A 55,149-nucleotide genomic window follows, 5' to 3' on the forward strand; every position below is an offset into this window, starting at 1 on the left:
CGATGCACGTGGCCTCGGTGCACCGCTACGACCCGGAGAAAAAGACCATGGTCACCGTGCAGGGGGCAGGGGGCTTGTCCAGCGCCCGCAACGAGCTGGAAGCCCAGTACGCCTGGGCCTGGGGCCAGAACATTTGGAACGATATGCTCGGCTGAGGCGAAGCGGCTTCGCGCCTCTCGACGCCCGCCGGAAGGCGGGCATTTTATTAAGCTTACACTAAATGGTTGACAAACCATTTACCGCAGTCCTGCCCCCTCTCCCGGCGGGGAGAGGGCCGAGGGTCGTCAAGCATTTTGAGGACGCTCGGCAATTGCAGCGCAAGAAGCGGAGTACAGCAACCTCGCCGCGGCCTTAAGCTTGGATCCAGCTTGTCGAGCTGGAGGCTGCGATAGGGAATCCAACGCCGATCAAGCCGATGGGACCGCGTCGGGCTTGCCGCGGTCGTCTTTATCGGGCTGCTCCACGCCACCGGACAGCGCCTGTCGTCGGATTGGGAGCGACGAACCTGCTCTTGGTCACGTTTCTGATCTCCGTCAGCGCTATCCTGCTCGGGACATCGGTCGCCCTCGCCATCCCCCTGTCATCGGGCCGTCGGGGCCGGCGGACGGCTGCGGGGCTACCGCTGGGGCGTCGAGTGCAAACGCGCCCTGATCGAGGGGGAGAAAACCGTAAGCACGGTTTCCTCCCGGGATTAACGGATCAGAACGGCTTTTCGTTGCGGATGATTCCCACGCCGATCCCTTCGATGGCGAAGAAATGGGAGCGGGGATCGACCGGGATGGGAGGGAACTCGGGGTTCTCCGGCAACAGCACCACTTCCCGGCCGCGGCGCTTGAAGCGTTTCACCGTCACCTCATCGTAGAGGCGGGCCACCACGATCTGGCCGGAGCGGACCTCGCGGGTGCGGTGCACCGCCAGGAGATCCCCGTCCAGGATACCGGCATCCCGCATGCTCATGCCCCGCACCCGGAGCAGGTAGTGGGCTCGGGGCTTGAACACCTGGCCGTCGATGCGGTAGCGGGTCTCGATGTTTTGCGCGGCGAGGATTGGCGAGCCGGCGGCCACGCGTCCCACTACCGGCAGGCCTACGGGTAGCTTGAGCCGAATGCCGCGGGAAGCGCCCGGCAACAGCTCGATGACTCCCTTGCGTGCCAGGGTTCGCAGATGCTCTTCCGCCGCGTTGGGCGACCGGAAACCGAGGGCCTCGGCCATCTCGGCCCGAGTGGGGGGGAGGCCCGTAAATTCCATGAATTCCCGGATCCATTCCAGGATCTCGGCCTGCCGCGGGGTGAGTTCGTCCATACCCTGATATTGTGTATAAATATCCAGGCGAGATCATAGACGAAACCGGGAAACCCGCAAGGGCGGGCGCGTTGTTTCGCGCAGCAAACGGGACTTGCCCGATGCGCCGTTCGGCCCACAACCGAGCTTCCCTGTCAAGCGCTTGCAGGGGAACTATCCACCGTCTCGCAGACGGCTAAGACCGGCGCTGGGCGGTCGTCTTGCAACGGCGCCAGAAAAAATCTAATTATTTGATTTCGCTGCGTGATAATGGGTGCCTAAATCATGTTCAGGGCGGCAAAAATCGAGCCGGCGCAAGGGCATCCGCGCCGTAAAAAAGGCTTTTTCCACAATGTTATCCACAGAATCTGTGGAGAACCCGTTTTCCTTTTTTGATGCGTAGGTTACGGAAAAGTGACCACTGACCAAGGAGGGTCGGGCATGTCTCTGGAGGAGAAGCTCAAGGAGTGGTACCAGCGGCCGGAAATTCGCGCCCGCAACTGGGAGCCGCGCCTCTTCTGGACGCCGGCGGAAGACGGCAACCCCTTCGGCCGCCTCAAGGTGGACCCGTGGGAGCTGGAAGTGCTGTTCGCCGCCCTTCTGGGGGAGCGCGCCGAGCACTACGAGGCGCTCAACGCCCGGGTGCTGGAGGGGGATACCCACCGGGCCATGGGGCGGGCGGACTTCATCGCCACCTGCGCGAAGCGCGGCGAGCTGCCCCTGCTCACCCGTATCGAGGACGCGGCGCCCTTCGCCCGCTGAGGCGGGCGAGCGGGGCCGGCTTCAATCCTCCGCCGCCGGCGCCTTGTGCTGGGCGACGAGCTGCTGCTGAACGTTGGGCGGCACCGGCTCATAGTGGCTGAACTCCACGCTGTAGGAGCCTGCGCCTCCGGTCAAGGACTTGAGCCGGGATTGATAGTTGTTGAGCTCGGACAGAGGCACGAGCCCGGAGACCGTGACCATGCCGCCGCGCCCGGACTGGGTACCGGTGACCTGGCCGCGCTTGGAGGCGATGTCGCCGGCGACGTCGCCCATGTTGGCCTCCGGGACCGTGATCTCGATGCGCACAATGGGCTCCAGCACGATGGGACGCGCCTTCATGACCGCGTCCAGGAACGCCTTCTTGCCGGCGGTGATGAAGGCCACCTCCTTCCCGTCCACCGGGTGGGTCTTGCCGTCGTAGACCACGACCCGCACGTCCTGCATAGGGTAGCCGGCGATGGCGCCGGATTCCATGACTTGCTGCACGCCCTTTTCCACCGCCGGGATGAACTGAGACGGGATCGCGCCGCCTTTCACCTCGTCCACGAACTGGAAGCCCGCGCCCCGGGGCAGGGGCTCGATGCGCAGGAAGACTTCGCCGAACTGGCCCGCGCCGCCGGTCTGCTTCTTGTGCCGGTGGTGGCCCTCCGCCGGCGCGGTGATGGTCTCCCGGTACTCGATGCGCGGCGGATGGGTCTTCACCTCCAGCTTGTACTGGGTGGTCATGCGCTCGAGCAGGGTGCGCAGGTGCAGCTCGCCCAGGCCCCACACCACCGTCTCGTTGGTGCTCATCAGCCGCTCCACCTTGAGGCACGGGTCTTCGGAGGCGAGTTTGGCGAGCACGTCCCACAGCCGCTGCTCGTCTCCCCGCTTGACCGTGTCGATGGCCAGCCCGTAAATCGGGTTGGGAAACTCCAGGGGCTGCAAATGGATGCGATCCTCGTCGTGATGGTCGTGCAGCACGGCGTCGAAGGTAATCTCCTCCACCTTGGCCACCGCGGCGATGTCGCCGGGGATGCAGCGCTCCACCTCGATATGTTCCTTGCCCCGGAGCATGAACAGGTGGCCCACCTTGAAGGGCTTCCTCGCGTCGCCGATGAAAAGCTGGGAGTCCTTGGTGATGGTGCCCTGGTGCACCTTGAACACGCCCAGCTTGCCCACAAACGGGTCCACGCTCACCTTGAACACGTGGGCTACCACGTGTTTGTCCGGGTCCGGCACGGCGCGGAACTCTTCCGCCTCCGGCCCCTCGCCCTTGATGAAGGGGCGGGGGTTACCCTCCGCGGGATTGGGCAGGAGCTTGACGAAGACTTCCAGCAGCTCCGGAACGCCCGCGCCGGTGCGGGCGGAAGCGAAGCAGATGGGGACCAGGTGCCCCTCCCGCAGCGCCTTTTCGAAGGGCGCGTGGAGCTGTTCGGGATCGATGTCCCCCTGCTCCAGATACAGGGCCATGAGCTCCTCGTCCACCTCCACCACCTGGTCGATGAGGGCCCGGTGCGCTTGCTCGACGGAGGAGAAATCCGATTCTCCCGCCGGGTTGAAGAAGCAATCCACCACTTTCGTGCTGCCGGCGGCGGGCAGGTTGATGGGCAGGCACTCCTTGCCGAAGGTCTCCTGCAGGGCGTCGAGGAGGGCCGGTAGGTCGGTGTTCTCGGCGTCGATCTTGTTTACCACGATCATGCGGCAAAGCCTGCGCCGGGCGGCCCAGTTCATCATCCGGGTGGTGGTGAGTTCGATACCCGTCTGGGCGTTGACCACCACGATCACCGTCTCCGCCGCAGGCAGGCAACTGATGGCCTGGCCGAGGAAATCGGGGTAGCCGGGGGTATCGATGAGGTGGATGCGAGTGCCTTGGTGCTCGAAGTGGGCCACCGCCGAGTAGAGGGAGTGCTGGTGCTGCTTTTCCAGGGGATCGAAATCGCAGACCGTGGTCCCGCGCTCGATGGAACCCATGGCCGGAATCGCGCCGGCCCGGTAGAGCAGGGCTTCCGCCAGGGTGGTTTTCCCGGCGCCGGCGTGTCCCACCAGGGCCACGGCACGGATCGCTTCTGTCGTGATCAAGGCCATGGGCCTCCTCCAAGGTTAGTGTCGTGTCCGCGGGGGCGATCTTTCGTCCGAGTATAGGGGAGGGGTTCCGGGGGTCGCAACGCCCCCTTGCGGGCGTGGCAAACGTCCGAGAAGCGCCCGGGAAAAAATCCATCCTCATAAAAAAACAATGAAATTTTTCATTTGACTGGGGAGGAAACTAACCAGTAAAATAGTTATGCTGCAATGCAGCAAACGGCCACTGAGGTGGCCGTTTCAGTGTCGAGGAGAACATGGCGCCGCGCCACGGCGCTGGGGAAGAAACACGAAGGAGCGAACCGGTTACCCGAGCAAGGTAACGACCTGTGCGCCGGCTATGGCTAAAACCCGGTGGGGTGGAGAGCCGCCGGCGCCGCGATCTAAAGGAGGATTGCTGTCATGGCAAACCCGCACTCCCCGCTCCGGAGCGGCCCGTGGGCCGATCGGGAGCGGCTCCATGCCAATTGGTTTGCGCTGCTGTTCATTGCGGCGCTGTTTTCCCATCCCGCCTATCCCCTTTCCGTCTGGGCCCTGGCCGACCTGCGGCCCCATCTCGAGGGCCAGGCGGTCCTGGACGACGCCGCGGAAGCGGCAGAGGACTCGACGCCAGGGGCTTTCCGGCGGGCCAAAAGCCTCGTCGCCGATGGGGCCAGGATCGACGCCCTGACCGTCTTTCTCTCCCGCCGTTACCAGGTGGCGGAGGAGGCGACGCGGCAGCTAGTTTCCGCCGCTTTCCACGCGGGGCGGGAGCTGCAACTGGATCCCCTGCTCATCCTGGCGGTGATGGCCGTCGAGTCCCGCTTCAACCCCATCGCCGAGAGCGTGGCCGGCGCCAAGGGGCTCATGCAGATTATCCCCCGCTATCACCTGGACAAGCTGGAGCCCCGCGGCGGCGAGGAGGCGGTGCTGCAGCCGGAAATCAACATTCGCGTGGGGGCGGAGATCCTGCGGGAGTACTTCGAGCGCACCGGGGACCTCACGGAGGCGCTCAAGCTCTACAACGGTTCCAGTTGGGACGAGGCGAACCGCTACCCGACGAGGGTGTTGTCGGAGAAGCGGCGCCTGCAACGCATCGTCGCCCAGGTCAAAGCGTAAACGCGGCGAAAACCGTTTCCCGGCGGGCGGAGCGGGGTTAAAATTTGGTCATGGCTCGCATCCGCATTTCCTGGCCCGGGGGCAGCGTCACCGCCACCCTGGACGCGACACCCACGTCCGAGAAAGTCCTCGCCGCCCTGCCGGCGCGCTCTTCGGCCAACACCTGGGGCGACGAAGTCTATTTCAGCCTCCCGGTGCGGGCCGCCCTGGAGCCCAACGCGCGGCAAGTCGTGGATCCGGGCACCGTGTGCTTCTGGGTGGAGGGGAGCTCCCTCGCCCTCCCCTTCGGGCCAACCCCCGTTTCCCGGGGCAATGAGTGCAGACTGGTCACCAAGGTCAACGTTCTCGGCAAGCTCGACGACGACCCTAGGCTGCTTGCGGGCGTGAGCGACGGGGACGAGATCACCGTAGTCCGCGTGGATTGACCGCTAGGCAAGCCGGATCGATCGCCACGCTCCGGAGCGCCAGCGGGCGAACAGGGTGAGGCCGGCGGCGACGATGTAGAGCAGGGCGGCGAGCCAGCCCCCCACGGCGCCCCATCCCCAGGCCGGCAGAGCGTCGATCCAGCCCTGTCCAGGGGCGAAGGAGATGACGTGCACGGCAGGAATGAAGCCCGCCCAGGCGAGCACGGTGATGAGGGCCGTGGGAACGCGCACGTCGCCCGCCCCCCGCAGGCAGAAGCTCGCGCCGATGTTAATCCCGTCGAAGATCTGGTAACCGGCGGCGATCCACATCAGCACCACGCCCAGCCGCACCACCTCTGGCGCGTTCGAATCGGCGGCGTTCACGAACAGGGGGATCAGCCAGGGGCCGGAGAGTGCCAGAGCCAGGCCCACCGCCGCCATGTAACCCACGGCGAGGGTGATGGTAGTGTCGCCCACGCGAGCGGCCCATGCCTTGTCGCCGGCGCCGATGGACTGGCCCACCAGGGTGGTGCCCGCCAGCGCTAGGCCCACCACCGGCATGTAGGCGAGGGAGGTGAGGGCCATCACGATCTGGCTGGCAGCGCCGTCCACCGGGCCGAGGCGCGCCATCATCACCTGGAATAGCCAGAAGGCGGCGATCTCCACGGCCGGCAGGAGGCCGGTGGGAAGCCCCAGGGCGAGGAGCCGCCCGATGCCGTGCCAGCGGGGCCGCCAGGTGAGGTGGCTCGCGTATTCGTCTCGCACCGGGCGGGAGAGAAACGCCGCCAGCGCCAGGACCGCCCCCGCCGCCATGGCTATAGAGGTGGCCCAGGCGGCGCCGGCCATGCCGAGTTCGAGGCGAAAGATCAGAAGCTCGTTGAGGGGCACGTTCAGCACGGCCACCACGGCCATCAGGGTCAGGGTGACCCCGGTGCGGCCGATGCCGTTGAAAAAGGCGCAGAGCGTCCACAACAGCACGCCGACGGGGGCGCCCAACAATCGGGGGGACCAGTAGTCCAGGGCCAGGGCATGGATCGACGGCGGAAGCCCGAGGGGCCCCAGGATTCCCGCTCCGGCGAAGGCTAGGCCGACGAAGGCGGGCACCGCGCAGAGGGTCCCCCACATCCCCAGCCATGCCGCCTGGGAGGCGCGCCGCTCCCGGCGCGCGCCGTAGGCCTGGGCCACCAGGGGTTGCACGGCAAGGCCCGTGCCGCCCACTACCAGGAAGCACACGATCACCAGGAAATGCACGGCCCCCAGGGCGGTGGTGGCGTCTGTGGACAGGCGCCCAACGAACCAGGTGTCGGTGAGATTGAGCACCGCCTGCAGGGCGCTGTTGGCGGCCAGGGGCACGGCGAGCCGCCCCACCGCTTGTAGATCCACATGGCGGCGGCCCGCGGCGTCGAACCGCACTGCGGGCAACCGGGAGAGTGGGCCCGGAAGGGGCTCGACCGCGCCGTCCCTGGGCGGGGCCGGCTTCATCGCAGCTTGTGGGCGCCGATCATCAGCCGGGGATAGACCCGATAGTGCTCGCCCAGTCCCTGCTCGTTGGGTTCGCGGCTTACCGTGATCCAAACCCCTGTGTCGAAACCTTCGCAGAGCTGGGCCGTATAAGCGGCCTCCTCCTCGGCCACCTCACGGGCGGCTTCCTCCGAGGGAGCACCCAGGCCGTCCATAAAGAACCTGACCATGCGCTCGACGACTTGTCGGTACTCGGGCTCGCCGATCTGCGTCACTTCGGCGATGGTACAGCGCTTGAGGCTTCCAACCGCGACAAAGGAGTCCAGGCAATGGCAGTGGGGGCGCCGGTGCTGACCGCCGCTCAGGTCGCACACGGCGAAACCGCCCGAAGTGAGCCACTCCCCGTCCTCGGCTGCGCCTTCCGGGGCGAAGATTTTCTCGTCCGAAGCGTCGAGCCGCACGGCCTTGAGAAATTTCATCGGTCGGGCTTCCGTTGGGAAAAAAGGTCCCAGGGCGCCTTTGTGCGCCGCATCAACTATGGTCTAATAGCGGCCGGTACTGCGACCGGGGAGGAGGAGCGATGAAGCGCGTAATTTTCAACCAGAAAGGCGGCGTGGGAAAGTCCACCATCACCTGCAACCTGGCGGCCATTTGCGCGCGCCGCGGCTACAAGACCCTGGTGGTGGACCTGGACCCCCAAGGCAACTCCACCCAGTACCTTCTCGGCCAGGAAGCCGGCGCCGTGGAGCTCCATCTCGCGCGCTTCTTCGACCAGGTGCTCTCCTTCAGCCTCTACGGCAAGCCGCCGGCGGAATTCGCCCATCCCACGCCTTTCGCCGGCCTGGACCTGATGCCGTCCCATCCGGAGCTGGAACATCTCCAGGGGAAGCTGGAGTCCCGCTACAAGATCTACAAGCTGCGGGAGGCCCTGGCCACCCTGGAGTATGAGGCCATTTTCATCGACACGCCCCCCGCCCTCAACTTCTATACCCGCTCGGCCCTGATCGCCGCCGATGCCTGCCTCATCCCCTTCGACTGCGACGACTTCTCCCGCCGGGCCCTGTACGCCCTTCTCGAGGCGGTGAGCGAGATCCGGGACGACCACCATCCGGGCCTCACGGTGGAGGGCATCATCGTCAATCAGTTCCAGCCCCGGGCCACGCTGCCCCAGCGGCTGGTGGAGGAGCTCCGGCAGGAGGGGCTCCCGGTGCTGGAATCCCGCTTGTCGGCCTCGGTCAAGGTGCGGGAATCCCACCAGGCGGCGCGGCCCCTGATCGAGCTCGCCCCCCGGCACAAGCTTACCCGGGAATTCGTGGCCCTGTTTGACGAGCTGGAAGCTCGGCGCAAGCAGGCGGCAGGGCAGAGGCGGCGGGCCCGCGCCGCCTAGCGGACGGAGGAAAGCAGCTTCCCGGTGGGCGTTCCTCTCCCCGAAGCCAGCCCTTCATGCCCGCCGAATGCCCCTTTCGCGGCCGACCCTTTGGCGCTTGGGCGCGGGTCTGCTATACGTAGAGCATAGGGGGTCGATTTCCTCGAGGAGGAGGCTATGGCCGACGTGGTGCGCAAGGCGGACTACTTTTCCATGCAGGTGGCCGACAAGCCCGGAGAGGCGGCCAATCACCTGAAAGCCCTCAAGGAGGCGGGGGTCAACCTGCTCGGCTTCACCGGCTTCCCCAGTGCCCGGCGCGCCCAGATCGACTTCATCCCGGAGGACACGGCCAAGCTCAAGGCGGCGGCCCGCAAGCTCAAGTGGAAGCTGGGGGACAAGAAGACCGTGTTCCTAGTCCAGGGGGAGGACCGGGTGGGCGCCATCTACGACGTGATCGGCAAGCTTGCCGAGGCCGGGATCAACATCACCGCCCTGGATGCGGTCTCCGCCGGCGAGGGACGCTATGGGGCCATGTTCTGGGTCAAGCCCAGGGACGTGGCCAAGGCCTCCAAGGTCCTAGGGGTGAAGTGACCCCGGCGGGATGAGGGGTGTCCCGCGGTTCAGGCCGCCACGGGATTGCGCAATACCCCGATTCCCTCGATTTCCGTCTCCAGCAGATCGCCGGGCCGGAGGAATTCGGGCGGTGTGCGGGCGAAGCCCACGCCCTGGGGGGTGCCGGTGGAGATCACGTCCCCGGGCTCCAGGGTCATGCCCAGGGACAGCTCGGCGATCAGGCGCGGGATCTTGAAGTAGAGATGGCAGGTATTGGAATCCTGCTTGACCACCCCGTTCACCCGGGTCATGACCCGCAGACCGTTGGGGTCCAGAGCGTCGGCGGTAACGATGGCCGGGCCCATGGGACAGGTGCCGTCCAGGCTCTTACCCTTGTGCCACTGACCCCCGTGGGCTCGCTGAAGGTCCCGGGCCGACACGTCGTTCACGACCGTATAGCCGAACACATGCTCCATGGCCCGCGCTTCGGGAATGTTCTTGCCGGCCCGGCCGATCACTACGCCAAGCTCCACCTCCCAGTCGAGCTGGGTGGTGACCTTCGGGTCGTAGGGAATCGGGTCGTGGGGGCCGATCATGGCGGTCACCGCCTTGCTGAAGAAGACGGGATGGTCCGGAAGCTGCTGCCCGCTCTGGCGGATGCGCTCCCCCTCCTCGAAGTGCTCCAGGTAGTTCCAGCCTACGCAGAACACGTTCTTGCGCGGTCGAGGGATGGGGGCGAGGAGCTTCACTCGGGACAGGGGAAGCTGCCCCTCTCCGGTGCCGGAGAGGCCGCGAAGCGCCGCCAGGGCCCCGTCGCCCGCAGCGATCAGCGACACCATGTCCCAGGGGTCGAAAGGAAGACGAACGCCCAGAGCCTGGGCGGCGTCGAGCACGTCCAGCACAGTCGTCTCGTCGATGAGCACCCCGATGCGGGGCTCGGCGTCTTCGGGACGGGTGAAGGTGACGAGTTTCAAGGGCAAGCTTCGCTGAAGTGAAAGGGGTTCGTAGTCGAAGTTTACCACCGGCGCCGCCGGCGGTTCTCAGAAGCCGAACGGCGGCCAGTATATAATTTTCGCCCTCGCGACCCCATGCCGGGAGAAGGAATGGACGACCAACTGCGCCAGAGCGCGCTCCAGTATCACCGCCTGCCCAAGCCCGGCAAGATCTCCATCGCGCCGACCAAGGGTCTCATTAACCAGCGGGATCTGAGCCTCGCCTATTCCCCCGGAGTGAGCGCCGCCTGCCTGGCCATCCAGGAGGACCCCGCCGAGGTGCGCAACCTGACTGCCCGGGGCAACCTGGTGGGCGTGGTGACCAATGGCACGGCGGTGCTCGGGCTTGGCAACATCGGGCCCCTGGCGGCCAAGCCCGTCATGGAAGGCAAGGCGGTGCTGTTCAAGAAGTTCGCCGGCATCGACGTGTTCGACATCGAGCTCGCCGAGAGCGATCCGGACCGGCTGGTAGACATGATCGCCGCCCTGGAGCCCACCTTCGGCGGCATTAACCTGGAAGACATCAAAGCCCCCGAGTGCTTCTACATCGAGCGCAAGCTCCGGGAGCGGATGAAGATCCCGGTGTTCCACGACGACCAGCACGGCACCGCCATCATCGTGGGCGCGGCGGTGAGGAACGGGCTCAAGATCGTCGGCAAGGACATCGGCCGGGTGAAGCTGGTCACCTCGGGCGCGGGGGCGGCCGCCCTTGCCTGCCTGGGGCTTCTGGAGGCGATGGGGCTTAAGCGCGAGAACATCTGGGTGACCGACATCAAAGGCGTGGTGTACCAAGGGCGCACCGAGGAGATGGACCCCTACAAGGCGATTTACGCCCAGAGGACCGAGGCTCGCACCCTGGCGGAGGTGATCCAGGGGGCGGACGTCTTTCTCGGGCTTTCCGCCGGCGGGGTGCTCAAGCCCGAGATGGTGAAGCGCATGGCCGACAAGCCCCTCATTCTGGCCCTCGCCAACCCGGTCCCCGAGATCATGCCGGAGGAGGCCAAGGCGGTGCGGCCCGATTGCATCATCGCCACCGGCCGCTCCGACTACCCCAACCAGGTCAACAACGTGCTCTGCTTCCCCTTTATCTTCCGTGGAGCGCTGGACGTGGGCGCCACCGCCATCACCCGGGAGATGGAGCTCGCCGCCGCCCAGGCCATCGCGGAGCTGGCCGAGCAGGAGCAGTCCGACGTGGTGGCCAGCGCCTACGGCGAGCAGGACGTGGCCTTCGGGCCCGAGTACATCATCCCCAAACCCTTCGACCCCCGCCTGATCCTCAAGATTGCCCCCGCCGTGGCCAAGGCGGCGATGGAGAGCGGGGTGGCCACCCGGGAGATCGCCGACTTCGAGGCCTACAAGGCCGAGCTGCAGCAGTACGTCTACCACTCCGGGCTGGTGATGAAGCCCATTTTCGCCGCGGCCAAGGCGGCTCCGGACAAACGCATCGTCTACGCCGAGGGGGAAGACCCGCGGGTGCTGCGGGCGGTGCAGGTGGTGGTGGACGAGCGGCTCGCTTGGCCCATCTTGATCGGCCGGCCGGAGGTGATCGAAATGAACATCCGGCGGCTGGGGCTGCGCATCCGGCCCGGGGAGCACTTCGAGCTGGTGAACCAGGACTCCGACCCCCGCTACCGGGACTACTGGACCGAGTACCACCGGATCATGGAGCGCAAGGGCGTGTCGCCCGAGTACGCCAAGATCGAGATGCGCCGGCGGCGCACCCTGATCGGGGCCATGATGGTGCGCAAGGGGGACGCGGACGGCATGCTATGCGGCACCTTCGCCCATTACCTGCTGCACCTGTACTACGTGCAGAACGTGATCGGGCTGCGATCGGGTGCCAAGATCTTCGCCGCCATGAACCTGCTCATGCTGCCGGAGCGCACCCTGTTCCTGTGCGACACTTACATCAACAAGGACCCTACCCCGGAGCAGATCGCCGAGATGACCCTCATGGCGGCGGACGAGGTGCGCCGCTTCGGCGTTACCCCCAAAGTGGCGCTGCTGTCCCACTCCAGCTTCGGGAGCGTGCGGGACGAATCGGCGGCGAAGATGGCCCGCGCCCGGGAGCTGCTCGAGAGCATGGCGCCGGCGCTGGAGTGCGAAGGGGAGATGCACGGGGACGCGGCCCTGTCCGAGGAGATCCGCCTCGCGGTGTTCCCCAACTCCAAGCTCAAGGGGCCCGCCAATCTCCTCATCATGCCCAACGTGGAAGCGGCCAACATCTCGTTCAACCTGCTCAAGCAGGCAGCGGGGGGCGGCATCACCGTGGGGCCCATCCTCCTCGGGGCGGCCATGCCGGTGCACATCCTCACCCCGAGCGCCACGGTCAGGCGGCTGATCAACATGACGGCGCTGCTGGTGGTAGAGACCATCAAGCGTTGAGGCCGTCCGGTCCCAGATCCAGGCGGGCGGCGGCCCGGGGCGATGGGGTAAAATAGCAGTCTCGATTCTTCTTCGTTTTTCCTTCGCGGCCGGGAGCGGCCGCTCTCTGGGGACCGATCATGGCCGTCATCAAGCAGGAAGACCTTATCCAGAGCATCGCCGACGCGTTCCAGTACATCTCCTACTACCATCCCGCTGACTATATCAAGGCGTTGACCGAAGCCTACGAGCGGGAGGCTTCGCCCGCTGCCAAGGACGCCATGGCCCAGATCCTGGTCAACTCCCGCATGTGCGCGGAAGGACACCGTCCCCTCTGCCAGGATACGGGCATCGCGGTGGTGTTCCTCAAAATCGGCATGAACGTGCGTTGGGACGCCACCATGGGCGTGGCCGACATGGTGAACGAGGGCGTGCGCCGCGCTTATACCCATCCGGACAACGTGCTGCGCGCTTCTATCCTGGCAGATCCGGCAGGGGAGCGGAAGAACACGCGGGACAATACCCCGGCGGTGATCCACATGGAGGTGGTGCCAGGGGACACGGTGGAAGTGATTCTGGCGGCCAAGGGCGGCGGTTCGGAGAACAAGGCCAAGTTCACCATGCTGAACCCTTCGGATTCCATCGTGGACTGGGTGCTGAAGACCGTGCCCACCATGGGGGCCGGCTGGTGTCCGCCGGGCATCCTGGGGCTGGGCATCGGCGGAACGCCCGAAAAGGCGATGGTGATGGCCAAGGAAGCGATCCTGGAGCCCATCGACATCCATGAGCTCCAGGCACGGGGGCCCAAGAACCGGATCGAGGAACTGCGGCTCGAGCTCTACGAGAAGGTGAACGCCCTGGGGATCGGCGCCCAGGGGCTCGGGGGTCTCACCACCGTGTTGGACGTGAAAATCCGGCACTATCCGACCCATGCGGCGTCGCTTCCCGTGGGCATGATCCCCAACTGCGCCGCCACCCGTCATGCCCACTTCGTCCTGGACGGCTCGGGGCCGGTGGCGCTCGTGCCCCCCAGCCTGGACCTGTGGCCTAAGATCGAGCTCACGGGGGTCCAAGGCGCTCGCCGGGTGAACCTGGACACCATCACCCGGGAGGACATCCTCGCCTGGCGCGCCGGGGAGCGGGTGCTTCTTTCCGGCAAGCTCCTCACGGGGCGGGACGCGGCCCACAAGCGCTTGACCGACATGCTGAGCCGCGGGGAGAAGCTGCCGGTGGATTTCACCAACCGCTTCATCTACTACGTGGGGCCCGTGGACCCGGTGCGGGACGAGGTGGTGGGCCCCGCCGGCCCAACCACCGCCACCCGCATGGACAAGTTCACCGACGCCATGCTGGCGAAAACGGGGCTGATCGGCATGGTGGGGAAAGCGGAACGAGGGCCCGAGGCCATCGCGGCCATCAAGCGGCACAAGGCGGTCTACTGTATCGCCGTGGGCGGGGCCGCCTACCTGGTGTCCAAGGCGATCCGCGCCGCCCGGGTGGTGGCTTTCCCCGACCTGGGGATGGAGGCGATCTACGAGTTCGAGGTGAAGGACATGCCAGTCACCGTGGCGGTGGATGCGGAAGGCCGCTCGGTGCATGCTACCGGCCCCGCCGAATGGCGGGCGAAGATCGGCAAGATCCCGGTGGCCGCGACGGTTTGAATAAAAAAGCCCGCTTTCCGCGGGCTTTTTCAACGGCAGCAGGCCGAAAGTCTATTATTGGACGGTCAACCGCTTGGCGATGCTGTCCGCCTTCTTCGGCAGCGTCAGGCGCAGAACCCCATCCTCGTGCTTGGCCTCGGCATGCTCGGAATCGATTTCGGTGGGCAGCATAATGGACCGGCTGAACTTGCCATAGGTGCGCTCGCCCAGGAGCTGCTTGGCTTCTTCACCGGCTTGCTTCTCTTGTACCGCCTCCGCTTCGATCACGAGCTGGTTGTCGAAGACCCGCACGTTGATGTTGTCCTTGCGAACCCCCGGGAGCTCCGCCATCACGACGTAGGCGTTATCGGTCTCCCAGATGTCCATGGGGATGACCCCCCGGACCGTGCGCTGGGTGTCCCAGTCGAGCAGAGTGGGACGCAAGAAGCTGCGGAACAGGTTATCGACGGCGGTTTCGAAGGGATCGAAACGAATCAGGTTCGCCATATTTTCACCTCCTTCACCTATGTCTAACCTTTCACGCCCAAAGAAGAAAATGCTCTCGATGACCTATATAGGGTCGGCGGCAAGCTTCATCAAGTCCTCGGGCAGGGACTCGGGTTTGAGCTTATCACTTTGATTTTACATGGAACATTGCCATGACCGGATTCCGTGAAGAAAAGGACACGATGGGCGTGGTGCGGGTGCCGGAGCGGGCCCTCTGGGGCGCCCAGACCCAGCGCTCCCTGGAAAACTTCCGCATCGGCACCGAGCGCATGCCCCTGGAGCTGATCCGGGCCCTCGCCCGGGTGAAACGGGCGGCGGCCACCGTCAACCGCGACCTGGGCCTCTTGGACGCCCGCAAGGCCCAGGCCATCATCCAAGCGGCGGACGAGGTGATCGAAGGCCGACACGACGACCAGTTTCCCCTGGTGGTCTGGCAGACAGGCTCTGGCACCCAGACCAACATGAACATGAACGAGGTGCTGGCCAACCGGGCCTCCGAGCTCCTGGGTGGCCCCCGGGGCCAGGAGCGTCTGGTCCATCCCAATGACGAGGTAAACCGGGGCCAGTCGTCCAACGACGTGTTTCCCACCGCCATGCACGTGGCGGCGCTGGAGGCGATCGAGGAGCGGCTCAAACCCGCCGTCAACCGGCTGCGGGAGACCCTGGCGGAGAAATCCCGGCGCTACATGGACATCGTGAAGATCGGCCGCACCCACCTGCAGGACGCCACCCCCGTTACCCTGGGCCAGGAGATTTCCGGCTGGGTGGCCCAGCTCGACCACGGGCTCGCCCATCTGGACGCGACCCGCTGGCACCTCTCGGAGCTGGCCATTGGGGGCACGGCGGTGGGCACGGGGCTGAACACCCACCCCGAGTTCGGCCGGCGCTGCGCCGAGGAGCTATCCCGCTTGACCGGCCTTTCCTTCGTTTCCGCCCCCAACAAGTTCGAGGCCCTGGCCGCCCACGACGCCCTGGTGGCCGCCCACGGGGCGCTCAAGACCCTGGCCGCCGCCCTCATGAAGATCGCCAACGACGTGCGCTGGCTCGCTTCCGGCCCCCGTTGCGGCATCGGCGAGATCCGCATCCCCGAGAACGAGCCGGGCAGCTCCATCATGCCCGGCAAGGTGAACCCTACCCAGTCGGAAGCCATGACCATGGTGTGCTGCCAGGTGCTGGGCAACGACGTGGCCGTCAATCTGGGCGGTGCTTCGGGAAACTTCGAGCTCAACGTCTTCAAGCCCCTCATCATCCACAACTTCCTCCAGAGCGTGCGGCTGCTGGCGGACAGCGCTCGGAGCTTCAACGACCACTGCGCCGTGGGCATCGAGCCCAACGTGCAGCGCATCGAGAAGCTCCTCCACGAATCCCTCATGCTGGTGACGGCCCTCGCCCCCCACATCGGCTACGACAAGGCGGCGGAGATCGCCAAGCTCGCCCACCAGGAGGGCATCACCCTCAAGCAGGCGGCCTTGGAGCTGGATTACGTGACCGGGGAGCAGTTCGACGAATGGGTGCGGCCCGAGGCCATGGTGGGGCGGCTTGGGGACACGGAATGAGGGGCGGGCACGTCCAGAAGGAGGTCCGGACATGAGGACTGCGAGCGGCCCGAAGATCGGGGTGGTGACAGGGGCGAACCGGGGGCTGGGCCTGGAAATTTCCCGCCAGCTCGCCCTCCGGGGCGTGCACGTGGTCATGACCGCCCGGGACCCGGAGAAGGGGAAGGCGGCCTGGGAAGGGCTGCGCCGCCAGGGGCTTTCCGTGGAGTTCCTGCCCCTGGACGTGACCGCTCAGGAGAGCGTGGACGCCCTGGCCCGGGCCTTGGAGCGGTCCTTCGGCGGCCTGGACATCCTGGTGAACAACGCGGGCATCCTGCCGGAGGGGCGGGGAGCGCAGGCCCTGACCCTCAACCTGGAGGTCTTCCGCCAGGCGCTCGAGACCAACGCCTTGGGGGCCCTGAGGCTTTGTCAGGCGCTCTCGCCCCTTATGAAGAAGCGGGGTGGCGGGCGCATCGTGAACGTCTCCAGCGGCCTCGCCCAGCTCGCCACCATGGGGGCGGGCACGCCCGCCTACCGGGTCTCCAAGACCGCCCTCAACGCGATCACCCGGATCCTGGCGGCGGAGCTGGAGGGGGAGCGAATCAAGGTGAACGCCGCCTGCCCCGGCTGGGTGCGCACCGACATGGGCGGCCCAGACGCACCCCGCTCGGTGGAAGAGGGGGCCGACACCCCGGTATGGCTGGCTCTTCTGCCGGACGATGGGCCCACCGGCGGCTTTTTCCGCGACCGCCAACCGATTCCATGGTGAAGCGGGTTCAGCCCGTGCAGCCGATTTCCTCGAGCCGGCGCCGCAGGGCCAGGCGGTCCAGCTTCTCCAGGGGAAGGTTCACGAAGAGGCCGATGCGGCGGCTCAGGAGATGGAAGGCGTCCCGGACGGCTTTGCGCGCCTTGTCCGGGTCCTCTTCGTAGGGCGCGGGATCGGGAACGCCCCAGTGGGCCGTCATGGGCTGCCCCGGCCAGATGGGGCAGGCTTCGCCAGCGGCGTTGTCGCACACGGTGAACACGAAGTGCAGGGGCGGTGCGCCGGGCCGGGCGAACTCGTCCCAGGACTTGCTGCGCAATCCTTCGGTGGGCAGCCGCTGGGCGGCGAGGAACTCCAGCACGTAGGGGTTGACACGCCCGGCCGGATGGCTGCCGGCGCTGTAGGCGTTGAACCGGCTTCCGCCGTGGTGCCGCAGGAGGGCCTCTGCCAGGATGCTGCGGGCGGAGTTGCCCGTGCACAGGAACAGCACGTTGTATTTTCCGCCGGTCAGGGCGCGCTCCCCGTTCACTCGCGGCGCTTGCCGAAACTTGCCTTCACCGGCGCCGCGGCAGGGCCGCAGCACGCCGCCGCGCCGGCGCCTTCATCATTGAAAGTGGGAATGGTGCCTAGGCTCCGGTACGCTTCCCAGGCGATGCCCTGGGGATCGGTCACCCAGTGCTTGTCCGAGCGGGCGTAGCAGCAGGCCGCCCCCGGCTCGTCCCGCACGGGCAGCGCCGCCCGCTCGAGCTGGGACCGCACCTGGGCGAGCTCCTCGTCGCTGTCCACCTGGATGCCCAGGTGATCCACGCCCGGCGCCGCGCCGCGCTGGGAAACGGCGAAATTGATGCGCGGATCCTCTAGCATCCATTTCGCATAATCGGGTTTGACCAAGGCGGGCGGCGCTCCGAACAGAGCGGAGTAGAAGCGGATGCTCTCCTTAAGGTTCGAAACCGAGACGTGGACATGGAAGCGTTTCATGGATTCGCGACCTCCTTGCGCGGACGTTTCGATGCCGGGCGGCGATCCGCTGCCGGGGTGCAGAGTTCCGGGCTGCCGCCGCAACAGTTTTCCGACAGGAACGCCATCAGCTCGGCCATGGCGGCGTAGTTGGCGCTGTAATAGATGAATCGGCCTTCCTGCCGCCCGTGGACGAGCCCGGCGTGGACGAGCTCCTTCAAGTGGAAGGAGAGGGTCGGCCCGGCTACGCCCACGGCTTCGGCGATCTTGTGGACCGGCAGCCCGCCGAAGCCCGCCTGCACCAGCAGCCGGAACACCGTGAGCCGGGTTTCCTGGGCCAGGGCCGAAAGAGCCCGGATCGCGGCTTTCATTTCCATGATTCGAATACTATAAAAATAATTGCCAAAGTCAAGCCCCCTCAACCGCCCAGCGCAAGGACCATTCCCTCAAGCGGAGTCTCATCGACGCGGGGGCTCGGGCTGCTTGAAGCGCTCCATGGCCTTCACCAGCTCCGCCCGGATGCCGGGCTCCCAGGCGGAATGGCCGGCGTCGGGAACCACGACGTACTGGGCCTCGGGCCAGGCGCGAGCGAGCTCGTCCGCGGTGACGATGGGACAGACCGCGTCGTAGCGGCCTTGCACGATCACCCCCGGGATCGAGCGGATGCGCTCCACGTTCTCCAGCAGGGCGTTCTCGGGCAGGAAGATCCGGTGGACGAAGTAATGAGCCTCCATCCGGGCAAGGCCCAGGGCCACCGCGTCCGAGGCGAAATAGTCCACCGTTTCCTGGCTGGGAAGCAGGGTGGAGCAGGAGCCTTCGTACACGCTCCAGGTCCGGGCGGCGGGCATGTGGACCGCGGGATCGGGATCCGTGAGCCGCCGGTAGTAGGCGGCGAGCAGGTCGTCCCGTTCGGCTTGCGGGATGAACTCGGCGAAGGTGCGCCACGCTTCGGGAAAGAAGTTGCGCACGCCGTAGAGGAACCAGTGGATCTCGGACGGGCGGCAGAGAAAGATGCCCCGCAGGATCAATCCCAGGCAGCGCTCGGGGTGGGCTTCGGCGTAGGCGATGGCGAGGGTGGAGCCCCAGGAGCCCCCGAACACGAACCAGCGCTCGATATCCAGAAACCGCCTTAGCTTCTCCAGGTCCTGGATCAGTAGGGGCGTCGTGTTGTCGGTGAGTTCGCCCAAAGGGGTGGAGCGGCCGGCGCCCCGCTGGTCGTAAACGACGATCCGGTAATGGGCGGGGTCGAAAAAGCGGCGGTGGTTGGGGACCGCGCCGGCCCCTGGCCCCCCGTGCAGGAATACCACCGGCACCCCGTCGGGTTTGCCCGACTGCTCCCAGTACATGGTGTGCACGTCGTCCAGGGGCAGCATGCCGGAGGCGTAGGGGGAGATCTCGGGATAGAGCTCGGTGCGCAGCCGTTCGGCGTTCACGGTGTCCACGGGAGGCCTCCAAGGGCTGAGTTCTCCTTCTTATTTTGCCCTCAGCCGCGGATTGAATACGAAGACCGCCGGCGGCAACCGGCGGTCTCGGGAAAAGGAAGCGGCGTGAAGGGCGATCAGATGCCCAGGATCTTCTTGGCCTTGGCCAGGGTGTCCACGGACTCCTGGTGTTTGCCCGCCTTGTGCAGCTTTTCCCCCTCCTCCCGGTATTTCTTGACCTCGGCCATCTGCTCCGCCGAGAGCTTGGGGTTCTTGGCCAGGGCTGCGTCGATGGCCTTCATGTCGGCGGGGCAGTGGAAGGCGAAGGCGCTGGCGCTGGCAAAGGCGAGGCCCAGGGCGACGATCAGGGACTTGAATTTCATGGGAATCTCCTTCTTGTTCAAAGTCAAGGGTGCAGGGAATGACGATCGCTCTTTCCGAGGGGAGGCAAAGGGCGCTTCCCTCCCTGCCGTTTCGCGGAAGCACGGAAAAACCGTTCGCGCGCTCGCGCTGGCTTCCGCTCCGCATTATAGTAAACAGGGCGAGGGAAGAATTTAGTCCCTGGCCTTGTCCATTCCCCTGCTTCTCCCATGGATGGGACGACGCCTGTAGCCCCTTTGGCCTTGACGCCCCAGGCAATCGCCGAGCGGCTGGCGGTCGCCCGGGCCCGGACCGATTGGGTGCCGGGGGATGCGCCGGATCCTGCGCGTCGAGGGAACGGCGCCCCGATCCCCGCGGCGGTACTGATCCCCCTCGTTCAGCGGGAACGGGGGCTCACGGTGCTGCTCACCCAGCGCACCGCCCATTTGAACGACCATGCCGGGCAGATCAGCTTTCCCGGCGGCCGGGTCGATCCGGGCGACGCAACGCCCGAGGTAACAGCCCTGCGGGAAGCCGAGGAGGAAGTGGGCCTGCCGCGGGAGCGGGTGCGGATTCTCGGGCGCCTGGCCGATTACCATACGGTGACCGGCTTCGCTGTCACGCCGGTGGTGGGCTACGTCGTGCCGCCTTTTTCCCTCCATCCCGACCCCTTCGAGGTGGCGGAGGCGTTCGAGGTGCCCCTCGAGTTCCTGATGAACCCGACGAACCACCAGCGCCGTACGTCATCCTACCGGGGCAGGGAGCGCAGCTACTACGCCATGCCCTACGAGGGGCGCTTCATCTGGGGCGCTACCGCCGGCATGATCGTCAATCTCTACCGAGCCCTCATGACCTGACCGCCCGAAGGGCTTGGGGGGCCCGTCACGGGAGAGCCGTATGAATTCGCAAGAAAGCGCCTCCGGCTGCGATGCCGGCTATCTCGCCCGGTCCCTTGCCGAGGCGCTCGCGCGCACCAGCGCAGGCAAGCCCGCCCTCTGTAAGTACAGCGGTTGCGCCGCCGGCCAGCGCCGCCAGACATGGCCGGGCCTGATCGTGGAGTCCGCGCGATGGCATATCGCGCCCAGGGCGGAGGGGGTCGTGCGGCTGCCCTGGCACGTGATCTACGTGACGCTCGCGGGGGGTACGCGGCGGACCGTCACCCGCACCGACGGCGTGGTCGGAATGGACGGACCGGAGCTCGCCGGTCGCGTCTCTTTCGTCCCCGCAGACCGGGAGCGGTGGGGCTGGTACGAGGGAGCCTGGATGGAGTTCGCCGCCATCCTGCTCGATCCCCAGTGGATTGCCCGGGCGTTAGAGCGAGACGGGATTGCCGTGCCGACGCAATGGCGTTCGGTGGACAACGTGCGGGATCCCTTCATACTGGGCGCCGCCCGGGCCCTGGTGGACGAGATGGAGACGGGCGGCGTCGCGGGGCCGCTGTTCGCCCAGAGCGTGGCGCTTTCCCTGGCGCTGCACGTGGTGCGCCGGTACTCGGACTCGGCGCCGTGTCTTCGCGAGGGGCCCGACCTGTCGCGCAAGCGCATCGCCCGGGTGCTGGACTTCATCCACGATCACCTGGATCAGCCCATCGCCCTGGCGGATCTAGCCGCAGTGGCGGAACTGGGTCTGTACGGGTTCCTGCGGACGTTCAAGCGGTCCGTGGGCGTATCACCTCACCGGTACCTGGTGGAGCGCCGGATCGAGCGGGCCCGGATGCTGCTCGAGACCACCGACGATCCAATTGCAGAGATCGCGGCTGCGGTGGGATTGTCCAGCCAGAGCCATCTCACCACGCTGTTTCGCAAGCATCTGGGGACGACGCCCGAGAAATTCCGCCGCAGCCGCCGTTCGTTGCCGGGAGCAAGTTCCTGAAAACAGCGCAAGATCGTGAAAGAACCACGCCCCTTGCTCGGCGATAATGCGCCCCTGCTCGCCCTTCACTCTCAACATACGAAGGAAATACGCATTGGGGGCCCCGTTCGATCCCCGCCGGCGCAGAATCCGGAGAAGTGAAACATTTTTCTAACAGGAGCTGACCATGATTGCTTTGACGGTGAATGGCAGGCGGCGCAACGTGCAGGCGGATGCCTCGACCCCCTTGTTGTGGGTGCTGCGCGACCACTTGGGCCTTACCGGCACCAAATATGGCTGCGGCATGGCGCTGTGCGGTGCCTGCACGGTGCACGTGGAGGGGGAGCCCACCCGCTCGTGCGTGACGCCGGTGTCCGCGGTGGCTGGAAAGAGGATCACCACCATCGAGGGGCTATCGCGCAACGCCGATCATCCGGTGCAAAAGGTCTGGATCGAGCTGGACGTGCCTCAGTGCGGCTACTGCCAATCCGGCCAGATCATGAGCGCGGTGGCGTTGCTCGCGAAGCACCCGAAGCCCACCGACGCCCAGATCGACGAAGCGATGCGGGGCAACCTCTGCCGCTGCGGCACCTATCCGCGCATCCGCGCCGCCATCAAGCGCGCCGCCGGTATCAAGGAGGCCTGACATGAACGAGCCCGCGAATCTCGATCGGCGCACCTTCCTCAAAAGCTCCGCGGCCCTCGCCGGCAGCCTGGTCATCGGCTTCCATCTCCCGATGAAGGGGGCCCGGGCCGCCGCGCCAAGCCCGGGCGCGGCCACCGGCGGGGCGTTCGCGCCCAACGCGTTCCTGCGCATCGCCCCCGACAACACCGTCACCGTGATCGTCAAGCACCTGGAGATGGGACAGGGGGTGTACACCGGGCTCCCGACCTTGGTGGCCGAGGAGCTGGAAGTGGATTGGAGCCAGGTGCGGGTGGAGACCGCCCCGGCGGACGTGACCCGCTACGCCAACCTGGCCTGGGGCGGCGCGGCCCAAGGCACCGGCGGCAGCACGAGCCTGGCTAATTCCTGGGAGCAGTTGCGCCGGGCGGGCGCGACGGCGCGGGAGATGCTGATTGCGGCGGCGGCCCGGACCTGGAACGTGGACCCTCAAGGGCTCAAGGCGGAGAAGGGCTTCGTGATCGATCTGCGGGGCGGTCGGCGCTTCTCTTACGGCGAGCTGACGGCGAAGGCGGCGAGCCTGCCTCCGCCCGCCGACGTGAAGCTAAAGGCGCCTTCCCAGTGGAAGCTGATCGGCCAACCGGTGCCGCGCAAGGACAGTCCCGAGAAGGTGAACGGCGCGGCTCTCTTCGCCGTGGATGTGAAGCTCCCCGGGATGCTGACCGCGGTGGTGGCGCGTCCGCCCCGCTTCGGCGGCAAGGTGAAGCGCTTCGACGCGGAGAAAGCGAAGGCCATGCCTGGGGTGAAGGCGGTGGTGGAGATTCCCCAGGGCGTCGCCGTGGTGGCGACCGACTTCTGGTCGGCGGTCCAGGCGCGCAACGCCCTTGTCATCGAATGGGATGAGGCGCAAGCCTTCACCGGGGGAAGCGAGGCCCTCACCCGCCGCTACGCCGAGCTCGCCCAGCAGCCCGGCGCGGTGGCGCGCAAAGAGGGCGACGCCGAGGGAGCCTTGGGCTCCGCGGCCAGACGGCTCTCGGCCACCTTCGAGTTCCCCTTCCTCGCCCACGCACCCATGGAGCCCTTGAGCTGCGTGGTGCGGTTGAGCGGTGAAGCGTGCGAAGTGTGGGCCGGCTCCCAGCTCCAGACCCTAGATCAGGCCATCGCCGCGCGCATCGCGGGGCTGCCGCCGGAGCGGGTACAGATCCACACGCTGCTCGCCGGCGGCTCCTTCGGCCGCCACGCGAACCCGACCGCGGATTACATCGCCGAGGGCGTGGCGGTGGCGGTGGCGACCCGTCCCCTCGGCGCCCCCATCCGCCTCCTGTGGACCCGGGAGGACGACATCCGGGGCGGCTACTACCGGCCCCTCTACGTGCACCGGATCGCCGCTGGGCTCGATGCCGCTGGGCGCCCGGTGGCGTGGCAGCAGCGCATCGTGGGCCAGTCCATCCTCAAGGGCACCCCCTTCGAAGGGATGATGAAGGAGGGCATCGACCCCACTTCGGTGGAGGGCGCCGCCAACCTGCCCTATGCCATTCCCCACCTGCAGGTGGAGCTGCATACCGTCGACGTCGGCGTGCCGGTGTTGTGGTGGCGCAGTGTGGGCAGCACCCATACCGCCTTTTCCGCGGAAGTGATGATGGACATGCTGGCCCACGCCGCGGGAGAAGATCCGGTCGCGTTCCGGTTGCAGTTGCTGGATAAGCATCCGCGCCACGCCGGAGTGCTCAAGCTCGCGGCGGAAAAAGCGGGATGGGGCCGCCCGCTTCCGAAGAACCGGGGCCGGGGCGTGGCGGTGCACGAGTCGTTCCATTCCTTCGTGGCCCAGGTGGTCGAAGTCACGGTCAAGGACGACGGCACCTTTTCGGTGGACCGGGTGGTGTGCGCGGTGGACTGCGGGGTGGCCGTCAATCCGGACGTGGTGCGGGCCCAGATGGAGTCGGGCATCGTGTTCGGGCTGTCGGCGGCCCTCCACGGCGCCATCATCCTCAGGGACGGGATCGTGGTGCAGTCCAACTTCAACGACTACCCGGTGCTGCGGCTCGACGAGACGCCGAGGATCGAGGTGCACATCGTGAGAAGCGAGGCGCCGCCCACCGGCGTGGGCGAGCCGGGCGTGCCGCCCGTCGCGCCGGCGCTGGCCAACGCCCTCTTCGCCGCCACCGGCAAGCGGCTGACCAAGCTGCCCCTGCGGCTCAAGGAGGCCTGAGATGGACTCGGTGGATCTGGAGGTCCTGCGCACGGCGGTGCGCTGGCTCGCCGAAGGGCGGCGGGTGGCCCTCGCCACGGTGGTGCGCACCTGGGGATCGAGCCCCCGTCCCGTGGGGGCCCTTGCGGCTTTCGGCGAGCACGGGCGCGTCGCCGGCTCGGTCTCTGGCGGTTGCGTGGAGGACGACTTGCTTTCCCGTTTCGTCGGGGGCTTTCCCCTGCGCCCGGAAGTCGCCCGCTATGGCGTCACGCGGGACGAGGCGGCCCGCTTCGGGCTTCCTTGCGGCGGGACCCTGGAGCTCGCGATCGAGCCCCTCGCCTCGGCCCGAAGCCTCGCCCCGGTGCTGGAGGCGGTGGAGACCCGCCGCTCCGTCGCCCGCCGGCTGGATCTCGCGACGGGGAAGGCCACGATCGTGCCCGCAGCCGGGGACGGCCCGGTCATCTTCGACGGGCGCGAGCTGACCCGGGTCTTCGGCCCCCGCTGGCGGATGCTGCTGATCGGCGCGGGGCAGCTATCCCGCTATCTCGCCGAGTTCGCCCTGGCGCTGGACTACCAGGTGCTGGTGTGCGACCCGCGGGAAGAGTACGCTCAGGAATGGAAGGTTGCGGGGGCGGAGCTTCTGCCCGGGATGCCCGACGAGGCGGTGCAGGCGCTTGTTCCCGACGAGCGCACGGCGATCGTGGCTCTGACCCACGACCCGAAGCTGGACGACATGGCCCTCATGGCGGCGCTCAAGTCCAGGGCGTTCTACGTGGGGGCGCTGGGGAGCCGGGCCAACAACGCCCGGCGCCGGGAGCGGCTCAAAATGCTGGACCTGACGGGAGACGAAGTGACCCGGCTCCGCGGGCCGGTGGGACTTCCCCTGGGCGGTCGCACGCCGCCGGAGATCGCGGTGGCCATCCTGGCGGAGCTCACCGCGCTGCGCCACGGCGTCCGGCTCGTGGGTCAAGAGACGCTCGAGGCGGTTTTTTCCCGGGACGCTGCCGTCTGTGATTAACGGCGTGCTCCTGGCGGCGGGCCGCGGATCCCGCTACGGCGCCGACAAGCTTCTCGAGCCGCTGGCAGACGGGGTGCCCATGGCGGTGGCGGCCCTGAGGAGCCTCCTGCCTGTGGTGCACCGGGCGTTCGCCGTGGTGCGTCCGGGCTGCGGCCGGCTCGCCCACCTTCTGATGGAGGAGGGGGCGCTGGTGTCCATCTTCCCCGGAGCGGATCGGGGCATGGGCGCGAGCCTCGCCTGGGGCGTGGGCGTGCTCCCGGAGCACACCGAGGGCATCCTTGTGGCCCTGGCTGACATGCCCTTCATTCTTCCCGATTCCTACCGGCAGGTGGCGGAGGCACTGCGCGGTGGGGCGCTCATCGCCGCGCCCTCGTATCATGGAGAGCGGGGTCACCCGGTGGCCTTTTCCATCCGGCTGCGCACCGAACTGGAAGCCCTGAGCGGCGACGAAGGCGCCCGCAGCCTGATCGCCCGGCACCAGGAGGCCCTGGTGTTGGTGGACGTGGACGATCCCGGCGTTCTCTGGGACATCGACCGGCCGGCGGATCTGGAGCGTTAGCCATACTGGACGCCGGGCGGCCGAAGAAAACCCCCGGAAATATAAACCGGAGCCCGGTTCCGCGGTCTTATTTCCAGGCTGGGGAAGCCGGCGCGAGATTTCGCTATACTGAAAAAATAGGCTTGTGGGTGAGCGGGCTTGATTCTCGGGGATCAAGGAGGGTCGATGAGCCAGGCGTTTCTGAAGGAACAGGACGACAGCGTTCTGGCCAACCAGTTGCCGGACCGGCCGCAGAGCGAGCATCCCAACTACGTGACCCGGGAGGGGCTCGAGCGGCTACACGCCATGGTTCGCGACCTCCAGGAGCGCCGCGCCAGCCTGGAGGGGCAAGTGGACGATCCCCACAGGCAGCAGGAGCTCGCCCAGGTAGAACGGGACCTGCGCTACTACCAAGGGCGCATCGAAAAAGCGGTGGTGGTCGACCTGTCCAAGCAGCCGGCGGACGAGGTCCACTTCGGGGCCATCGTCGAGGTGGAAGACGAAAACGGGGAGCGCCACACCTTCACCATCGTGGGTGAGGACGAGGCCGACGTCACCAAGAACCGGGTGAGCTGGGTCTCGCCCCTGGCACGGGCCATGCTAGGCGCCAAGGTAGGGGACACGGTGACCTGGCAACGACCTGCGGGCAATCTCGAGCTGGAAATCGTGAATATTCGTTATCCGGAGTGAGTCCTCGCCGCTTCGGCCCGCCAGGAGCGGCGGAGCGCTCCCCGGGGATTTCCAGCGGCTGCAGGAAACGGTCTCGCCCGCCGGTTGCCGCCGAGCCTTCGGTTAACGGTTGACGAGCCGTTTGCCGTCGGCAGGCCCGGCCCACGCCGGCGGGAGATGGGAGCGTCAACCACGACAAGGGGAGGAGTTCATGGCGGGCAACTTTACGCCGGGTACCGTTTTTGCCAAGACCGACAAGGGCCGCGCTGAAGTGGCGACGCGCCAGGCGGGTCTCGATGCCAAGACCCGCATGCTGCTCATCATGCTGGACGGGCAGACCCCGCTCGGGCAACTAGCGCAGAAGCTGGCCCACCTGGGAGACCTGGGTCCCTACCTGGAAAAGCTCCTCGCCCTGGAGCTGATCGCGCCGGCGAACGGCGCGGGCCAGCAGGCAGCGAAGCCGGCCGCGGCCCTGGAACCTGGGAAGGCACCGCCGGAAGGCCCCCTGGAGGCGGCGCGCCGGGAGGCTTTGCACCGGCTCCATGAGCTTCTGGGACCCGACGCCGATCTGTTCGCCCCGGGCCTGGAGGCGGCGGGTTCCGCCGCCGGGCTGCTGGCTGAGGTGCAGCGGGTCGCCGACGTGGTGGGTCGCGTGGCGGGCAAAGGGAAAGCCGAGGATTACGTGAACCAGGTGCGCCGGCACCTCGGATGAGAACGCCGGCGCGCGCCCCTCAAGGCCGCAACTGGCTGAACACGTAGTCCTTTTCCTTTTGCGGGGTGTGGCAGGCGTAACACGCCGTTTCGGCGTTTCCCCCCACCGCGCGCTCCGCTTTCGAATCCCCCTTGAAGCCCTCGAAGCCCCACCCGCCCGTCTTGGCGAACTTCTTCGAATCCTTGTGCATCACCCCCACCACTTTGCGCGGGCCTTCGGTGACGGCGTTGTCGGCGTTCCTGGCTTCCAGAAGATCGAAGACGATCACCGCGCCATCGGGGAACCGGCCCTTCTGGTAGCCCTGGAGCGCCTTTTTGTTGGCGTAGATGTGATGGATCCCGCCGAAGGCCTCGTAGAGCGGATGACCGGGGTTGATCACCATGCTTTTGACATGGCGCCAGTCCCGGTAGCCCTCGGGGTAGGGGACCTGGACCTTCTCCTGGGCGAGGGCGCTCGGGGCGAGAAAACAGAAGGAAAGAAACACGGCTGCGCGCATGATTGCCTCCATTCGGACTCGCGTGATGAAATCCGCGAAGGCTGCCAATGTAGCAGCCGGGCAGCCGCCGGGAAAGCGGGCACAAAACGGTAAGCTCCTCACTTTTCGGTGTATTTTTCTGACGATGAAGGGGAAAAAGAACGCCGCGATTTCCCGGCCGCGCGTGGCCGCGATGGTGGAGGAGGTGATCGGCTGCAAATGGTCCCTCACGGTCCTCTCCCTCGTGCGCCAGGGGGTGCGGCGCCCCGGGGCCCTGGAGCACGCCGTGCCGGGCCTCTCTGCCAAGGTGCTCAACGAGCGGCTGAAGAAGCTCACCCGCTACGGGGTGCTGCAGAGAACCAGCTACCCGGAGATCCCGCCGCGGGTGGAGTATTCGTTGACCCCCTTCGGCGAGCGCTTTGCCGGCATCCTGGACCAGATCCGCCGGCTGGAAGACGAACTGGACGGGGAGTGAGCCCGCGCCCGTTCAGGGTCCTTCCTTGCCGTCGTTGGGACTGGCCGCCCGAGCAGGGGGAGGGCGGCGGCCCGGCGGCTCGGCCTCGGGCGCCCGAAGGCCGGCGTCGAAGGCGATCACGTCCTTGCGGACCATCTCGAACACGATCACGAACACCGCCAGCACCAGGGGGCCCACCACCAGGCCGAAAAAGCCGAAGGCGGCGAGCCCCCCCAGAGCGCCCAGGGTCATAAGGGAGAAGGGCAGCCCGGTGCGGCCGCTGATCAAGAGCGGGCGCAGGAAGTTGTCCGCCGAGCCCACCACCAGGGCACACCAGCCGGCCAGGATCAGGCCGTCCACCACCTGCCCGGTGAGGAGCAGGTAGGCGACCGCCGGCACCCAGACCAGCATGGTGCCCACCACCGGGACCAGGGCGGCGATGGCGGTCAGGGTGCCCAGCAGCACCGGCGATCCGAGTCCCACCAGCCAGTAGGCGAGGCCCGCCAACAGCCCCTGGAGGGAGGCGGTCACCAGGATGCCGATCACCACGGCCGAGACCACGTTCTCCACGGTGTCGTGGATCACCCGCTTGCGCTCCTCGCCGATGGGCAGCGCCGACCAGAAGCCCTGGGTGAGCTTGGCCCCGTCCCGGTAGAGGAAGAAGAGGGCGATCAACACCAGGAGCAACTGGAGCACGAAGAGTGCCACCTGCTTGGCGGCGCCGGTCAAGGAGTCGAATAGCAGCCGCAGCAGGCGCTGACCGCTCTGCACCGCCGCTTCCTTGATGTTGATGTCGTACAGGGTTACCAGCTCGTTCGCCCTGGCCACCAGGGGCGCCACCCAGGGGTGATGGAGCACCTCGTCGATGGCGAGCTTGCGCTCCTCCGCGCTCCAGCGGCCGATGTATTCCTGGGCGTGCCCGATTTCTTGGGCCAGGGTGAGGCCGATGAACACGCCGGGCACCACCAGGACCAAGAACACCATGAGGGTCGTGAGGGCGGAGACCCAGGTCTCGCCCAGGGGCAGGCGCCTCCGTAGCCCGTCGTACACGGGATAGGTGGCGATGGCGATCACCGCCGCCCAGCCGAGGGCCGGCAGGAACGGGCGCAGGACCAGGTAGAGGGCATACAGGAAGCCGAGCAGGGCCGTGTACGCCAAGAGGGCGAAAAAGACTCTGCGATCCATGGCGGCCGCTCATGGTACACGCAAACGCCGCCGCTGTGGCCGCGGCGGATCGCCGGCGGCTCCCCCCGGATCGCCGGGGCCGCCGCGCCCGCGCCCCGCGGGGGAAGGGTGCGATTCAGTCGGTCTCCACCAGGTCTTTGTAGGCATGCCAGGTGGCGTGACCCACCAGGGGCATGGTGACGATGAGCCCGATGAACAGGGTGAGGAGCCCGACGCCCACCAGGGCGACGATGAGGGCGGCCCACAGAGCCATCGCCGGGACGTTGCGCGCGCATACGCGCGCGCTGGTCACCACCGCGGTGGCGGTGTCCACCTTCCGGTCTAGCATGAGAGGGATCGAGACCGCGCTGATGGCGAACACCCCCACGGCGAGCAAAGCCCCGAACAGCAGATAGGCCGCCACGAACCCCAGGTACTCCACCGAGAACAGGCGGTTCGCCAGGGCCTCCAGCGAAGGCAGGTCGCCGCCGTGGAAAAAGAGCGCGAACAGGACGGCCGACAGGCGCTCCCAGGAGATGAGGATGAAGGCGAGCAGGAACCCGAACAGGCCGATAGACTGGGGGTTTTCCCGCCAGGCGAGGGCCGAGTCGACGAAGCTCGCCCGCTCTCCCCGCTCCAGGCGCCGGCTGATCTGGTAGAGCCCGATGGCCAGGAACGGGCCCACCAGGAAGAAGCCCGAGACCATGGCGGTGAAAAGATAGGGTCGGTACCAGGCGAACATGAAGATGACATAGCCGAAGAGGGCGAAGAAAATCCCATAGGCCAGGCTCGAGAGGGAGGCGGCCTGCAGGTCCCGCCATCCGGCGGCGAGCCAGCGCAACGGGCGCCGGGACTCGACGCTGCGGACGCGGACGGCGTCGAAGCCGGAAGCTTGACTGCTAATGTGCTCCATTGCCTTCTCTTTTTTGTCGACGCTGACGCGGGATGAGCGGAATCTTCTCCCGGCTCGCCGGGCGCCGCACCGGCCTTACGGCCGCCTGCTCCCTCGACGGCGGACCACATTCCCTATTTAGCCTATGGCGGGCCGTTTGTTAAGGGCCGGCGGGCACCGCCGAACGCCCAGCTCCCTGTAGGCTCTAAGTTTTTGAGATTGAGATTCCTTGGGCGAGGAAAATGAAGTCTCTCGATCCTCAGGCGTGGCATCTGATCGGTTATGCCTCGGGGCTTGGCGCCCGGGACGCGGGCTGCGCCGAAGGCCCCGCGGCGCTCGCGGCGTTGATGGGCGAAGACCACGCCCAAGCCCGCTGGCGGGCCATCTTGTTCCCCGAACCTAGGCCCCGGGACGCGACGCGGGAAGTCGCCCGTCTGGGGGCGCGCCTTGCCGAGGAAGTGGCCGCTTCCCTGGCGGAGGGCGTCTTTCCCATCGTGGTGGGGGGAGACCATACCTGCGCCCTGGGCACGTGGAGCGGCGCCTGGCGGGCGCTCTCCGCTGAAGGACCCCTGGGCCTCCTCTGGATCGACGCCCATTTGGACGCCCATACGCCCGAGACCTCCCCGAGTGGAGCGCTCCACGGCATGCCCCTCGCCTGCCTGCTGGGCTACGGCGATCCCGCCCTCACGGGATGCGGCGGCCCCGGCCCCAAGCTGGACCCCGCCCGGGTGTGCCTGGTGGGGGCGCGCAGCTTCGAGCCCGAAGAGGCGGCGCTCCTCCTGCGCCTGGGGGTGCGGGTATTCGGCATGGCGGAAGTGCGGCGCCGGGGCCTGGACGAGGTGCTGGACGAAGCGGCTTCCATCTGCGCTCGCGGCAGCGCGGGCTTTGGCCTGTCGGTGGACCTGGACGCCTTCGAGCCCGAAGAGGCCCCCGGCGTGGGCACGCCCGCGCCGGGGGGCTTGAGGGCGGAGGAAGCGGTGAGGGCGCTCTTCCGGATCGCGGACGACGCCCGCCTGTTTGTCCTGGAGGTGGCCGAGCTCAACCCGCGCCTGGACCCCCACGGCCGCACGGTGCGACTGGCGCAACGGCTCATCGCCGCCGTGGTGGAAGGGCGGCAGCGAGCGTCGCGCCCGTGGATCGAGGTGGAAAAGCGCTGGGGCGCCCGCAACTACGATCCGCTGCCGGTGGTGATCACCCGGGGAGAGGGCGTTTACGTGTGGGACGACCAGGGCCGGCGCTACCTGGACATGCTGGGCGCCTACTCGGCCGTGAGCCACGGCCACGCCCATCCCCGGCTAGTGCGGGCCCTGGAGCGCCAGGCGCGCCGGCTCGCGGTCACCTCTCGGGCGGTCCACAACGACCGGCTGCCACGGCTGCTGGAGCGCCTGGGCCAGGTGTTCGGGTTCGACCGGGCGTTGCCGGTGAACACCGGCCTGGAGGCGGTGGAGGCGGCCCTCAAAGCGGCGCGGCGCTGGGCCTACCGCGTGAAGGGGGTGCCGGCCGGGTCGGCCGAGATCATCGCAGCCCAGGGCAACTTCCACGGCCGCTCCATCGCCATCATCGGACTCTCGTCGGAGCCGGAGTACCGGGACGGTTTTGGCCCCTTCCCGCCCGGAGCGGTACTGGTGCCCTACGGGGACGCGAACGCCTTGGAGCGGGCGATCACGCCCCACACCGCGGCCTTCCTGGTAGAGCCGGTGCAGGGGGAGGGCGGGATCGTGGTGCCGCCCGAAGGCTACCTCGCCCGGTGCGCGGAGATCTGCCGCCGCCATCGGGTGCTGCTCATCTGCGACGAGGTGCAGACCGGGCTCGGGCGCACGGGGCGGCTGCTCGCTTGCCAGCACGAAGGGGTGCAGCCCGACGGGGTCGTGCTGGGCAAGGCCCTGGGCGGCGGGCTTGTGCCGGTGTCCGCTTTCCTCGCCCGGGAGGAAGTCATGGGGGTCTTCACGCCGGGCAGCCACGGCAGCACCTTCGGCGGCAATCCTCTGGCGGCGGCGGTGGCGCTGGAGGCGCTGGAAGTGATGCTGGAGGAGCATTTTCCCGAGCGGGCGCAAGCGCTGGGCGCGCGGCTCCTGGCAGGGCTGCGGGCCATCGAAAGCCCCTTGATTCGGGAAGTACGCGGGCGAGGGCTCCTGGTGGGCGTCGAGATCGATCCGGCGCGGGTAGACGCCCGCACCCTGTGCCTGGATCTGCTGGCGCGGGGCATCCTGACGCTAGATACTCACAAGACCGTGCTGCGCTTCGCCCCGCCCCTGGTGATCGACGCCGAGCGGATCGACTGGGCGGTGGCCCAAGTGCGGGAAGCGTTCGAACACCAGCGGAACGCGCGCCGGGTGGCCTAGCCGGGAGGCCGGCGAGAAGGCAGTCAAAAACGCCCGAGAGGGATCGATCATGGAAACGGTGCTCCATCGTCTCGGCATCGAGCCCGCCAATCCGGCAGGCTATTGCGCCCCGTCCACCTGGCTTCCGGGCGCCGGTCAGTTCCCTTCCCTCAATCCGGCCACCGGGGAGCCCATCGCTACCGCGGGCGCCTGCACGGCCGCCGACTACGAGACGGTGATCGCCAGCAGCCGGCAGGCGCAGCGGGAGTGGTGCCGGGTGCCGGCCCCGAAGCGCGGGGAGCTGATCCGGGCGATCGGCGACGCCCTGCGGGCCGAAAAGGATGCCCTCGGCACCCTGGTGTCCCTGGAGACGGGCAAGATCAAGCAGGAGGGGGACGGGGAAGTCCAGGAGATGATCGACATCGCCGACTTCGCCGTGGGCCAGTCCCGCATGCTCTACGGCCGCACCATGCCTTCGGAGCGCTCCCAGCACCGCATGTTCGAGCAGTGGCACCCCCTGGGCCTGGTGGGGGTGATCACCGCCTTCAACTTTCCCGTGGCCGTGTGGGCGTGGAACGCGTTCTTAAGCGCCGTGTGCGGCAACGTGACCGTGTGGAAGCCCTCGCCCAAGGCGTCCCTGAGCGCCCTGGCCGTGCAACACCTGGTCAACCGGGTGCTCGCGCGCTTCGGCTATGACGGCGTTTTCGCCCTGCTGCTCGACCCGGGCACGGAGGCGGCCGAGCGGCTGGCGGCCGATCCGCGGATCAACCTCTTGTCCTTCACCGGCTCCAGCGCCGTGGGCCGGCGTGTGGCCCAGGCGGTGGCGGCGCGGATGGGCAAGTGCCTGCTGGAGTGCTCCGGCAACAACGCCGTGATCGTGGACGAGGCCGCCGACCTGAAGCTGGCCATTCCGGCCATCGTTTTCGGCGCGGTGGGCACCGCGGGACAGCGCTGCACTACCACCCGCCGGCTGATCGTCCATGCCTCCTGCATGGAGGAGGTGGTGGCCCGGCTGATCGATGCCTACCGGCAGGTGCGCATCGGCGATCCCCTGGACCCCGCCACCCTTATGGGGCCCCTGATCGATGGAGCCGCCGTGGAGCGGTTCCGGGCCACCTTGGCCGAGATCCGGGCCCTCGGGGGAGAGGTGCTCTACGGAGGCGAGGTGCTACCGGGCCCCGGCTATTACGTGCAGCCCACCATTGTCCGGGCGGAGAACCACTGGCCGGTGGTCCAGCGGGAGACTTTCGCCCCCATTCTCTACGTGATGCCCTACCGCACCCTGGAGGAGGCGATCCAGCTCAACAACGGCGTTCCCCAGGGGCTTTCTTCGGCGCTGTTCACCACCGACCTGCGGCGGGCGGAGCAGTTCCTCTCGGCGGAAGGCAGCGACTGCGGCATCGCCAACGTCAACCTGGGCACCTCGGGGGCCGAGATCGGCGGGGCGTTCGGAGGCGAGAAGGAAACCGGCGGTGGGCGCGAGGCGGGCTCCGATGCCTGGAAAGCCTACATGCGGCGCCAGACCAACACCATCAACTGGGGTTCGGCCCTGCCCCTGGCCCAGGGGATCCGCTTCGAGGTGGGGGGAAGCGGGACGGCGAGAGGCGCCCCGTGATGCGGCGCCCCATCTCGAGATCGGGCAAAGCGCGCAGAGGAAGAAGTCAGTGCAGGTGCTTGCGCCCCGGCGGCACCGATGAGAGGGAGGGCGCCGGAGCCGCCTCGCCGCCTTGCTGCCATTGGCGGCGGAAAAGATCGTTCACCAGGGCCACCACTTCGTTCACCGCTCTTTCGTCGAACTGGCGCGCGAGCAGCCCCGCCACGTCCTCCACCATGCGCCGGCGCTGGGCCTCGTGGATCGCTTCGGAGGTGGGGCCGATGAAGATGAGCCGGGTTTCGTCGTTGCCGTTCTCGTGGTAATAGGTGAGCTCCAGCTCGGCGGCCTGCTCGGTGAGGGGCCCTAGCAGCTCCACCGTCTCCTCCAGCTTCTGCTCGAAGGTGCGCCCCACGGCGCCGGTCCAGCAGATTTCCAGCACGCCGTCCCGGGCGTGGTAGACGATGCCCGGCTGGTCCGGCTCCAGGCTCTTCGCTTCCTCCATGCGCTCCACATCGAGATACTCGAGCCACGGGCGCAGGGCCGCCTCCACCTGACGGCGGGTGACGCCTTCGCATAGATAGAGGCTGCCGTGGACGTGAACCTCGGTACGCATGTCCGAACTCCTTGGGAGCCAAGGGAAAAGATTATTTAATAATACCACGGGGCCGGGCGCGGGTCAGTCTGGGAAGCGCCGGATGGCCCGGCGCTTCCGGCGCCGCGACCCCGTGACTCGTCCCTTGAGACGTTCTACCATATCGGCGGACCGTTCCTTCCACCTCCCCGTGACCCTGGCCTCATTGCTGGCAGCCCTGCTGCTCGATTACTGGCGCCCCCTGGATCGGGATCACCCCCTCGCTTCCCTCTTCGCCCGCTACGCCGATTTCCTCGAGCGGCAGTTCAACGGCGGCGAGCGCCATCAGGCCGTGGTGGCCTGGGCCCTCGCGGTCCTCCCGGTCCTCGTCGCCGTCGGTGTCGTGTACCTCCTGCTCGCCCAATTGAGCGGGCTGCTCGCCTGGGCGTGGAACGTGCTGGTGCTCTACCTCACGGTGAGCTTGCAGCAGGGAAACCGCGCCCTAGCCGAGATCGAGCAGGCCTTGAGGCGCGGAGACGATACGCAAGCGCGGGAGCGGCTCGAGCGCTGGCGGGGAGAGACCGCGTCCGATCTCGGCCCCGGGGAGGTGGCGCGCCTCGCCATCGAGCAGGGGCTGCTGGAGGCCCATCGCGGCGCCCTGGCGGCGGTCTTCTGGTTCGTGGTGCTGCCCGGGCCCATCGGCGCGGTGCTCTACCGGCTCACCACCCTGATCCAGCAGCGCTGGAGTCGCGCCGACGGAACCGAACGGGCCGCCTTCGCCGGGTTCGCCGCGCAAGCGTTCCATGTCCTGGATTGGCTCCCGGCGCGCCTCACGGCGGCGAGCTTCGCCATCGTCGGCGATTTCGAAGACGCCGTGTATTGCTGGCAGCGCCAGGCGTCCACCTGGCTCGACCGCAACGAGGGCATCGTGCTGGCGAGCGGCGCCGGAGCCCTGGGGGTGCGGCTGGGGGAGCCCTACCGCCGCTACGGCGAGCTCTTCTATCGCCCCGAGCTGGGAATAGGGGACGAGGCCGATCCCGACATGGTGGCGAGCGCCCGCCTGATGATCTGGCGGGTAATCACCCTGTGGGGGGGCGTCCTGCTGCTGATCGCGGTGGCCCGCTGGTTCGGCTGAACGCGGGATTGGACGGGCTGGATCAGGCGTACAGCTTTTTCTTCAGCCGCTCCCGCATGAGGGTCTGGTAGATCGTCAGCCGCCGCTGGTCGATCTCGCCCCGCTCCACCGCGGCGCGCACCGCGCAGTCGGGCTCTTCCAGGTGGCGGCAGTCGTTGAAACGGCAGACGCCCAGGTGGGGACGGAACTCGGGAAAGGCGGCGGCCAGGGCTGGCGGCTCCAGGTGGGAGAGCCCGAAGGCCTGCATGCCGGGGGAATCGATGAGGTCGCTGCCCGGCCCCAGGTGATAGAGCCGGGCGTGGGTGGTGGTATGGCGGCCCGCGTCCAGGGCCTCCGAGATCTCCCCCGTGGCGGCCCGGGCGCCGGGGACCAGGGCGTTCACCAGGGTGGACTTTCCCGTTCCGGAAGGCCCCACCAGGACCGTCACCCGCCCTTCCAGGTAAGGGCGCAAGGGGGAGGCGTCCTGTTGGGCCGAGAGAGGGACCACGGGATAGCCCAGGCCCTCGTACAGGGCAAGCTGGGAGCGAAGGCGGGCCGCCTCTTCCGCCAGGTCGATCTTATTGAGCACGATCACCGACGGGATGGCCGCGGCCTCGGCGGCCACCAGGCAGCGGTTGAGCAACCCTTCGTTGAAAGGAGGCCGAGGGGCGACCAGCACCAGCACCTGGGTCACGTTGGCGGCGATCAGCTTTTCCCGCTGGGGGTCGCTGCGGTAGAGGAGGTTTTTCCGGGGCAGGATCTCCTCGATCATGCCTTCCCCCTCCCCCGAAGGCCGCAGCCGCACCCGGTCCCCGCAGGCGACCCCGCGCCGCTTGGCCTTCACCACGCACTGGCGCCGGGCGCCGTCGGGGGTTTCCACTTCGAAGCGCCGGCCGTAGGCGGCCACCACCCGCCCCTCCATCAGGCCGCAGCCCCGGTCGAGTTGGCTCCCGGCCGGGTGATCCATCGGCGCGCTCCCCTCACTTGAAGCGGTAGTACCGCTGGTTCAGATAAGCGGCCACGTGTTCCTCTTCCTCCGGGAACCAGTTGGCCTTCACCTGGGTGGCGCAGAAACGGACCTGGGCCCGGAGCTGGGAGGGATTGCTCACCCGGCGGTCGGGACGGGTGTAGATGCGGCTGCCGTCGCCGCCGAAGAGAGCCTGGTGGCAAGCGTCGCACTGGGCTTCCGCCATGAGCTGCTCGCCCTTGGCCGGATCGCCCTTGGGAAAGGGATTAGCCCAGGCGGTTCCCGCCCCGGAGAGGCAGGCGAAAGCAACGATCAGAATGCGCACCATGGCAACTTTCCTACGAAGGAGCCGGTTCCGCCGCTTGCTTGAGCTGCGCGATGCGCAGCCCGACCGGTGGGTGGGAGTCGTAGAAAGCAGATCGCAGGGGGTCGGGCGTCAGGGTCGAAGCGTTGTCCTTGTACAGCTTGACCAGCGCCGAGACGAGGCTGGACGCCGGGGCGTGCCGGGCGGCGTAAGCGTCCGCTTCGTACTCGTGGCGGCGGGAATAATAGGCAGCCAAGGGTCGCAGCGGGAAAAGGAAAGGGGGCGCCGCCAGGAAGAACAGGATCAGGGCGGCGGCGGTGGAGGGCGTGGTGACACCCAGGGCCGAGTAGAACCACTCCCGCTCCATCAGCCAGCCGAGGAGCGCGAGCGCCGCAAGGCTCGTGGCTAAGGACCAGGCGAGCCGCTTCGCCACGTGCCGCAACCGGAAGTGCCCCAGCTCGTGGGCGAGCACCGCTTCCACTTCGGGGGGCTCGAGCCGCGCGAGCAGGGTGTCGAACAGCACGATGCGCTTGGACCGGCCGAAGCCCGTGAAATAGGCGTTGCCGTGGCTGCTGCGCCGGGAGCTGTCCATGACGTACAGTCCCTGGGAGCGGAAGCCGCAGCGCTTGAGGAGCCCCTCCACCCGCCGCTTGAGCTCCCCCTCCTCCAGGGGCGTGAACTTGTTGAACAGGGGCGCGATCAGGGTGGGGTAGAGGGCCACCACGAGAAGGTTGAACAGAACCCAGGCGGCCCAGGCGTAAAGCCACCAATAGGCGCCCGCCTTTTCCATCAGCCAGAGCACCAGCAGGAGCAAGGGCAGCCCCAGGGCCGCCGTCACGAGCAACTGCTTCACCAGGTCCGAGACGAACATGGCGGCGGTCATGCGGTTGAAGCCGAAACGGGACTCGATGCCGAAAACCCGGTAGGCGGTGAGGGGAAGCTCCAGGGCGCCGGCGATCAAAACCACGCTGGCGACCAGGGCCACTCCCGCAGCGAGCCCGGCGCCGAAGGCGCCGTTCCATAATTCGATCAGCGCCTGCAGCCCGCCGCCCAGGGTAAAGGCGACGACGAGGGCCGCGTCGAGGAGGGTATGGACCAGGGACAGCCGGGTCTTGGCCACGGTGTAATCGGCGGCCTTCTGGTGCTGGGCGAGCTCGATCACGCCGGCGAACTCGGCCGGTACGGCGCCGCGCCGCTCGCCCACGTGGCGGATGTGGCGCAGGTCCAGCCACAGCCGGGTCGCAGTGGTGGCTGCCAGGACGGCCAGGAAGAGGGCGGTGAAAGGATGCATGGGAAAATGACGCGGCAGTGGGACTTATGACAAAATTTCGCTTCGCGGGTTTTGGCGAGAGCGGGACCGGGGACGCCGCCGCCGGTTGAGCGGGGCGGCTCTCGTCCGACCCAACCGATTATGGCACAGGACGCGACGCGCCTCATCTGGATCGACCTGGAAATGAGCGGGCTCAACCCCGACACCGACCGCATCCTGGAGGTGGCGGCGGTGGTGACAGACTCGGCCCTGGAGACGGTGGCCGAGGGGCCGGTGCTGGTGGTGCACCAGCCCGACTCCCTCCTCGAGGCGATGGATGACTGGAACAAGTCAACCCACGCCCGCACCGGGCTGATCGAGAGGGTCAAGGCCTCGCGGCTCAACGAGCAGGAGGCGGAGGCGCGCATGCTCGCCTTTCTCGAGGAGCACGTGCCGTCCAAGGCCTCGCCCATGTGCGGCAACTCGGTGTGCCAGGACCGGCGTTTCCTCGCCCGGTGGATGCCCCGGCTGGAAGCCTATTTCCACTACCGCAACCTGGACGTGAGCACGCTGAAGGAGCTCGCCCGCCGCTGGCGGCCGGAGGTGGCCGCGGGCGTGGCCAAGCAGGGCAAGCACGAGGCGTTGGCCGACGTCTACGAATCCATCGCCGAGCTCAGGTACTACCGCGACAATTTCTTGAGGCTCTGAAGGATCAGGAAGCTCCGCCGGGCTGGAGCGCCCGCCCGGTCCCCCAGAACAAGACGAACAATTTTCCGCCTCGATGTTTCACGAAGAACGCCCCATGACGCCGCGCACGGTGTTTCACCTGGAAGTCAACCCGAAGATCCCGCGCCGACTCGCCCGGCTGGAAGAGCTGGCGAACAACCTGTGGTACAGCTGGGACCGGCCGACCCGCACCCTCTTCGCCCGGCTGCACCCGGGCCTGTGGGACGCGGTGGGCCACAACCCCAAGGCGTTCCTGAAGCGGATCGACGAGAAGCTCCTCACCCAGGCGGCGGAAGACCCGGTCTTTCTGGCCTATTACAACCACATTCTCTCCGCCTACGACTCCTACCATTCGGAGCTGGTGCGGCGGGACGGCCAGGCGCTCCTGGGTCCGGACGACCTGGTGGCCTATTTCTGCGCCGAGTTCGGCTTCCACGAGAGCTTCCCCATCTACTCCGGGGGCCTGGGCATTCTGGCGGGGGACCATTGCAAGACGGCGAGCGACATGCGCCTGCCCTTCATCGGGGTCGGATTGCTCTACCGCCAGGGCTATTTCCACCAGAGCTTGGACAGCGACGGCAACCAGCACGCCCAGTACACCGATTCCGACTTCGACGACCTGCCGGTGGCACCGGTCATCGGCCCGGACGGCAAGGAGCTCAGGGTGGCGGTGGAGCTGCCGGGCCGCAGCGTCTCGGTCAAGGTGTGGCAGGCCCGGGTGGGCCACGTGACCCTTTACCTCCTGGACACGGACCTGGAGGAGAACCGGCCCGACGACCGGGACATCTCCCACCGACTCTACGGCGGGGACCGCACCATGCGCCTGGAGCAGGAGCTGGTGCTGGGGGTGGGCGGCGTGCGGGCCCTGGCGGCCCTCGGGCTCAAACCGATTGTGTACCATGTCAACGAGGGCCATGCGGCTTTCCTGGTGCTGGAGCGGGTGCGCATGCTCATGAGCCAGGGGCTCGATTTCGCCGCCGCCCTGGAGGCGGTGGCAGTGTCCACCGTATTCACCACCCATACCCCCGTGCCGGCGGGGCACGACCACTTCAGCGACGAGATGATCCTCACCTACTTCGACTGGTATTTGAAGGAGGTGAAGATCCTGCCGGAAGAGCTGCTGGCCCTGGGCCGCACCCCCGGCAGTAGCGATTTCAACATGACGGCCCTGGCGGTGCGGGGCTCCCGCTTCCACAACGGCGTCTCCCGCATCCACGGGGAGGTTTCGGCGCGTATCCTCCAGGGCCTGTGGCCCCAGATCGAGCCGGAAGAAAACCCGATGGAGTCGATCACCAACGGGGTCCACGTGCCGACTTTCTTGTTCCAGGATTGGGCGGACGTGTTCGACAAGTTCCTGGGCAATGAATGGCGCAACCGGCTATGCGACGATTCTTTCTGGGCACGTATCGACGAGATTCCCGATCATCTCTTCTGGAGCACGCGCCAGTCGTTGAAATCCCAGATGCTCTACCTGGTGCGCCACCGGGTGAGGATCCAGCACTTCCGCAACCACGGTTCGGAGGCCCACCTGGAGCGGCTACTTAAGTACGCCGACCCCATTAACCCCCACGTGCTTACCATCGGCTTTGCCCGCCGCTTCGCCACCTACAAGCGAGCGCTACTCCTGTTCCAGGACCTGGAATGGCTCAAGCAGATCGTCTCCGACCCGGAGCGGCCGGTCCTGTTCATCTTCGCCGGCAAGGCGCACCCGGCGGATGAGCCGGGGCAGGCGTTGATCCGACGCGTGGCGGAGATTGCCCGCATGCCGGAGTTCGAGGGCAAGATTTTGCTGGTGGAGAACTACGACCTGCGGCTTGCCCGGCGCCTGGTCTCAGGCGTGGACGTGTGGCTCAACAACCCGATCTACCCCCAGGAGGCCTGCGGCACTTCCGGCATGAAGGCGGCGATCAACGGGGTGATCAACCTCTCGGTCACCGACGGTTGGTGGGGGGAAGGTTACGACGGCAAGAACGGCTGGGCCATCAAACCGGCGCCAGAAAGCATGGACCCGGCGCGCCGCGACCGGGAGGAATCTCGCACCCTGTACGAAATCCTGCAGGACCAGGTGCTGCCCCTCTACTACCAGCGCGGCAAGCAGGGCTACCCGGTGGAGTGGGTGAAGCTCGCCAAGCGCTCCATCGCCTCCATCCTGCCCCGCTTCAATTCCGTGCGCATGGTGGGCGAATACGTGCAGCGCTTCTATGCCCCGGCGGCGCGCCAAGGCGCCGCCTACGCCCAGAACCGGTTCGAGAGCGCCCGGGCGATCGCCGCCTGGAAGTCCCGGGTCCGGCGCGCCTGGCCCGGGGTCCGGCTGCAGCGGCTGGACACGGGGCCCAAGCGTATCCAGTTCGGCAGCCGTCTCACCTTCAAGGTGGTCATGTATCCGAACGGGCTCGAGCCCGACGACGTGGTGGTGGAGCTGCTGATCGGCCGCACCAGCAAGGCCGACCGGTTGTCCGAGTACGAACGCTTCCGCTTCCGGCCGGAGGGCGCGGCCGACGATCCGAATCAATACCTCTATACCCTGGACCTGGAGCCGAGCCTTTGCGGGAAGCTCAACTACATGATCCGCGCCTACCCCTGTCATCCCCTGCTCACCCACCCCCTGGAGATGGGGATGATGGTATGGCTGTGAGTGCGACGTCCGGGCAGACGGTGCCATTTTCCCGTCTCAGCCCTCCCGGACCAGGGCGCGATAGAGCCCCAGGTACTGCTGAGCGCTTCGGCGCCAGCTGAAATCCCGCGCCATCCCGGCGCGCTGGATGCGCCGCCAAGCGTCCGGGTCCCGCCACAGGGCGAGCCCCCGGTCGATGGCGCCGAGAAACGCCTCTTCCGCCATGACCTCGAAGGCGAAGCCGGTGGCGGTGCCGGCGGCGAGGGTGGCGGGGGTGGCATCGGTCACCGAGTCCTTGAGCCCGCCGGTGGCGTGGACCACCGGGGGCGTGCCGTAGCGCTGGCTATACATCTGGTTCAAGCCGCAGGGCTCGAAGCGGGAGGGCATCAGGAACAGATCGGCGCCGGCCTCGATCCGGTGAGCGAGAGGCTCGTCGTAGCCCAGGCGCACCGCGAGACAACGGGGAAAGCGCCGGGCGGCCTCGGCGAGGGCCTGTTCCAGCGCAGGATCGCCGCTCCCCAGGACGGCGAGCTGGGCGCCCCGCGCCGCCAGCCGGGGCGCGATGCGTGCTACCAGGTCCGCGCCTTTCTGGGTCGTGAGCCGGCTCACCACGCCGAGGAGCGGCGCATCGGCCTCTTCCGGCAGCCCCAGCGAGCGCTGCAGCGCCCGCTTGTTCTCGCCCTTGCGTTCCAGGCGCTCGGCCGAGTAGGGGGCGGCGATGAAGGGATCCCGGGACGGGTCCCAGACCTCCGTGTCGATGCCGTTCAAGATTCCCGTCAGGTGGTCGCGGCGCGCCCGGAGCAGCCCATGGAGGCCGAAGCCCAGGGGCTCCGACTGGATTTCCTGGGCGTAGGTGGGGCTCACCGTGGTGATGTGGTCGGCGTAGTAGAGCCCCGCCTTGAGGAAGGAGAGCTGCCCGTAGTATTCCACGCCATGGAGGGAAAAGGACTCGGGCGGCAGGCCCACCTGGGCCACCGTCTCGGCGGGGAAGATCCCCTGGAACGCCAGGTTGTGGACGGTCATCACGGTGGCGGCCCGACCGCTGCGGAAGTAGTGGAGATAAGCGGGAGCGAGCCCCGCCTGCCAGTCGTTGCCGTGGACCACGTGGGGGCGCCAGGCGAGGGGGCTGCGGCTCGATCCCAGGAGCGCCGCGATCCGCCCCAGCAGGGCGAAGCGCAGGGCGTTGTCGGGCCAGTCATTGCCGTCTGGCCCCAGGTAGGGACCGCCCTCCCGGCGGTAGAGTTCGGGGCAATCGATGATGAGGAGGGGGGCGGTGGCGTCCGAGCGGGCGGTGAGCAGCCGAGCCGGGGGAAACCCGGGCAGGTCTTTGACCTCCAGGATCACCCGCTTGTGGCTCGCGCCCTGGAGCACGGCCGGGTAGCCGGGCACCAGGACCCGGACGTCCACGTGAAGGGCCGCCAGGGCCTTGGGCAGGGCTCCGCTCACGTCGCCGAGACCCCCGGTCTTGACCAGGGGATGAATCTCCGGCGTCACGAACAGGACGCGCAGGGGACTGCGGGATGGCGGTGGCATGGGGAGGGCGGAGGCCATGTGTTATAGTGGCCCGGTATTGTAGCGCGGGCTTCCGGCGCCCCCGGCGCGGGAAGACGGTTCCAGCGCTTTTTTCTCCCCCTTTCCATGCAGGTTGGCGTCCTCGGGATCGATGCCTTGGCGGTGGCCGTGACGCGCCGGCTGGCCGCCCAGGGCGTGGCGGTGCGGATCTACGCCCGGAAGCAGGCGGCCCTCGACGCCCTGTGCCGGGATGGGACGATCGCCGTCTCCCGGGGGATAAAGGCCCTATGCCAGGGACTCGATCCCCCGCGCAACCTGTTCCTCTTCGGCTGCGATGCCCGCCTGCTCGCCGCTCTCGTCCGCCGGATCGAGCCGGGGGACTGTATCGCGGATTGCGTCGAGGGGGATCTGCGCGCCGCCGCGGAACGGGCCCGGCGCTTCAAGGCGCGGGGCGCCTTGGTCGCCGACCTGGGTCTGTTCACCGCGCCAGGAAGCGAAACCTACGGCTTCGGTCTGGCCATCGGGGGCGAGGCGGCCGCCTTCGAGCGCTTGAAGCCCCTGGCGGAGAAGCTGGCGGTGGACGGCGGGCCGCCCCCGGGCGGGTTCGGCGCGATCCATGCAGGACCCGCGGGCTCCGGCCACTTCCTGAAGGCGCTGCAGGAACTGCTCCTGGAAAGCGCGGCGGCGGGAAGCGCCGAGGCGCTCCGGCATCTCGTCCAGGCGCCCGCTTCCCTCGCTTCGCCCGAGCTCCTCGTCCGCGCCTGGGACGCGGGCAGACACGCGAACGTCCGCTTGGAGGCCCTATGTTGGTCATACGTGAACCTCGCGGGCGGCGACGCAGCACCTTCCTGCCCGGCGGTCAACCTGGCGCGGGCGACCCTCGCCAGCACCCAGGCGGCGGCGGGCTTCCTGGACCGGCTCCAGGCGCTGCTGCGGGGACGAGGGCTCGGCGCTTGAAGAGCCCCTTCTGCGGGGGCGACTATTCCAACTCGATCTCGCCTTCGAAGGTGACGTCCACCTGAAGGCCGTCCACCGTCAGGCGCATCTTGGCGGGAAAGGTCTCGTTGCCTTTCACCCGGCCCGCCGACAGCGCCTTCTCCACCGCGTGCTCGATTTCCCGCTGGGAGCGGATGCCCACCTTCTTGAGAAACTTGCGAATGCTCAGGTTCAGCGCTTCTTCGTTCATGACCTGTCACGTGGGTCGGTGAGGTAGCCCCTACAGATTACTCCAAAACGCTTGCCTCGACACCGTAACAAAGGTTCGAGAATCCGCCGGCAATTCTTTGCGCTTTGGTGCGTCTAATGAAGGCCGGGTTTTCGCTTTTCTCGTTGTTCCCGGCAACAGGATATGAATACGAATATGCGCCTCCGTTTCCGCGGAGGCGGTGGCTCTCGCGGGGCCAGGGCGCTCGGGGGTGCGCCCGAACGACCGCTCGAGCGTGGAGCGGAGACTTGGCCTTCCGCTCCCGCTTGCCTGCTTCTCTCGGCGCTGCCCCATCCGCCGGCCCGGCGGCGCCATCGCCGGCGCGTCGTCTGGGCGACGGCGGCTTTCGTCGCGGCGATGGCCGGGCTTGGGTTCTGGGAGCTGCAAACCTCCACCATCCAGGCGCAGCAGCTCTCCCGCTACGCCCAGGCGATCCGGTTCTGGGTGGAGCCGGGCGCGAATCCCTCGATCCGTTTCCCCGGGCCGGGACCTTTCGACCAGCGCATGGGCTACAGCCGCCTTCCGGCGTTCCTCGAGCGTCTTGAAGCCGAAGGCTTCGTTGTGGAGCGGCAAGCCCGCGCCTCTCCCACCCTGACTGCCCTGATGGACCTAGGGCTTTTTCCCATCTACCGAGAAAAAAACCAGACGGGCCTCAGGGTGTTGGACTGCCGGGGGCGGCCTCTCTACGCCTTCGATTTTCCTCAGCGGGTCTACCAGAACTTCGCCGAAGTGCCACCCCTGGTGGTGGCCGCGCTCCTCTTCATCGAGAACCGGGAGCTGCTCGACACCCGCTATCCCTATCGCAATCCGGCAGTGGAGTGGGACCGGCTGGCCAATGCGGTGCTCAGCCGGATGGTGCACCTGGTGGCCGAGGACTATCCTTCGCCGGGAGGAAGCACCCTGGCCACCCAGATGGAAAAGTACCGCCATTCCCCCGGCGGCCGGACCGATTCCGCCGAGGAGAAGGTGCGGCAGATGGTCTCCGCGTCGCTCCGGGCCTATCTCCACGGGAACGAGACCCTTACCGCTCGCCGGCAGATCGTGGTGGATTACCTGAACACGGTGCCCCTGGCGGCGGCGCCCGGCTTCGGCGAGGTAGTGGGCCTCGGCGACGGCCTGTGGGCCTGGTACGGGGAGGACTTCGACGCGGTGAACGCCCGGCTGCGCCAGGCGCCCCAGGGACCCGAGGAGCTCGAGGCCCAGGCCCGGGCGTTTCGCCAGGTCTTGAGCCTGCTCATCGCCCAGCGGCGTCCCTCCGAGCTGCTCAACGGGGGGCGGGAGCGACTGGATTCCCTCACCGACAGTTACTTGCGGCTGATGGCGAAGGAGGGGGTGGTCGAGGGCGCCTTGGCCCGGACCGCCCTGCGGATTCGGGTGGTGCCCCGGGCCTCCGCACCCCTGGCGTCGCCGGGCTCCTTCCTCGAGCGCAAGGGGGCGGACGCGGCGCGGGTCAAGACGGCCCGGCTCCTGGGGGTGGCGAGCCTCTACGAGCTGGATCGCCTGGACCTCACCGTGGAAACGCCGCTCGAGGGTTCGCTGCAAAATGAAGTCTCGGAGGCGCTGCGCCGGCTTGCCGATCCCCGCTACGCTCGGGAAGCCGGCTTGCTGGAGCCTAAGCTCCTCGCCCGGGGAGACCCGTCCCAGGTGATCTACAGCTTTACCCTCGTGGAGCGGGCAGCCGGTGCCAACCGGGTGCGGGTCCAGGCCGACAGCATCGATCAGCCCTTCGACGTGAACGAGGGGGCGAAGCTGGACCTGGGCTCCACCGCCAAGCTGCGCACCCTGGTGACCTATCTGGAGCTGATCGCCGAGCTCCACGCCCGCTACGGAGCGCTCCCGCCGGAAGCGTTGCGTAAGGTCGAAGCGAGCCCCCGGGATCCCCTGACCCGCTGGGCTCTGGATTACCTGGGAAAGGCTCAGGACCGGAGCCTTCCCGCCATGCTGGAGGCGGCCCTGGACCGGCGTTACTCCGCGAGCCCCCACGAGACCTTCTTCACCGGAGGAGGGCTCCACCGCTTCGAGAACTTCCGACCCGAGGATGACGTTCGGGTGGTAAGCGTGGGAGAGGCGTTCCGCGACTCCATCAACCTGCCCTTCGTGCGCCTGATGCGGGACATCGTGCACCACGTTATGTTCCGGGAGCCCGGCTCCACCGCCCGGGTTCTGGAGGATCCCACCCATCCGGCTCGAGCCCAGTATCTCTTCCGGTTCGCCGACCGGGAGGGGCGGGAGTTCGTGCGCCGCTTCTACGCCAAGTACCGGGGCAAGTCGCCGGAGGAGATGCTGGCTCTCCTCGCCCAGGGGGTGCGGCCGGCGCCGGCGCGGCTCGCGGCCGCCTTCCGCGCCGTGGCTCCCGAGGCCGGGCTCGAGGCGCTGGAAGCGTTCCTGGCGGCGCACCTGCCCGCCGGGCGGGCCTTCGATGCAGCCGCGCTGTACCAAGCCTACGCGCCCGGCCGCTATGACCTGGCGGACCAGGGTTTCCTCGCCGGGGTGCATCCCCTGGAGCTGTGGGTGGTGGAGTTCCTGCGCCGCCACCCCGGGGCGAGCCTCGGCGTGACGGTGGAAGCGAGCCGGGAGGCGCGCCAGGCGGTGTACCAGTGGCTCTTCCGCACGCGGCACAAGGATGCCCAGGACCGGCGGATCTGGAGCCTGATGGAAGTGGAGGCGTTCATGGAGATCCACCAGCGCTGGCGGCGGCTGGGTTATCCCTTCGATGCTCTGGTGCCTTCCTACGCTACTGCCATCGGCAGCTCCGCCGACCGCCCGGCCGCGCTGGCGGAGTTGATGGGCATCCTCGTCAACGAGGGCGTGCGGCTGTCCACGGTGCGCCTGGAAGCGCTGTACTTCGCCCGGGCTACCCCTTTCGAGACCCGCAGCGCGTTCCAAGCCCCAGCCGGCGAGCGGGTATTGCCCGCGGAGGTGGCGGCGGCGGTGCGGCGCGCCCTGGAAGACGTGGTGGCCCGGGGCACGGGGCGGCGGCTCCCTGCCGCGTTGACCCTCGCGGACGGTTCAGTGGCGGCCCTGGGGGGCAAGACCGGCACCGGCGACCATCGCTTCGAGGTCTACGCCGCTGGAGGCCAGCTCGTGGAGTCCCGGGTCATGGGCCGGGCCGCCACCTTCGTCTTTCTGATCGGGGACCGTTACTTCGGCACGGTGAGCGCCTACGTGCCCGGGGAAAAAGCCAAGGACTACCGGTTCACCAGCGCCTTGCCGGTGCAGGTGTTGAAAGGCCTCCTGCCGGTACTGGAGCGGCATCTGGGGGCGACGTGCCCGGCCGCGCCGGCGCGCCTTCTGGCCGACACCTCCGCCGCGGCACTCACACCCCCCGGGAGCGGGCGTAATCGATGAGCCCGCGGGTGGAGGCGTCGTGGGCGGCTGTCGGCCCCGCGGGCCCTTCCAGCTCGGGAAGGATGGATTTGGCGAGCTGCTTGCCCAGCTCCACGCCCCACTGGTCGAAGGGGTTGATGTGGAGGATGACACTCTCCACGAACACCTTGTGCTCGTAGAGGGCGAGGAGCGCGCCCAGGGCGTAGGGGGTGAGCTTCTCGTAGACCAAGGTGGTGCTGGGGCGGTTGCCGGGGAACACCTGGTAGGGGAGCAGCCGCTCCAGGGCTTCTCCCCCCATCCCCTTCGCTTCCAGCTCGGCGCGGGCCTCGGCCTCGGTCTTGCCACGCATGAGGGCCTCGGTCTGGGCGAAGCAATGGGCGATGAGCATGCGCTGGTGGGCGGCGAGGGGATGGTGGGCCTTCAGCCCCACCAGGAAGTCCGCCGAGACGAGCTGGGTGCCTTGGTGCAGGAGCTGGAAGAAGGCGTGCTGGCCGTTGGTGCCTGGCTCGCCCCAGAGGACCACGCCGGTCTGATAGTCCACCGTCCGCCCGTCCCGGTCCACCTGCTTGCCCAGGCTCTCCATTTCCAGTTGCTGCAAATAGGCGGGAAGCCGGGCCAGGTGCTGGTCGTAGGGAAGCACCGCGTGAGAGCGTACACCGAGGAAGTTGGCGTACCACACCGCCAGCAGCCCTAGGATCACCGGCGCGTTTTTTTCCAAGGGCGCTTCGGCGAAGTGCCGGTCCATGGCCCGGGCGCCCGCTAAGAGCTCCGCAAAGCGGTCGAAGCCCACGGCAATGCACAGGGGAAGCCCGATGGCGGACCAGAGGGAATAGCGCCCCCCCACCCAATCCCAGAACTCGAACATGTTGTGGGGCGCGATACCGAACTTCTGCACCTCCTCTCCATTGGTGGACACGGCGACGAAATGGCGCGGCACTGCGGAGCCGGTGCGCAGCCCCTGGAGCAGCCATTCCCGGGCCGAACGGGCGTTGGCCAAGGTCTCCTGGGTGGTGAAGGTCTTAGAGGCTACGATGAAGAGCGTGGTCTCAGGATCGAGCCCGGCGAGGGTGTCGGTCAGATGGCTGCCGTCCACGTTGGAGACGAAGCGTACCCGAAGCTCGGGGCTGCCGTAAGGGCGCAAGGCCTCGGTGGCCATGGCCGGGCCCAGGTCCGAGCCGCCGATGCCGATGTTGACCACGTCGGTGAAGGGCTTGCCCGTGATGCCGCGCAGGTTCCCGCTGCGCACCGCGTCGGAGAAGCGCCGCATGTGCTCCAGCACCCGCTGCACGTCGGGCAACACATCACGACCCTGGAAATGGACGGGCCGATCGGCCCGCAGCGCGGTGTGGAGCGCGGCCCGCTGCTCGGTGTGGTTGACCAGGTCGCCTCCGAGCAGCCGCTCGATCCAGCGGGGAAGCTCCGCCTGACGGGCGAGCTGGACGAGTAGGGCCAGGGTTTCCTCGGTGATCCGGTTCTTGGAATAGTCGATCAGCAATCCCGTCGCCTCCAGGGAAAAGCGATCGAAGCGCCGAGGATCGGCGGCGAAAAGCTCGCGCAGGTGGCGGCCTTCCAGGCAGGCGTGGTGGGCCGCCAGCGCTTTCCAGGCGGGGGAATCGGTCAAACGGCTCATGGGGCCAGAAATGGGGCTGGAAAGGATGCTTCGATTTTAACCGGCATCCGGCGACCCCCCAACCGCTTCCCCGAAAACGAAAAGCCCCGGACGAACCGGGGCTAGGCAATGCAGAAGGAAAACGACTTACGCTTTGGCGGCCTTTTTCTTGGCGGCGCTGACGGCGGCGGCAGCCGTGTTCACGTTGGCTTCCGCCAGCTCGGCTACTTGCTTGGCGGCCTTGGAGAAGCTGTCGTAGGCGCTGTTGGCGGCGGCGACCCCCGACTTGATGAAGGAGACGGCTGCCTCGGAGCCTGCGGGACCCGACAGGGATACCTTCTCGATTTGCTCGATCAGGGCCTGGCCGAAGGCGCTGACCCGCCCTTCCACCGCTTTGGCCGCGGCCGCCTGAGTCTCGGCGGCGATCTCGTAGACGTTTCTGAGATAGCTCAGCACCTTTTCCGCCTGGGGCTCGACGGTGGCCGGTTGCAACGCCAGGAGCTCTTGCAGGCTTTTCGCTTCCAGGGCGGTTCGGGCGGTGCGGGCGGTTTCGTTCAACGCTTCCCGGGCGGCCGCCAGGTTAAGCTGGGCGAGCTTCTCGGTGCCGTCCAGGGCGACCTGGGAAATTTCCACTGCGGCGGCCAGATTCGCTTGTTGGAAAGCGATGAAGGGTTCATGGGTGGCGTACATGGGTTGCTCCTTGGAGGTTAAGGGGTGAGAGGAGAGGGGAGGTGTTGCTGCAATGCAATAAAGCTACATTCTATAGGAAATTCAATCGGTGTCAACTTGTCTAGGCTACTTTGATCAACCTGGAACATTGTAACGCACAAAAAAGGCAGGAGGATGAAAGAAATCCTTCGAATGGAACCCGTAGGCTCTAGGCCAACCCCAAAATCACCGGGCTGGGATGGCCAAAATGACCCATAGGAGCTGGGTGCCCGGTCCTGTTGGCCCGCGGAAGGACCCGCTGAGCCGTAAAGCGAAAAAAGAGAAAGGGATGGGCGGGACGCTCAACCCTTGCATCACGGCGGGGCGACTCGTCCAGAAGACGAGCCGCGCCCCGGGGGATCAGAGCCGCTCGTAGACAGCGGCGATGCCCTGGCCTCCGCCGATGCACATGGTCACCAGGGCGTACTTGCCCTGGATGCGTTGCAGCTCGTACAGGGCCTTCACCGTGAGGATCGCGCCCGTGGCGCCGATGGGGTGTCCCAAGGCCACCGCGCCGCCGTTCGGGTTGGTCCTGGCCGGATCCAGCTCCAGCTCCTTCGCCACCGCGCAGGCCTGGGCGGCGAAGGCCTCGTTGGATTCGATCACGTCCATGTCGGCGAGCTTGAGCCCGGCCCGCTCCAAGGCTTTCTTCACCGCCGGCACCGGACCGATGCCCATGTACTTGGGATCGACGCCGGCGTGGCCGTAGGACACCAGGCGCGCCATGGGCTTCAAGCCCTTCTTCTCCGCGTACTTCGCCTCCGCCAGCACCACCGCCGCCGCGCCGTCGTTGATGCCGGAGGCGTTGCCCGCCGTGACCGTGCCGTCCTTCTGGAACACGGGCTTGAGCTTGGAGAGGCCTTCGGGATTCACGTCCCGGCGCACGTGCTCGTCCGTGTCGAAGACCACCGTTCCCTTCTTGCTCTTGATCTCGATGGGGACGATCTGCTCCTTGAAGTAGCCCTTGTCGATGGCGTTGGCCGCCCGCTTGTGGCTCTCGACGGCGAAGGCGTCCTGCCGTTCCCGGCTGATGCCCCACTTGGCGGCCACGTTTTCCGCCGTGATGCCCATGTGCACCGTGTCGAAGGGGTCGGTGAGCGCCCCCACCATCATGTCGATGGCCTGGGTGGCGTTCATGCGCGCCCCCCAGCGCAGGGCGGGCATCAGGTAGCCGCCCCGGCTCATGGACTCCGCGCCACCGCCCACGGCCACGTCCGCATCCCCCAGTAAGATGGTCTGGGCCGCGGACACGATGGCCTGGAGGCCACTGCCGCACAGCCGGTTGAGGGTGAGGGCGGGCGTCTCATGGGGCAGCCCCCCGTTGATACACACCACCCGGGAAAGGTACATGTCCTTCGCTTCCCCGTGGATCACGCTGCCGAACACCAGGTGGCCCACCTCTTTCCCGTCCACCTGGGCGCGCTTGACCGCTTCGCGCACTACCGTGGCGCCCAGTTCGGTGGGGGGGATGTCTTTGAGGCTGCCGCCGTAGTCGCCGATGGCGGTGCGGACTCCGCTGAGCACAACGACTTCTCGTGAAGTGGCCATGGACGTTCTCCTTTGGGATGGTCAGGGCTCAAAGCGCGTTTCTCCGCGCTGTTTGGGGTAGGAATGGAAAAGCCAGTTTACGCCTCTCCCCCATGCCCTGTCGAGAAGAATGATGCGCCACAACAATAATAGATATGCGATTGTTTTAATGAATTTTTTTGTGGTTTTTCGTTCCCCTTCAGCCGCGCATCACCAGCCACACGCCCGTGACGGCGAGCCCCATGCCCATCACCGCTGTGGAACCCAGCGTCTCGCCGAAAGCGAGCCAGGCGAGCACCGCGGTCACAGGGGGCGTGAGATAGAAGAGGCTCGTCACTCGGGCCGCTTCGCCCCGGCGCAGCATGAGGTACAGGAGGCTGATGGCCCCCAGGGAAAGCACCAATACAAGCCAGCCCAGGGCGAACAGGAATTCGCCGCTCCACACGATGGCACGGGACTCCAGCCACCAGGCGAAGGGGGCGAGCACCAGGGCGGAGGCCACGAACTGGATGAGGCTCCCGGCCGCCAGGTCCGCGGCCCCACCGTGACGCTTCTGGTAGAGGGTGCCTGCCGTGATGCTGGCAAGGGCCAGCGCGGCCCAGGCGAAGGCGGCCGGCGGCGCGCCTTCCCAGCGGAGCTTGTCCCATACCACCAGGGCCACGCCGGCCAGCCCCAGGGCGAAGCCCAGCCATTGGCGCGGGGTGACCCGCTCGCCCAGGAGCCGCGGCGCCGCGACGGCGGTGGCGAGGGGCTGCAAGCCCACGATCAGGGCAACCACCCCGGCGGGCAGTCCCTGGTGGATGGCGGAGAACACTCCGCCCAGGTATCCGGCGTGGAGCAGCACGCCGGCCGTGGCCACGTGGGCGAACTCCCGGGGGTTGCGCGGCCAGCGATGGCCTAGCCCCAGGGCGAGGGGAGCGAGCAGGGCGACGGCGAGGGCGAAACGCAGGATGAGGAAGGTCAGGGGCTCGGCGTAGGGCAGGCCCAGCTTGGCGCCGATGAACCCGGTGCTCCACAGTAGGACGAAGAGCCCCGGCGCCGTCCGGACCAGCATCTCCCCGGTCGCCGGGGACGGGCGCCCGGCGGCCGGCGGCGATTCCCGCGGGCTCATGCCGCTCTCCCGAGCGGCTCAATGCCGCGTGGCGCCCGGGGCGGTCATTACCGCCGCGGCGAAAAGCTGCTCCGCGTCCACTGCGTCGAAGCCATAGCGGCGGTTGCAGAACTCGCAACGGACCTCCACCATGCCCTGCTCGGCGACGATCGAGCGCACCTCATCGCGGCCCAGCATGCGCAGCATGGCCTCCACCCGCTCCCGGGAGCAGGAACAGCCGAAACAGACGGGCCTCGTCTCGAACACGCGCACGTCCTCTTCGTGGAACAGGCGCCGCAGCAGCTCCCGGGGGGCGCAGGCTAGGAGCTCGCTCCGAGTGAGGGTGGCCCCCAGGGTGACGGCCCGATTCCACAGGTCGTGATCGGAAGACGAGGTGCCGGGAAGCTGCTGCAGCAGCATGCCCACGGCCCGCTCCTCCCCTGCGGCCAGCCACAAGCGGGTGTCGAGCTGTTCCGAGCGCAGCATGTAGTGCTCGAGCACGGCGGCCACGCTCTCGCCCGCGAGATCGACGATGCCCTGATAGGTGCGGCGGCCCTCCCGGGGATCGAGGGTGATGGCGAACCTGCCGGGCCCCACCAGCTCGGAGAGGGGCCCTTCCCGCAGGTCGTCCTTCCAGTGGGCGAGGCCCCGCAAGGCCAGCTCGCTGGTGCACTCCACCACCAGCAGGGGGATCGGACCGTCCCCCTGCATCTGCATGATCATGGAGCCGGAGTACTTCAGGGTGGCGGAGAGGAGGGCCGCCGCCGCCATGGTTTCCCCCAGCACGTCCCGCACTGGGCGGGGGTAACCCCGGTTTTCCAGCACCGCCCGCCAGGTGGCGTCGAGGGCCACCAGCCCGCCGCGCACGGCGGCATGCTCGAACAGAAAGGGCTGGAGAACGTCGTGCTGGTTCATGGAAGACGGCTCGGGCATCGCGCACGCGTCGCGTTGACTCGGCGCTCGTCTCCGTGATTGACTTGTCGCCGAAGCATGCACGTCATTATAACCCACGGCGATGCCGGCCTTGCCGGCATCGCGGCCGCGGCGGAAAGGAGGAAGAATGGGCGCGAGTCAGATCCAGAACGGCATGTCCGGCGCGAGCCGCGCCGACGCTTCTACTCGCTTCATCAGCCTGCTTACCAAGAATACCCTGGCCCTCATCCTGGCCGGAGGGCGGGGCTCGCGGCTTAAGCACCTGACCGACTGGCGGGCGAAGCCCGCCGTGCCCTTCGGAGGGAAGTTCCGCATCATCGATTTTCCCCTGTCGAACTGCGTCAATTCCGGCATCCGCCGCATCGGCGTGGTCACCCAGTACAAGGCCCAGAGCCTCATCACCCACATCCAGCGGGGTTGGAGCTTTCTCGGCGGCCAGCTCGGCGAGTTCGTGGAGGTCATGCCCGCCCAGCAGCGCGTCCAGGAAAGCTGGTACCAGGGCACCGCGGACGCGGTGTTCCAGAACCTCGACATCCTGCGCTCCTACGAGCCCCAGTACGTCCTGGTCCTGGCGGGGGACCACGTGTACAAGATGGACTACGGGCGGCTGCTCGCCCACCACGTGTCCAACGCCGCCGACTGCACCGTGGGCTGCGTGGAGGTGCCCCGGGAGGAGGCGAGGGCCTTCGGCGTGATGGCGGTCGACGAAAACCTGCGCATCACCGAGTTCCAGGAAAAACCCGGCGATCCCAAGCCCATTCCCGGCAAGCCGGACCTGGCGCTCGCCAGCATGGGCATCTACGTCTTCAATGCTCCGTTCTTGTACGAGCAGCTCATCCGGGATGCTGACGAGCCACGCTCGGAGCACGACTTCGGCCGCGACGTCATTCCCTACCTGATCCGGCGCTATCGGGTGTTCGCCCACCGGCTGCAGGACAGTTGCGTGAACATGGTGGAGGACGTTCCCTACTGGCGCGACGTGGGCACGGTGGACGCCTACTGGGAAGCGAACCTGGACCTCACCACGGTAAAGCCCCAGCTCAACCTGTACGACAAGCAATGGCCCATCTGGACCTACCAGGAGCAACTGCCGCCGGCCAAGTTCGTGTTCGACGAGGAGGGGCGCCGGGGCGCGGCGGTGGATTCCATGGTCTCGGGCGGCTGCGTGATCAGCGGCTCCACCGTGCGGCGCTCCCTTCTGTTCTCCGACGTGCGGGTCAATTCCTACTGCACCATCGAGGACGCGGTGATCCTGCCCAACGTGCAGATCGGCCGCCGGGCAGTGCTCAAGAAGGTGATCGTGGACAGCCGCTGCATCATCCCCGAGGGGCTGCAGGTGGGCGTCGACCCGGAGGAGGACCGCAGGCGCTTCTACGTGACGGAGAAGGGGGTGACCCTGATCACCCCGGAGATGCTGGGCCAGCGGGTGCACCAGGTGCGCTGATGCCAGACCCTTCCCGCAAGCTGGAGCTGGTGCTCCTGTGGCACATGCATCAGCCCGATTACCGCGACCACCGCACGGGGGAGTTCACCCTGCCCTGGGTGTACCTCCACGCCCTCAAGGATTACGCCGACATGGCCCATCACCTGGAGCGGCACCCAGGGGTGAAGGCGGTGGTCAATTTCGTACCGGTGCTCTTGGACCAGTTGGAGGATTACGCCGAGCAATTTC

The 55,149-nt window shown here is 67.6% G+C and carries 53 protein-coding genes and 1 pseudogene (1 of these 54 only partly in view); 29 read left to right on the forward strand and 25 right to left on the reverse strand.

Features of this window, described 5'->3' with window-relative positions; genetic code table 11:
- Nucleotides 1-155: FCSD flavin-binding domain-containing protein (locus ACUVYZ_RS12215; protein ID WP_446033072.1), on the forward strand; the 155-nt coding region annotated here is incomplete at its 5' end.
- Between the two features lie 414 nt (nt 156-569).
- Nucleotides 570-695 (forward strand): annotated as a pseudogene (locus tag ACUVYZ_RS12220) (MGMT family protein); the annotation flags it as partial.
- Between the two features lie 4 nt (nt 696-699).
- Here the strand turns inward: ACUVYZ_RS12220 and lexA are convergent.
- Nucleotides 700-1,302 (reverse strand): transcriptional repressor LexA, encoded by a 603-nt coding sequence (gene lexA, locus ACUVYZ_RS12225; RefSeq protein WP_439934835.1) that lies wholly within the window; start codon nt 1,300-1,302, stop codon nt 700-702.
- Between the two features lie 420 nt (nt 1,303-1,722).
- Between lexA and ACUVYZ_RS12230 the strand changes: the two genes are divergently transcribed.
- Nucleotides 1,723-2,043 carry a hypothetical protein gene (locus ACUVYZ_RS12230; protein ID WP_439934834.1) on the forward strand — a complete coding sequence of 107 codons (321 nt, stop codon included), beginning with the start codon at nt 1,723-1,725 and terminating at the stop codon, nt 2,041-2,043.
- Nucleotides 2,044-2,064: 21 nt separating this feature from the next.
- On the opposite strand, the gene fusA is transcribed toward ACUVYZ_RS12230, so the two are convergent.
- The gene (gene fusA, locus ACUVYZ_RS12235) at nt 2,065-4,110 is read right to left on the reverse strand and encodes an elongation factor G (RefSeq protein ID WP_439934833.1); all 2,046 of its coding nucleotides are present in this window, start codon (nt 4,108-4,110) and stop codon (nt 2,065-2,067) included.
- Between the two features lie 396 nt (nt 4,111-4,506).
- Here fusA and ACUVYZ_RS12240 point away from each other — a divergent pair, with 396 nt between their 5' ends.
- Entirely contained in the window at nt 4,507-5,202 is a 696-nt protein-coding gene (locus ACUVYZ_RS12240) for a transglycosylase SLT domain-containing protein (protein WP_439934832.1), read from the forward strand.
- A gap of 50 nt (nt 5,203-5,252) precedes the next feature.
- The gene (locus ACUVYZ_RS12245) at nt 5,253-5,627 is read left to right on the forward strand and encodes a cyclophilin-like fold protein (protein ID WP_439934831.1); all 375 of its coding nucleotides are present in this window, start codon (nt 5,253-5,255) and stop codon (nt 5,625-5,627) included.
- 3 nt (nt 5,628-5,630) lie between these two features.
- Here the strand turns inward: ACUVYZ_RS12245 and ACUVYZ_RS12250 are convergent, their stop codons facing one another.
- Nucleotides 5,631-7,088, reverse strand: coding sequence for an MATE family efflux transporter (locus ACUVYZ_RS12250; RefSeq protein ID WP_439934830.1), 1,458 nt, complete (start codon nt 7,086-7,088; stop codon nt 5,631-5,633).
- On the reverse strand, nt 7,085-7,546 hold the full coding sequence (locus ACUVYZ_RS12255; protein WP_439934829.1) for a DUF6505 family protein: 462 nt from the start codon (nt 7,544-7,546) through the stop codon (nt 7,085-7,087). Before ACUVYZ_RS12255 ends, ACUVYZ_RS12250 begins: the two co-directional genes overlap by 4 nt.
- Before the next feature lie 101 nt (nt 7,547-7,647).
- On the opposite strand from ACUVYZ_RS12255, the gene ACUVYZ_RS12260 reads away from it, so the two are divergent.
- Together ACUVYZ_RS12260 and ACUVYZ_RS12265 are read left to right on the forward strand one after the other, a co-directional pair.
- A complete protein-coding gene (locus ACUVYZ_RS12260) occupies nt 7,648-8,454 on the forward strand; it encodes a ParA family protein (RefSeq protein WP_439934828.1) in 807 nt (268 codons plus the stop codon).
- 156 nt (nt 8,455-8,610) lie between these two features.
- Complete coding sequence (locus ACUVYZ_RS12265) at nt 8,611-9,024, forward strand: ACT domain-containing protein (RefSeq protein WP_439934827.1); 414 nt, start codon at nt 8,611-8,613, stop codon at nt 9,022-9,024.
- Nucleotides 9,025-9,053: 29 nt separating this feature from the next.
- Here the strand turns inward: ACUVYZ_RS12265 and ACUVYZ_RS12270 are convergent, their stop codons facing one another.
- Nucleotides 9,054-9,959 (reverse strand): fumarylacetoacetate hydrolase family protein, encoded by a 906-nt coding sequence (locus ACUVYZ_RS12270; RefSeq protein WP_439934826.1) that lies wholly within the window; start codon nt 9,957-9,959, stop codon nt 9,054-9,056.
- Nucleotides 9,960-10,088: 129 nt separating this feature from the next.
- On the opposite strand from ACUVYZ_RS12270, the gene ACUVYZ_RS12275 reads away from it, so the two are divergent.
- Together ACUVYZ_RS12275 and ACUVYZ_RS12280 are read left to right on the forward strand one after the other, a co-directional pair.
- Entirely contained in the window at nt 10,089-12,362 is a 2,274-nt protein-coding gene (locus ACUVYZ_RS12275) for an NADP-dependent malic enzyme (RefSeq protein WP_439934825.1), read from the forward strand.
- A 119-nt stretch (nt 12,363-12,481) separates the two neighbouring features.
- Complete coding sequence (locus ACUVYZ_RS12280; protein WP_439934824.1) at nt 12,482-14,002, forward strand: fumarate hydratase; 1,521 nt, start codon at nt 12,482-12,484, stop codon at nt 14,000-14,002.
- Between the two features lie 54 nt (nt 14,003-14,056).
- Here the strand turns inward: ACUVYZ_RS12280 and ACUVYZ_RS12285 are convergent, their stop codons facing one another.
- Nucleotides 14,057-14,488: an Hsp20/alpha crystallin family protein gene (locus ACUVYZ_RS12285; RefSeq protein WP_439934823.1), complete on the reverse strand. Its 432-nt coding sequence runs from the start codon at nt 14,486-14,488 to the stop codon at nt 14,057-14,059.
- Between the two features lie 152 nt (nt 14,489-14,640).
- On the opposite strand from ACUVYZ_RS12285, the gene fumC reads away from it, so the two are divergent.
- Nucleotides 14,641-16,044, forward strand: a complete 1,404-nt coding sequence (fumC, locus tag ACUVYZ_RS12290; RefSeq protein WP_439934822.1) for a class II fumarate hydratase — start codon at nt 14,641-14,643, stop codon at nt 16,042-16,044.
- 31 nt (nt 16,045-16,075) lie between these two features.
- A complete protein-coding gene (locus ACUVYZ_RS12295; RefSeq protein ID WP_439934821.1) occupies nt 16,076-16,792 on the forward strand; it encodes an SDR family oxidoreductase in 717 nt (238 codons plus the stop codon).
- Between the two features lie 7 nt (nt 16,793-16,799).
- On the opposite strand, the gene ACUVYZ_RS12300 is transcribed toward ACUVYZ_RS12295, so the two are convergent.
- The 5 genes from ACUVYZ_RS12300 to ACUVYZ_RS12320 form a co-directional block, all read right to left on the reverse strand.
- Nucleotides 16,800-17,315: an arsenate reductase ArsC gene (locus ACUVYZ_RS12300; protein WP_439934820.1), complete on the reverse strand. Its 516-nt coding sequence runs from the start codon at nt 17,313-17,315 to the stop codon at nt 16,800-16,802.
- Nucleotides 17,312-17,764, reverse strand: coding sequence for an ArsI/CadI family heavy metal resistance metalloenzyme (locus ACUVYZ_RS12305; protein ID WP_439934819.1), 453 nt, complete (start codon nt 17,762-17,764; stop codon nt 17,312-17,314). Before ACUVYZ_RS12305 ends, ACUVYZ_RS12300 begins: the two co-directional genes overlap by 4 nt.
- Nucleotides 17,761-18,120 (reverse strand): ArsR/SmtB family transcription factor, encoded by a 360-nt coding sequence (locus tag ACUVYZ_RS12310; RefSeq protein ID WP_439934818.1) that lies wholly within the window; start codon nt 18,118-18,120, stop codon nt 17,761-17,763. Before ACUVYZ_RS12310 ends, ACUVYZ_RS12305 begins: the two co-directional genes overlap by 4 nt.
- An 81-nt stretch (nt 18,121-18,201) precedes the next feature.
- On the reverse strand, nt 18,202-19,185 hold the full coding sequence (gene pip / locus ACUVYZ_RS12315; protein WP_439934817.1) for a prolyl aminopeptidase: 984 nt from the start codon (nt 19,183-19,185) through the stop codon (nt 18,202-18,204).
- Between the two features lie 116 nt (nt 19,186-19,301).
- Nucleotides 19,302-19,547, reverse strand: a complete 246-nt coding sequence (locus ACUVYZ_RS12320) for a hypothetical protein (RefSeq protein WP_439934816.1) — start codon at nt 19,545-19,547, stop codon at nt 19,302-19,304.
- A 207-nt stretch (nt 19,548-19,754) separates the two neighbouring features.
- Here ACUVYZ_RS12320 and ACUVYZ_RS12325 point away from each other — a divergent pair, with 207 nt between their 5' ends.
- The 8 genes from ACUVYZ_RS12325 (at nt 19,755) to ACUVYZ_RS12360 (ending at nt 27,122) form a co-directional block, all read left to right on the forward strand.
- Nucleotides 19,755-20,381, forward strand: a complete 627-nt coding sequence (locus tag ACUVYZ_RS12325) for a CoA pyrophosphatase (protein WP_439934815.1) — start codon at nt 19,755-19,757, stop codon at nt 20,379-20,381.
- A 553-nt stretch (nt 20,382-20,934) separates the two neighbouring features.
- On the forward strand, nt 20,935-21,396 hold the full coding sequence (locus ACUVYZ_RS12330; protein ID WP_446033073.1) for a helix-turn-helix domain-containing protein: 462 nt from the start codon (nt 20,935-20,937) through the stop codon (nt 21,394-21,396).
- 166 nt (nt 21,397-21,562) lie between these two features.
- Nucleotides 21,563-22,021 carry a (2Fe-2S)-binding protein gene (locus ACUVYZ_RS12335; protein WP_439934814.1) on the forward strand — a complete coding sequence of 153 codons (459 nt, stop codon included), beginning with the start codon at nt 21,563-21,565 and terminating at the stop codon, nt 22,019-22,021.
- Between the two features lies 1 nt (nt 22,022).
- Nucleotides 22,023-24,206 (forward strand): xanthine dehydrogenase family protein molybdopterin-binding subunit, encoded by a 2,184-nt coding sequence (locus tag ACUVYZ_RS12340; protein ID WP_439934813.1) that lies wholly within the window; start codon nt 22,023-22,025, stop codon nt 24,204-24,206.
- A gap of 1 nt (nt 24,207) precedes the next feature.
- Nucleotides 24,208-25,203 (forward strand): XdhC family protein, encoded by a 996-nt coding sequence (locus ACUVYZ_RS12345; RefSeq protein WP_439934812.1) that lies wholly within the window; start codon nt 24,208-24,210, stop codon nt 25,201-25,203.
- Nucleotides 25,196-25,762 carry a nucleotidyltransferase family protein gene (locus ACUVYZ_RS12350; protein WP_439934811.1) on the forward strand — a complete coding sequence of 189 codons (567 nt, stop codon included), beginning with the start codon at nt 25,196-25,198 and terminating at the stop codon, nt 25,760-25,762. Before ACUVYZ_RS12345 ends, ACUVYZ_RS12350 begins: the two co-directional genes overlap by 8 nt.
- A gap of 165 nt (nt 25,763-25,927) precedes the next feature.
- Nucleotides 25,928-26,431 carry a GreA/GreB family elongation factor gene (locus ACUVYZ_RS12355; protein WP_439934810.1) on the forward strand — a complete coding sequence of 168 codons (504 nt, stop codon included), beginning with the start codon at nt 25,928-25,930 and terminating at the stop codon, nt 26,429-26,431.
- Between the two features lie 190 nt (nt 26,432-26,621).
- On the forward strand, nt 26,622-27,122 hold the full coding sequence (locus ACUVYZ_RS12360; RefSeq protein ID WP_439934809.1) for a hypothetical protein: 501 nt from the start codon (nt 26,622-26,624) through the stop codon (nt 27,120-27,122).
- A gap of 19 nt (nt 27,123-27,141) precedes the next feature.
- Here ACUVYZ_RS12360 and ACUVYZ_RS12365 read toward each other — a convergent pair whose 3' ends face one another.
- Nucleotides 27,142-27,618: a cytochrome P460 family protein gene (locus ACUVYZ_RS12365; protein ID WP_439934808.1), complete on the reverse strand. Its 477-nt coding sequence runs from the start codon at nt 27,616-27,618 to the stop codon at nt 27,142-27,144.
- Nucleotides 27,619-27,742: 124 nt separating this feature from the next.
- Here ACUVYZ_RS12365 and ACUVYZ_RS12370 point away from each other — a divergent pair, with 124 nt between their 5' ends.
- Nucleotides 27,743-28,072: a winged helix-turn-helix transcriptional regulator gene (locus tag ACUVYZ_RS12370; protein WP_439934807.1), complete on the forward strand. Its 330-nt coding sequence runs from the start codon at nt 27,743-27,745 to the stop codon at nt 28,070-28,072.
- A gap of 12 nt (nt 28,073-28,084) precedes the next feature.
- On the opposite strand, the gene ACUVYZ_RS12375 is transcribed toward ACUVYZ_RS12370, so the two are convergent.
- Nucleotides 28,085-29,236, reverse strand: coding sequence for an AI-2E family transporter (locus tag ACUVYZ_RS12375; protein WP_439934806.1), 1,152 nt, complete (start codon nt 29,234-29,236; stop codon nt 28,085-28,087).
- A 115-nt stretch (nt 29,237-29,351) separates the two neighbouring features.
- A complete protein-coding gene (locus tag ACUVYZ_RS12380) occupies nt 29,352-30,128 on the reverse strand; it encodes a DUF2189 domain-containing protein (protein WP_439934805.1) in 777 nt (258 codons plus the stop codon).
- Nucleotides 30,129-30,349: 221 nt separating this feature from the next.
- Between ACUVYZ_RS12380 and rocD the strand changes: the two genes are divergently transcribed.
- Together rocD and amaB are read left to right on the forward strand one after the other, a co-directional pair.
- Entirely contained in the window at nt 30,350-32,449 is a 2,100-nt protein-coding gene (gene rocD / locus ACUVYZ_RS12385; protein ID WP_439934804.1) for an ornithine--oxo-acid transaminase, read from the forward strand.
- A 49-nt stretch (nt 32,450-32,498) separates the two neighbouring features.
- Complete coding sequence (gene amaB / locus ACUVYZ_RS12390) at nt 32,499-34,043, forward strand: L-piperidine-6-carboxylate dehydrogenase (protein ID WP_439934803.1); 1,545 nt, start codon at nt 32,499-32,501, stop codon at nt 34,041-34,043.
- Nucleotides 34,044-34,089: 46 nt separating this feature from the next.
- On the opposite strand, the gene ACUVYZ_RS12395 is transcribed toward amaB, so the two are convergent.
- Complete coding sequence (locus ACUVYZ_RS12395) at nt 34,090-34,635, reverse strand: DUF6806 family protein (protein WP_439934802.1); 546 nt, start codon at nt 34,633-34,635, stop codon at nt 34,090-34,092.
- Nucleotides 34,636-34,804: 169 nt separating this feature from the next.
- Here ACUVYZ_RS12395 and ACUVYZ_RS12400 point away from each other — a divergent pair, with 169 nt between their 5' ends.
- Entirely contained in the window at nt 34,805-35,728 is a 924-nt protein-coding gene (locus ACUVYZ_RS12400; RefSeq protein ID WP_446033069.1) for a CobD/CbiB family protein, read from the forward strand.
- A 22-nt stretch (nt 35,729-35,750) separates the two neighbouring features.
- Here ACUVYZ_RS12400 and rsgA read toward each other — a convergent pair whose 3' ends face one another.
- Genes rsgA through ACUVYZ_RS12415 form a run of 3 tightly spaced genes read right to left on the reverse strand, consistent with a single transcriptional unit; the run spans nt 35,751 to nt 38,269 of the window.
- Nucleotides 35,751-36,674, reverse strand: a complete 924-nt coding sequence (gene rsgA / locus ACUVYZ_RS12405) for a ribosome small subunit-dependent GTPase A (protein WP_439934800.1) — start codon at nt 36,672-36,674, stop codon at nt 35,751-35,753.
- 13 nt (nt 36,675-36,687) lie between these two features.
- A complete protein-coding gene (locus tag ACUVYZ_RS12410; protein WP_439934799.1) occupies nt 36,688-37,002 on the reverse strand; it encodes a cytochrome c in 315 nt (104 codons plus the stop codon).
- Between the two features lie 10 nt (nt 37,003-37,012).
- On the reverse strand, nt 37,013-38,269 hold the full coding sequence (locus ACUVYZ_RS12415; protein WP_439934798.1) for a M48 family metallopeptidase: 1,257 nt from the start codon (nt 38,267-38,269) through the stop codon (nt 37,013-37,015).
- Between the two features lie 120 nt (nt 38,270-38,389).
- On the opposite strand from ACUVYZ_RS12415, the gene orn reads away from it, so the two are divergent.
- Nucleotides 38,390-38,935: an oligoribonuclease gene (orn, locus tag ACUVYZ_RS12420; RefSeq protein ID WP_439934797.1), complete on the forward strand. Its 546-nt coding sequence runs from the start codon at nt 38,390-38,392 to the stop codon at nt 38,933-38,935.
- A 94-nt stretch (nt 38,936-39,029) separates the two neighbouring features.
- The gene (glgP, locus tag ACUVYZ_RS12425) at nt 39,030-41,588 is read left to right on the forward strand and encodes an alpha-glucan family phosphorylase (protein WP_439934796.1); all 2,559 of its coding nucleotides are present in this window, start codon (nt 39,030-39,032) and stop codon (nt 41,586-41,588) included.
- Between the two features lie 36 nt (nt 41,589-41,624).
- On the opposite strand, the gene glgA is transcribed toward glgP, so the two are convergent.
- Complete coding sequence (gene glgA, locus ACUVYZ_RS12430; RefSeq protein ID WP_439934795.1) at nt 41,625-43,100, reverse strand: glycogen synthase GlgA; 1,476 nt, start codon at nt 43,098-43,100, stop codon at nt 41,625-41,627.
- Nucleotides 43,101-43,205: 105 nt separating this feature from the next.
- On the opposite strand from glgA, the gene ACUVYZ_RS12435 reads away from it, so the two are divergent.
- Complete coding sequence (locus ACUVYZ_RS12435; protein ID WP_439934794.1) at nt 43,206-44,036, forward strand: NAD(P)-binding domain-containing protein; 831 nt, start codon at nt 43,206-43,208, stop codon at nt 44,034-44,036.
- A gap of 22 nt (nt 44,037-44,058) precedes the next feature.
- On the opposite strand, the gene ACUVYZ_RS12440 is transcribed toward ACUVYZ_RS12435, so the two are convergent.
- Nucleotides 44,059-44,265, reverse strand: coding sequence for a DUF6494 family protein (locus tag ACUVYZ_RS12440; protein WP_439934793.1), 207 nt, complete (start codon nt 44,263-44,265; stop codon nt 44,059-44,061).
- Between the two features lie 375 nt (nt 44,266-44,640).
- On the opposite strand from ACUVYZ_RS12440, the gene ACUVYZ_RS12445 reads away from it, so the two are divergent.
- Nucleotides 44,641-47,631: a transglycosylase domain-containing protein gene (locus tag ACUVYZ_RS12445; RefSeq protein WP_439934792.1), complete on the forward strand. Its 2,991-nt coding sequence runs from the start codon at nt 44,641-44,643 to the stop codon at nt 47,629-47,631.
- Here ACUVYZ_RS12445 and pgi read toward each other — a convergent pair.
- From pgi to hslO, 5 genes are all read right to left on the reverse strand, one after another.
- Nucleotides 47,600-49,240, reverse strand: coding sequence for a glucose-6-phosphate isomerase (gene pgi, locus ACUVYZ_RS12450; protein WP_439934791.1), 1,641 nt, complete (start codon nt 49,238-49,240; stop codon nt 47,600-47,602). The genes ACUVYZ_RS12445 and pgi overlap by 32 nt on opposite strands.
- Nucleotides 49,241-49,366: 126 nt before the next feature.
- Nucleotides 49,367-49,909 (reverse strand): phasin family protein, encoded by a 543-nt coding sequence (locus ACUVYZ_RS12455; protein WP_439934790.1) that lies wholly within the window; start codon nt 49,907-49,909, stop codon nt 49,367-49,369.
- A 378-nt stretch (nt 49,910-50,287) separates the two neighbouring features.
- A complete protein-coding gene (locus tag ACUVYZ_RS12460) occupies nt 50,288-51,475 on the reverse strand; it encodes an acetyl-CoA C-acyltransferase family protein (RefSeq protein WP_439934789.1) in 1,188 nt (395 codons plus the stop codon).
- A gap of 178 nt (nt 51,476-51,653) precedes the next feature.
- A complete protein-coding gene (locus tag ACUVYZ_RS12465) occupies nt 51,654-52,565 on the reverse strand; it encodes a DMT family transporter (RefSeq protein WP_439934788.1) in 912 nt (303 codons plus the stop codon).
- 18 nt (nt 52,566-52,583) lie between these two features.
- Nucleotides 52,584-53,459 carry an Hsp33 family molecular chaperone HslO gene (hslO, locus tag ACUVYZ_RS12470; RefSeq protein ID WP_439934787.1) on the reverse strand — a complete coding sequence of 292 codons (876 nt, stop codon included), beginning with the start codon at nt 53,457-53,459 and terminating at the stop codon, nt 52,584-52,586.
- A 145-nt stretch (nt 53,460-53,604) separates the two neighbouring features.
- Here hslO and glgC point away from each other — a divergent pair, with 145 nt between their 5' ends.
- Both glgC and ACUVYZ_RS12480 read left to right on the forward strand, forming a co-directional pair.
- Nucleotides 53,605-54,921 (forward strand): glucose-1-phosphate adenylyltransferase, encoded by a 1,317-nt coding sequence (gene glgC, locus ACUVYZ_RS12475; protein WP_439934786.1) that lies wholly within the window; start codon nt 53,605-53,607, stop codon nt 54,919-54,921.
- Nucleotides 54,921-55,149, forward strand: the 5' portion of a protein-coding gene (locus ACUVYZ_RS12480; protein WP_439934785.1) for a glycoside hydrolase. It continues 1,478 nt past the right edge of the window; the window shows 229 of its 1,707 coding nt (coding positions 1-229); it begins with the start codon at nt 54,921-54,923; the stop codon falls past the right edge of the window. Before glgC ends, ACUVYZ_RS12480 begins: the two co-directional genes overlap by 1 nt.

The organism is Pelomicrobium sp. P1 (genome assembly GCF_052805615.1).

Coding starts and splice junctions, on each gene's coding strand:
- ACUVYZ_RS12255 (WP_439934829.1), bottom strand. CDS start 7,546: ATGAAATTTCTCAAGGCCGTGCGGCTCGACGCTTCGGACGAGAAAATC.
- ACUVYZ_RS12325 (WP_439934815.1), top strand. CDS start 19,755: ATGGATGGGACGACGCCTGTAGCCCCTTTGGCCTTGACGCCCCAGGCA.
- glgC (WP_439934786.1), top strand. CDS start 53,605: ATGGGCGCGAGTCAGATCCAGAACGGCATGTCCGGCGCGAGCCGCGCC.
- rocD (WP_439934804.1), top strand. CDS start 30,350: ATGAAGTCTCTCGATCCTCAGGCGTGGCATCTGATCGGTTATGCCTCG.
- ACUVYZ_RS12240 (WP_439934832.1), top strand. CDS start 4,507: ATGGCAAACCCGCACTCCCCGCTCCGGAGCGGCCCGTGGGCCGATCGG.
- ACUVYZ_RS12410 (WP_439934799.1), bottom strand. CDS start 37,002: ATGGTGCGCATTCTGATCGTTGCTTTCGCCTGCCTCTCCGGGGCGGGA.
- ACUVYZ_RS12380 (WP_439934805.1), bottom strand. CDS start 30,128: ATGGAGCACATTAGCAGTCAAGCTTCCGGCTTCGACGCCGTCCGCGTC.
- ACUVYZ_RS12265 (WP_439934827.1), top strand. CDS start 8,611: ATGGCCGACGTGGTGCGCAAGGCGGACTACTTTTCCATGCAGGTGGCC.
- ACUVYZ_RS12340 (WP_439934813.1), top strand. CDS start 22,023: ATGAACGAGCCCGCGAATCTCGATCGGCGCACCTTCCTCAAAAGCTCC.
- ACUVYZ_RS12355 (WP_439934810.1), top strand. CDS start 25,928: ATGAGCCAGGCGTTTCTGAAGGAACAGGACGACAGCGTTCTGGCCAAC.
- ACUVYZ_RS12230 (WP_439934834.1), top strand. CDS start 1,723: ATGTCTCTGGAGGAGAAGCTCAAGGAGTGGTACCAGCGGCCGGAAATT.
- fumC (WP_439934822.1), top strand. CDS start 14,641: ATGACCGGATTCCGTGAAGAAAAGGACACGATGGGCGTGGTGCGGGTG.
- glgA (WP_439934795.1), bottom strand. CDS start 43,100: ATGCCACCGCCATCCCGCAGTCCCCTGCGCGTCCTGTTCGTGACGCCG.
- orn (WP_439934797.1), top strand. CDS start 38,390: ATGGCACAGGACGCGACGCGCCTCATCTGGATCGACCTGGAAATGAGC.
- ACUVYZ_RS12320 (WP_439934816.1), bottom strand. CDS start 19,547: ATGAAATTCAAGTCCCTGATCGTCGCCCTGGGCCTCGCCTTTGCCAGC.
- ACUVYZ_RS12295 (WP_439934821.1), top strand. CDS start 16,076: ATGAGGACTGCGAGCGGCCCGAAGATCGGGGTGGTGACAGGGGCGAAC.
- ACUVYZ_RS12310 (WP_439934818.1), bottom strand. CDS start 18,120: ATGGAAATGAAAGCCGCGATCCGGGCTCTTTCGGCCCTGGCCCAGGAA.
- ACUVYZ_RS12375 (WP_439934806.1), bottom strand. CDS start 29,236: ATGGATCGCAGAGTCTTTTTCGCCCTCTTGGCGTACACGGCCCTGCTC.
- ACUVYZ_RS12395 (WP_439934802.1), bottom strand. CDS start 34,635: ATGCGTACCGAGGTTCACGTCCACGGCAGCCTCTATCTATGCGAAGGC.
- ACUVYZ_RS12455 (WP_439934790.1), bottom strand. CDS start 49,909: ATGTACGCCACCCATGAACCCTTCATCGCTTTCCAACAAGCGAATCTG.
- hslO (WP_439934787.1), bottom strand. CDS start 53,459: ATGAACCAGCACGACGTTCTCCAGCCCTTTCTGTTCGAGCATGCCGCC.
- amaB (WP_439934803.1), top strand. CDS start 32,499: ATGGAAACGGTGCTCCATCGTCTCGGCATCGAGCCCGCCAATCCGGCA.
- rsgA (WP_439934800.1), bottom strand. CDS start 36,674: ATGGATCACCCGGCCGGGAGCCAACTCGACCGGGGCTGCGGCCTGATG.
- ACUVYZ_RS12280 (WP_439934824.1), top strand. CDS start 12,482: ATGGCCGTCATCAAGCAGGAAGACCTTATCCAGAGCATCGCCGACGCG.
- ACUVYZ_RS12415 (WP_439934798.1), bottom strand. CDS start 38,269: ATGCATCCTTTCACCGCCCTCTTCCTGGCCGTCCTGGCAGCCACCACT.
- ACUVYZ_RS12370 (WP_439934807.1), top strand. CDS start 27,743: ATGAAGGGGAAAAAGAACGCCGCGATTTCCCGGCCGCGCGTGGCCGCG.
- lexA (WP_439934835.1), bottom strand. CDS start 1,302: ATGGACGAACTCACCCCGCGGCAGGCCGAGATCCTGGAATGGATCCGG.
- ACUVYZ_RS12260 (WP_439934828.1), top strand. CDS start 7,648: ATGAAGCGCGTAATTTTCAACCAGAAAGGCGGCGTGGGAAAGTCCACC.
- ACUVYZ_RS12305 (WP_439934819.1), bottom strand. CDS start 17,764: ATGAAACGCTTCCATGTCCACGTCTCGGTTTCGAACCTTAAGGAGAGC.
- ACUVYZ_RS12465 (WP_439934788.1), bottom strand. CDS start 52,565: ATGAGCCCGCGGGAATCGCCGCCGGCCGCCGGGCGCCCGTCCCCGGCG.
- ACUVYZ_RS12360 (WP_439934809.1), top strand. CDS start 26,622: ATGGCGGGCAACTTTACGCCGGGTACCGTTTTTGCCAAGACCGACAAG.
- ACUVYZ_RS12460 (WP_439934789.1), bottom strand. CDS start 51,475: ATGGCCACTTCACGAGAAGTCGTTGTGCTCAGCGGAGTCCGCACCGCC.
- ACUVYZ_RS12285 (WP_439934823.1), bottom strand. CDS start 14,488: ATGGCGAACCTGATTCGTTTCGATCCCTTCGAAACCGCCGTCGATAAC.
- ACUVYZ_RS12275 (WP_439934825.1), top strand. CDS start 10,089: ATGGACGACCAACTGCGCCAGAGCGCGCTCCAGTATCACCGCCTGCCC.
- ACUVYZ_RS12365 (WP_439934808.1), bottom strand. CDS start 27,618: ATGCGCGCAGCCGTGTTTCTTTCCTTCTGTTTTCTCGCCCCGAGCGCC.
- fusA (WP_439934833.1), bottom strand. CDS start 4,110: ATGGCCTTGATCACGACAGAAGCGATCCGTGCCGTGGCCCTGGTGGGA.
- ACUVYZ_RS12335 (WP_439934814.1), top strand. CDS start 21,563: ATGATTGCTTTGACGGTGAATGGCAGGCGGCGCAACGTGCAGGCGGAT.
- pgi (WP_439934791.1), bottom strand. CDS start 49,240: ATGAGCCGTTTGACCGATTCCCCCGCCTGGAAAGCGCTGGCGGCCCAC.
- ACUVYZ_RS12245 (WP_439934831.1), top strand. CDS start 5,253: ATGGCTCGCATCCGCATTTCCTGGCCCGGGGGCAGCGTCACCGCCACC.
- ACUVYZ_RS12345 (WP_439934812.1), top strand. CDS start 24,208: ATGGACTCGGTGGATCTGGAGGTCCTGCGCACGGCGGTGCGCTGGCTC.
- ACUVYZ_RS12250 (WP_439934830.1), bottom strand. CDS start 7,088: ATGAAGCCGGCCCCGCCCAGGGACGGCGCGGTCGAGCCCCTTCCGGGC.
- ACUVYZ_RS12440 (WP_439934793.1), bottom strand. CDS start 44,265: ATGAACGAAGAAGCGCTGAACCTGAGCATTCGCAAGTTTCTCAAGAAG.
- glgP (WP_439934796.1), top strand. CDS start 39,030: ATGACGCCGCGCACGGTGTTTCACCTGGAAGTCAACCCGAAGATCCCG.
- ACUVYZ_RS12445 (WP_439934792.1), top strand. CDS start 44,641: ATGGCCGGGCTTGGGTTCTGGGAGCTGCAAACCTCCACCATCCAGGCG.
- ACUVYZ_RS12435 (WP_439934794.1), top strand. CDS start 43,206: ATGCAGGTTGGCGTCCTCGGGATCGATGCCTTGGCGGTGGCCGTGACG.
- ACUVYZ_RS12330 (WP_446033073.1), top strand. CDS start 20,935: ATGGAGACGGGCGGCGTCGCGGGGCCGCTGTTCGCCCAGAGCGTGGCG.